We start from the raw sequence: 57,671 nt of genomic DNA, 5'->3' as shown, positions 1-57,671 counted from the left end.
TTACAAAAAGAATTTTAAATCTAAAATTTGCAATGGAAGAAGTGAGTAAAGGGGTTTTTGAAAAGAAGGTTTCGTTTCATACAAAGGATGAAATTGGTAAGCTTGGGCTTCATTTTAATCGGATGGTTGATAGAATCAAACAGTTGATGGAAGAAGTCAGACAGAAAGAATTAATGAAACGGGAAGCGGAAATGAAAGCCATTCATTATCAAATTAATCCCCATCTTCTATTTAATACGTTAAACACGATTCAGTGGAAAGCACGGTTAGATGGGAATGAGGAGATTGGGAAAATGCTGCTGCATTTAACAAAAGTACTTGAAGGAAATTTAGATTTTACGATTGAATTAATTCCTCTAAAAAAGGAAATAGAGGCAATTAAACATTTCCTCATTATTCAAGAACTTCGATTTGGATCGCATTTTACCTTTTCTGTGAAAATGGATGAGAGGATTGAACTTGGGTTAATCCCAAGGATGACTATACAACCGATGCTCGAAAATATTTTTTTCCATGCTTTTGAGGATGGGAAAGGAAAGATCGAACTGGAAATAACAAAGACAAAGGGATATTTTCAGCTAGCCTTAAAGGATAATGGGAAAGGGATGTCCCAGGAAAAGTTGAACACATTATTCTCGACGCCAAATGAAAAGGTACGTGGAGGAATCGGCTTATCGAATGTGAAGCAAAAGTTTTATATTCATTATGGGAACGACTATTTGATTAGCGTGAATTCAGTTATTAATCAAGGAACAGTTATTTCAATTTCTTGGCCAATTAGATGGGGAGGTCATTATGATGAATAAGGCATGTATAAAAGTATTGTTAGTCGATGACGAACCGATTGTTCGCAGAGGGTTACGCGCAACTGTAAATTGGGAAAAGTATGGAATGACTGTAGTCGCAGAGGCTTCGAATGGCAAACGGGGCTGGGAGGAATTTTTGGCTCATCAACCTGATGTTGTCATTACCGATATTGTTATGCCTGAAGAAAGCGGACTAGAACTTTCACGGAAAATTAAAGCGCAAGCACCAAAAACGAAAATTCTTTTATTAAGCTGTCATAAAGATTTTGAATTTGCCCAGGAAGGGTTAAATCTAGGAGCTTCTGGTTATTTATTAAAGACAGTTTTTGATGATAAAGAGTTAGAGTATTTTCTATGTACCTTTCAAAAAGAAATACTAGGCACGTCAAAAAATTTCCTAAACGATAGCTTAAATGAAAGCTTCTTACTGTGGTTAAGTGGATATAATAATAATTTTGAACAGAAGTTGGATGAACTCTTTAATGGAGAATGGGGTTGGATGAATCATAAGTTTTATGCGTTTTTTATTCAAAATATGCCTGCAATGGCTCAGGAGAGCGATTTACAGTCCTCTAATTATATTACAATATCATTTGGTAAGAATCTAACCTTTCTTTTTGTGGATGAATCATACCATCCAACATTATTAGCTAATTTAACAGAAGAGAGAGTTGCTCTGAAAGAATTAAATTGGATTCATGCAGGGCCACTCTTAGGAAAGCAAGATTGGATTAAGTCTGTTATGGCATTTCATCATGCCCAGCAGCAGGATGGTATGCTGCATCAATACCCATCCGTACTTTTGCAAGCGGTGGAACACATTATGAGAAATTTATCGAAGCCTATGACTGTTTCGGATATTGCGGAGGCTGTGGGGATGAGTAGAAGTCATTTAAGTACATTGTTTAAGAAAAAGATTGGTGACAGTATTCATTCTTTTATTGAGAAAAAACAACTCCATCTTGCAAAACAGCTTTTAAAAGGAACGAAATTAACTATTCAAGAAATTGGAGAACAGATTGGCATCCAAGATGCAAAATACTTTAGTAAATGGTTTAAACGCTGTACAGGTTTGCCGCCATCCAATTATCGAATCCAACAAAAAGGCGATGAAAGGCTAACAATATAACAAGGATAATAATAAATAACTAAAAATTGCGACAAAACAAAAACAAAAAAACGTGTATAACCGCTTTCAGAAAATATAAAATGAAAGCGGTTATATTTTTAATATTCTAAAAAATGAAAAGAGGGGTCCTATGAGAAAAAAGAAAATTTGGTTTTCGTTACTTGTATCAATCGCTGTTCTTATCATGTCTGCTTGTAGCTCAAACGGTTCTTCAGGGACTGAGACAAAGGATGGGAAAACAGTCTTACGCTTCGCGACATGGGATACGGGGGAATCATTAAAAATTCAACAAGATATTGCCAAGGAATTTGAAAAAGAAAATAAAGATGTAAAAGTTCAAGTTGAAGCCTATGCGGATGGATTTGATCAAAAGATTGCTGCTTCATTTGGAGCAAAAAATCCACCTGATGTTATGTATATGTGGGATTTCACCACCTATAGCCAATCACTTGAACCATTGGACTCTTTTATAGAGAAAGATACGGATATTAATATGGATGATTTTTATGAGGGGCTCTTTAACTATTCGAAAATAGACGATAAGTTATATGGCATGCCAGCAGGCTTTTCAACAATGGTTGTGTACTACAATAAAAAGCTCTTTGATCAATACAACATTCCTTATCCACAAGCAGGATGGACATGGGATGAGTTTAAAGAAATTGCAAAAAATCTAACTGATAAAAGTAAGAAGCAATATGGGTTTTCTGTCACATCTGAACCTGATACGTACGATTTGCAAGGGTTAGTTTGGAGTAATGGCGGAAGCTTCATCAGTGATGATGGAAAGGAAATTGAAGGGTTCATAAATAGTGCTGAAACGGTTGAATCCATTCAGCTATATGGAGATATGGTAAAAGAAGGGTCAGCTATTCTGACTGGGGGCAAAAATCAGCAGAGTGCAAGTGATATTTTTAAATCTGGCAAACTTGGTATGCTTGTCAGTGGGGTTTGGCCAATTCAGGGCTTTAAAGATGCTAAAGTCGATTTTGGAACAGTAATGATGCCTGCATTCGGTTCTAAACCTGTAAAAGGATTAATTTCTTCATCTTCCATTTCCATCGCAAAGGATTCAAAGCAAAAAGAGTTAGCATGGAAATTCGTAAAATATTTTTCTTCAGAGAAAGCAATCAATATGAGAACAGCGGATCTTCCAGTGCGTAAAAGTGTTGTAGAAAAAAATAAAGTAATGGATGATCCTTTATATGCGCCGTTTTATACAATGTTGGAAAATGCTACAAATTCCCCTGCATTTTTGTTAAATAAAAATTGGAATGAAATAAACCGTAACTTATCTGCTGCAATCAATGCTGTCATGGTAGGACAAGATGGCAAACCATTATTCGACAAGGTTGTAAATGAATCTGAGAAATATTTAACAAAGGATTAGTGTGTGAAAAAATAAAAAAGTGAATAAAATCATATAGTTTGAGGGGATGTATTGTCACTGCCATTCTAGATGATTGGGTGTGTAGGAACCTCAATGATCATTAGAATTCGGAGTGGCAATTTTTTTGGTTGTGACAAGATGAAATAGGGGAAGAGGAGGTTTTTATGAAAACAGATGCAGGTGTCAACGCGGAATATAGCCCGGTTTACCAAAAAAAGAAAAAATGGAATAAAATAGTCCCATATTTATTCATCTCTCCATGGATTATTGGTTTTATCGTATTCACGTTAGGACCATTGCTATTTTCATTTATCATTAGTTTCTTTGATTGGCCGATCGTTGGTGAAAAGAAATTTATCGGGTTAACTAACTATATGACTATGTTTACAGATGATCCGTTATTTTGGTCTTCCTTATGGATTACATTTAAGTTTGCGCTTTTCTTTGTCCCTTTAAACATTATTCTTGCATTATTGCTAGCAATGCTATTAAACCAAAAGGTAAAGGGAAGTTCATGGTTTCGAACATTCTTCTATGTACCTTCTGTCATATCAGGTGTTGCGCTTGCGATGATTTGGGGAACCGTTTACGACGGGGAATATGGAATCTTAAACTATTTACTTTCCTTCATTGGAATTGAAGGGCCAAATTGGCTGAATGATACTAGCTGGGCGTTAGTCGCGATGGTCATCGCAAGTTTGTGGGGTCAAGGGACGATGATGCTTATCTTTTTATCAGGACTGAAGAATATTCCACAAGATTTATATGAGGCGGCAGAAATAGATGGAGCTGGGAAAATATATAAATTCTTTAAAATTACAGTGCCACTGCTTACCCCAACCATTCTGTTTAATTTGATTATGACTATTATCGGTGCTTTTCAAACGCTGACATTAGCACTTGTATTAACGGGTGGTGGACCCCTTCAATCGACATATTTCTATGCAATGTATGTCTACGAAAATGCATTTAAATATTTTAAAATGGGGTATTCCTCTGCAAATGCGTGGGTCATGTTCATTATTATATTGTCCTTAACCATGCTTGTATTTAAATCTTCTAGTGTATGGGTGTATTACGAGAATGAAGTGAAAAATGATAAATAGAATAGAAAGGGTGGTGAGTCGGAGTGAAAATGCAAAAAGGATTGCATAAATTCTTTGTGTATACATTATTAATTTTATTATCAATTTTATTTCTTGCGCCATTTATTTGGATGGTTACAACGGCACTTAAGGCTCCGGATGAGCTCTACCAGTATCCACCGAAGTTATTGCCATCCATTTGGCATTTTGAAAACTTTTTAAATGCGTGGAATAGTCAGCCTTTCAATCTATATTTAGTGAATAGTTTGATTGTGACGGTATTTACGACAATCGGACAAATTATATCCTCAACCCTTGTTGCTTATGGGTTTGCCCGTTTTAAATTTAAAGGCCGAGATTTTCTCTTTATTATCCTGTTGGCAACGATGATGATTCCATGGGATGTAACCATGATTCCACAATATATGGCATTCAATATGTTTGGTTGGATTAATTCGCTGAAGGCGTTAATCATTCCATCGTGGTTCGGTTCTGCCTTTTATATCTTCTTATTACGTCAATTTATTATGTCAATTCCGAAAGAATTAGATGAAGCTGCGAGAATGGATGGGGCGAATGTGTTCCAAATCTATTACAAAATCTATCTGCCTTTAGTATGGCCAGTCATTGTTTTAATTGCAGTATTTAATATATTAGGAACCTGGAATGATTACTTAGGCCCATTAATTTTCTTGAATGACCAAAGTAAATATACGTTAACACTTGGATTAGCGCAATTTAAAGGGGTTCATGATGTAGATACGAATGGGATTATGGCTGTAACGTTCTTGATTAGTATCGTGCCGCTCATTCTATTCTTCCTAGCACAAAAGAAAATTGTTGAAGGAGTACAATCAACTAGTTTGAAATAAACATGGATGAATGGAGGTTCATCCATGTTGTATCCAGGGAGGTAGAATTAGATGAAAGTAGAACATATGACAATACCGTTTAGCCGATATGGCTCCTTTTTGGTCATTTCCCCTGTATTTAGACGGGACAGTGATCAGAAATCATTATACATTCGCCATATTCGAGGTGGAGATGAGAAAAATGGTGCCATTTTTAAAATAGATGTTGTTCGTGGTAACGAAGTAATTGATTATGAAGCAGAAATGGAGCCACATGTATTAAAGCTGATTGCAGCGGATGGCAGCGGTGATATTGTAGAATGCTGCTTTAGCTCAGAATCATCCATTCGTATAAGAGGACATCGGATAGGTTTAAAACTTACAGCCCTTACAGGTGCCTATGATTATGCATTACCTTTTCCTGATCAGACTTGGGAGATTAATAGCTTTGTTCAAGAACGCCGCTTTCGAATTATTCCGTTAGAAGGTTCCGTACAAGTTGATGCTCCTTTTAAAGTAGATAAAAGCAAGCATATTATAGTACGTTGTCATCCAGATTCAACTAGTCAAATATTTGACTTTGCTATTTCTGAATATCAGCTCGTTTTTGAACAAGAGAAAAGTCTCGAAATGAGCTTTTCGGAAAATGCCTTACGGGTAGCTAACGAATATAAACAATGGCAGGAGAATTCATTGAACGTGCCTGCCATTTTTCAAAAGGGACATGACATGGCATCATACATAACATGGTCAAGCGTTGTGAAGCCAGATGGATTATTAACTAGACCAGCTATGTACATGTCGAAAAATTGGATGACTAATATTTGGAGCTGGGACCACTGTTTTAATGCAATGGCATTAATCGAAAAACAACCAGAGCTTGCATGGGATCAATTTTGTATTTTTTTTGATCAACAAGATGAGTCTGGGGCATTACCGGATTTTTTAAATAACCAATGGGCATTATGGAATTGCTGTAAACCACCTATCCATGGCTGGACATTGAAATGGATGATGGACCGTTCTGATTTCATTGATGTTGAGAAATTAAAAGAGGTTTATAACCCGCTTGCTCGATGGACGAATTGGTGGTTTTTTCATCGGGATGATGATTTGGATGGAGTTGCTCAATATAATCATGGGAATGATAGCGGCTGGGACAATAGCACGATTTTTTCAAAAGGTATTCCAGTGGAAACACCTGATTTATCAGCATTCTTAATTATACAAATGGATGTCCTAGCGATGATAGCAGAGCGTCTCGAAAGAATGGAGGAAGCCCGTGAGTGGAAACTCCGTGCTGATAAAACGTTCATGAAAATGATGGAGCATTTCTGGACTGGAGAAGGATTCCGGGCATGTATATCCCACTCTCATGAACCGATTGAAACGGAGAGTCTTTTACTGTATATTCCTCTTATTTTAGGTGAGCGGCTGACAAATGAACAGAAGGAACTCTTAATTGATGGATTGGTAAATAGACATCATTTTTGTACGGAATATGGTTTTGCAACGGAAAGTGTTAAGAGTCCTTTTTATCGTGAAGATGGCTATTGGCGAGGGCCGATTTGGGCTCCGTCCACCATGCTGTTGATCGACGGGCTGCAGGCATGTGGGGAAGAAGAATTAGCAAGAACAACGGCGGAAAAGTTTTGCAAAATGGCTAATCAATCCGGTATGGCAGAAAACTTTAACGCCATGACTGGAAAAGGTCTACGTGACCCGGCGTTTACTTGGACATCTAGCGTTTTTTTAATAGCTGGACATATGATTAATGAGGAGTAGGGCATCATACTAAATTTTTGAAATGGTGTTTATAACTGGAGGGAAACAATGAGTGCTCAAGATTATTTTGGAATAAAAGATAAAGTATCTGTCGTTACTGGCGCCGCATCTGGAATTGGACTGGCAACAGCTGAGCTTCTAGCTGAAGTTGGTTCGAAAGTAATTATGCTGGATATTAATGAGGAAAGTGGACGAAGGGCTGCTAGTAATCTGCTGGAAAAGGATTATAAGGTAGAATTCATCCGTTGTGATGTGACAAGTAAAAATGATTGTATCGATGTTAAGAAGTATATTGAGATAAATTATGGAAAAGTGGATGTTCTTTTTAATAATGCGGGAGTTATAAGAAGAAAATCAGTTGTCGATTTAGAGGAATCGGATTGGGATCTGGTGATTGATGTTTCTTTAAAAGGAGCATATCTCCTATCAAAATATTTAATTCCTTTAATGGAAGCAAACGGCGGAAGCATTATTAATACTGGTTCTGGATGGGGGTTAAAAGGTGGAGACAAAGCAGCTGCCTATTGTGCTGCTAAGGCTGGAGTAGTGAACTTAACGAAGGCGATGGCTATTGACCATGGCCCGCAGAATATTCGTGTAAACTGCATTTGTCCAGGGGATACGGATACGCCATTACTTAGAAGTGAGGCAAAGCAGCTAAATCTTCAGGAGGACGCTTTCTTAGCTTCATCGGCAGTAGGGCGTCCATTAGAAAGAATTGGGACACCGAGAGATATTGCAAAAGGTGTGTTATTCCTAGCAAGTGATTTGTCAGCTTGGGTAACGGGAACCCACCTTACTGTTGATGGAGGCGGATTAGCTTAGTTCTACAGTATAAAAAATTTTAAATGATTGTTAGGAGGCTATACGAATGGCTCAAAAGGTACATCCTTATATACCAAATATGGTACCCAAAGTACAGGAAGAGATGCTAAAAGTGATCGGTGCCAAAAATATTATGGAGTTATATGCTTGCATACCAGATGAATTAAAGCTAAAAGAAAATATGAATATTCCGCCTGCATTAACGGAATATGAGCTTCGGCGTCATATCGAAGGCATTCTTAACAAGAATACGAGTACTAAGGAATATCTTAATTTCCTTGGTGCAGGCTGCTGGCAGCATTTTATCCCAGCTGTTTGTGACGAAATCAATCAGCGTTCCGAATTTTTGACGGCATATGCCGGGGAGCCTTATGAGGACCACGGACGCTTTCAAGCATTGTTTGAGTATCAAAGTTTAGTAGCCGAATTGGTAGATATGGATGTGGTTAATGTTCCAACTTTTGATTGGGGGCAAGCAGCTGCTACTTCTATTCGAATGGCTGCGAGAATCACTGGCAAAAAGAAAGTGCTGCTTGCAAAGACAACAGCTCCAGAGCGCAGAGATATCATCATCAATTATGGCACACCTGATTTGCAATTTGAATTTGTTCAGTTTGATGTGAAGACGGGTGCAATGGATCTCAAGGATTTAAAAGCAAAATTAACAGAAGATGTTGCCGCCTTATATTTTGAAAACCCATCCTATCTAGGATTCATTGAAGAACAGGGTCTGGAAATTTCGAAATTATTAAAAAATAATCAGTCCTTAATGGTAGTTGGCGTCGATCCGATTTCATTAGGCGTATTGGCACCGCCTAGCCATTATGGTGCTGATATCGTCTGTGGAGACCTTCAGCCGCTAGGCATGCATATGAACTTCAGTGGAGGGCAGGCTGGTTTCATTGCTACTCGTGATGAAGTGAAGTTTGTTCAGGAGTTCCCATCAAGACTGTTTGGGATTGTTCCAACGGTGAAAGAGGGAGAGTATGGTTTTGGAGATGTTTATTATGATCGGACATCATTTGCCTTAAGGGAAGAGGGAAAAGAATCTGTTGGCACACAAACAGCATTATGGGGAATTACAGCGGGTGTTTACTTAGCTCTCCTAGGACCAGACGGGATGTATGAAGTGGGCCAAACCATTATGCAGAATAGCCAATATGCTGTACAACAATTAAATCAAATTCCTAATATAACGGGATCTTGTTTGAACTCGCCATTTTTTAAGGAGTTTATCGTTGATCTTAATCGTACAGGCCTTTCGGTTGAAGAATTGAATAAACGCCTGCTTGAAAAGAAGATTTTTGGTGGAAAAGACTTATCACGTGAATTTCCTGAGTTTGGTCAGTCTGCCTTATATTGTGTAACAGAAGTTCATACGAAAGAGGATATTGATTATCTTGTTCAATCAATTAAAGAAGTGATAGAAAAATAGAAAGGAGTTGTTAACTATGCAAAGGATTAAACGTACAAACAAGACGCGTGATTTCCACCAAGCGAAATGGAATGAACCGATAATTTTTGAACTCCATCAGCCGGGTGAGAAAGGGGTAGAACTGCCTCCAGTTAATAAAGAAGTGGCATTAGCGGTAGGTGACGGAATTTCTGTTATTCCGGAAGTAATGAAGAGAAAAGGCAGAATAGGTCTCCCAGAGATTGGGCAGGCACGTGTGCTTCGACATTATGTAAGACTTTCTCAAGAAACATTAGGCTCTGATTTTAACGTGGAAATTGGCCAGGGCACTTGTACGATGAAATACATCCCAAAAATTAATGAGCTGTTGATTCGTGATCCAAAGATGATGGAGCTGCACCCATTGCAAAATGAAGAAACGGTACAAGGGATGCTAGAAATTTTCCATAAGCTTGATTTATGTATGCGGGAGATATCGGGAATGGACTATTTCTCCTTCCAGCCGGGCAGTGGAACACAAGCATTGTTTGCGATGGCTTCGATTGTACGAAAATATCATGAATCAAGGGGAGAAGGAGATCAGCGGAATGAAATAATCACTACCATTTTCTCACATCCATCACAGGCAGCAACTGCAGCGGTTAAAGGATACAAAATAGTTACTTTGCATCCGGATGAAAATGGTTTCCCTGATATAGAAAAATTAAAGGCGGCTGTTTCCGAGCGGACAGCAGGCTTTGTTGTAGCAAATCCAGAAGATACAGGAATTTTCAACCCAAGGATTAAGGAATTTACTGATATTGTTCATCAAGCAGGCGGGCTATGCTTTTATGATCAAGCAAATGCAAATGGATTATTAGGCATTACGAGAGCAAAAGAAGCAGGATTTGATATGTGTTTCTTTAATCTTCATAAAACCTTTGCAGCACCACATATGTGTGGAGGGCCAGCAACTGGAGCATTAGGTGTCATCGCCAAGTTAAAGGAATTCTTGCCTGCACCGATCGTCGAACATAGGGATGGAAAATATTCACTCCAATACGATTTAGAGCAATCCATTGGCAAGGTTCGCTCCTTTCATGGTGTCGCTCAAACGGTTTTGCGGGCATATGCCTGGATCCGTGCACTAGGAGCTGAAGGGTTGAAGGAAGTAGCAAAAATTGCTGTATTAAATAATAACTATATGTATCACAAAGTACTAGCTATTCGCGGAGCCACTGCACCGTATGTAAAGGGGCATCGTTTAGAGCAGGTTCGTTATAGCTGGGAACAGATGACGAAAGAAACAGGTGTAACGACTGAGGATGTAACAAGAAGAATGACAGACTTTGGCCTGCATTACTGGACAAGTCACCATCCATATATTGTTAAGCAGCCTTTTACGTTAGAACCTACAGAATCCTATTCCAAGGAAGACTTGGATGAATATATTCATGCGCTGGAGCAAATTTCAAAGGAAGCATATGAAAATCCGGAAATTGTTAAATCAGCTCCGCATAATAGTACAATCCACAAAATGGATGAGCAAGATTTCCTTGACCATCCAGATAAATGGTGTATAACATGGCGATCTTACTTAAGAAAAGCGGAAGCGCCTTGGTCATCGCCGTACAAACTGGAAGGACCGCGACTGAGATAAAGGAAACACGGTGAGAGAGAGCGAACCGATGTTGACTCAATCGTTGCGGAGGGGACCTGAAGTTTGATAGGCGATAGGCGCTGAAGCTAGACAATTCTCAAAATCGAAAGTGATGTCTTATAAAAAGACATCCGTATCTGAGGCAGTTAAGTAATATGTAGGATAAATGAGAGAATGATTATTTTTTTAATATAGGGCTAGTTCTAATACTTGGTGGTTCGGTTAAAGAATAACAGCTAGGGAGTATGAAAAATGAATCATTTAAAAAGATGGGAAGATATTCAGATTGATGAAATAAATAGAATGGATGCTCGTGCTCATTATTTAAGCTATCCATCCCGCAAAGCGGCAGAAACGGGTGATCCGGCCAACACACATTTTTATCAATGTTTAAATGGAACATGGAAATTTGTGTATTTGGAGGCGCCTGAATATTGGGAAGAAGGCTTTTATCTAGATGATTTAGATACAACGGAATGGGATGATATGATTGTTCCAAGTAATTGGCAGCTTCAAGGATACGGAAAAATGCATTATTCAGATCTATGGTATAACTTCCCGATTAACCCCCCATATGTCCCAACAGATAATCCAACAGGCATCTACCGGAGAGAATGTGAATGGAATCGGCAGGTTGATGGAGAGCAGGTCATTCTTCGTTTTAATGGGGTAGATTCTGCATTTGAATTGTACGTAAATGGTGTTTTTGTGGGTTACAGCAAAGGAGCACGTATTCAAGCAGAGTTTGACATTACAGATATAATTCGTCAAGGTAAGAACAACATTACTGTTCGTGTGTTTCAATGGTCTGATGGAACCTATTTAGAAGATCAAGATATGTGGTGGCTAAGTGGGATTTTTAGGGATGTAGAATTATATACTCGTCCCATTGCAGGCTTATATGATTTTACAATTAAGACATTATTTGACCAGAAATGGCAGGACGCAGAGCTGCATGTTTCGGTAAAATTAACAAATCAGTTAGGACAGAGAATCGAATATGAATTAATCGACCAAAATGGGGAATGCATTTTTCAACTAGAAGAGGATGCGGATCATCCCATTTGCCAAATCATTTCCTCACCCTTAAAGTGGAGTGCAGAAACGCCAAACCTTTATCATTTATATATGACAGTAAAGGATGATGACGGGAAAATAATTGAGGTCATTCATCAGCATATTGGTTTTCGTTCCATTGTTGTGTCAGGCGATACATTCCTTGTCAATGGTGTGGCGATTAAATTAAAGGGTGTGAATCGCCATGACTATAACCCAAGGACTGGAAGGGTAGTGTCAGAAGAAGAGATAGAGCGGGACATTATTATCATGAAGCAACATAATGTTAATGCAATCCGCACGGCACACTATCCGAATTCCCCCTGCTTATATGATTTATCTGACCGGTACGGAATGTACGTCATTGATGAAGCAGATTTGGAATGTCACGGATTTGAACTAACAGGAAAGTATGATTGGATTAGTAATGATCCAGAATGGGAATTGGCATACGTATCCCGAATAGAGAGAATGATTGAACGAGATAAAAACCATCCATGTATTATTATGTGGTCGCTAGGAAATGAATCCTCTTTTGGCCACAATTTTAGGTCAATGGCTAAACGCGCGAAAGAAATGGATCCCACTCGACTGGTTCATTATGAAGGGGATAGGGAATGTGAAGTGACAGATGTATATAGTACGATGTATACATGGTTAGAGTCTCATGGAAATAGGCGTACGATGGATCAAATAATAGAAAATAGCCAAAAGCCGCATATTCTATGTGAGTATGCACATGCAATGGGGAATGGCCCAGGGAATCTTAAAGAATATCAGGATTTATTTTATAAGTATGATAAACTTCAAGGTGGATTTATCTGGGAATGGTTTGATCATGGAATTGAAACGGTTTCTGAAGATGGGGAAGTGTATTATTGTTATGGAGGAGACTTTGGTGATGACCCAACGAATGGGAACTTTTGTATTGATGGATTAATTATGCCAGATGGTACACCATCACCTAGTTTACTAGAGTATAAAAAAGTCATTGAACCTGTGCAAACAGAGTGCATAGATTTTGAAAAGGGTCGATTCAAACTTATCAATCGTTACGATTTTTTAGCACTGGATCAGATTGAATTATCTTTATCCTATTTCGAGGATGATAAACTTTTAGAATCTTCAATAATGGAACTGCCACGTATACGAGGACGGGAAACAGCCGAGATTCAATTATCGCAAGTGCCGGATATAGGGAAAGTCCAGGGGGCTAAATATTTTCTTGTATTTTCCTATCGATTAAATCAAGATACTCCTTGGGCGAAAAAAGGCCATGAATTAGCAAATGCCTCCTTTATTCTTTCTGAAACAAAGAAACAGCCAAAAGAATATGCTGATGGAGAACTTTACACAACAAAAAGCGGAGCGTTTATTACCGTACATGGCAGTAAGTTTACAGTTACATTCGATTGTGTAAAAGGGTTGATTAAAGAAGTCACGCGAAATGGGAAGGTCCAGATTGAAAAAGGCCCGCAATTCAATTTCTGGCGCGCGCCAATTGATAATGACATGTATTTGTTAGATGATTATCGTACGAAATATTTCATGCATTTAGGTCATGAGACAGTAAGAAATATTCAATATGGCTTAAAGGATGGCGTATTTGAGTGGCAGACAGATACCTATTATGGCACGACAAATAGCTCGTGGTATTATCAACTTCAGTACCAATACAAGATTTATCCAGATGGAGACATCGTATGTAATATTTCAGGGATCGCTTCAGGAATGAAAGAAAATGCCCCAGAAATGATTCCGCGACTAGGTGTGCAGCTGCAATTGAATAAGGATTTCACTGATGTGCAATGGCGAGGAAGAGGCCCTGGTGAAAGTTACGCAGATTCTAAACAGGCAAACCATATAGGTGTTTATCATAAAAATATTAAGGATTTGTTCGTGAATTATGTGAAACCGCAAGAAAATGGCAATCGCTCTGATTGTGATTGGGTAAGTGTTGCTGATCCATTATCAAATGGGATCATTTTCACCACGAATGAAACCTTTAATTTTCAAGCATCTCATTATGAGGTGCATGATCTTGAAAAGGCAAAGCATACGATTGATTTGAAACCAAGAGATTATGTAGTTCTGCACATCGACAGTCAACAAAATGGACTTGGAAGTAATTCTTGTGGCCAGAATCAGCTTGAAAAGTATCGCTGTACATTTGAAGATTTTTCGCTGTCATTTAAAATTTCTTTCTATTGCTGTGAAGAAACTTCAGCGGTTGAACTTGGAAGAATTGGGTAGAAAGGAAATAAGACATATAATGAATGGGGACGGCGGTAATTCGTCGTCCTTTATAGTTGTTTTGATTATTAAATAAAGTTTGTGTTTTCGAAAGTATCCTTAGTTAAATTAATTAACTATTGATATACGTTATAATAAGAGAAATGTTAGTTTTGTGGAGGTTTTTCGATGCAGCGTGGCACATTCAAATTAATGAAGTCAGTAAATAAATCCATCGTTTTGAATAAAATTCGTTTGTCTGAGCCTATTTCACGAGCACAGATTGCGAAAGAAACGAGTCTTACTCCCCCAACGGTCAGTAGTATTGTTAAAGAATTAATCGATCAGGGATTAGTAAGGGAAAGCATGCTTGGTCAATCAAGTGGAGGACGCAAACCGACTATGCTGCATATTCATACACATGCTTTTTATGTCATAGGGATAGATGCGGGACCGGAGAAAGTCGAATGTATCCTCACTGACTTAACAGGTAAAACAATTGAGAGAACTTCTAGTGTGCTATCAAACCCTATCACAAATGAACAGTTTCTTTCAATTTTAAAGGAAAGTATTCGTGAAATTTTACAAATATCTAATATGAATCAAGATAAAATAATTGGAATCGGGATCGCTATGCATGGGGCAGTAGATATAGAAACAGGCACTTCACTTGTAGCTCCGATATTAAACTTAAGAAATATACCAATAAAAGCAGCGCTGGAAGAGGAGTTTAACCTAACGATTAAAGTGGAAAATGATGCCAGGGCAATGGCGTTAGGAGAATCATGGTTTGGAGGACATGGTGAAGTAGATAGCATGGTAGCGGTGAATATTGGACGCGGGGTAGGGGCCGGAGTGATCATAAATGGAAAATTATATCATGGGGCCCAGGGAATTGCTGGTGAACTTGGTCATATGACGATTGATATAAATGGAGACGTTTGTGAGTGTGGAAATCAAGGTTGTCTGCAAACGCTTGTAAGTGGTTCTTCGATTGCAAAAAGGGCAAGAAAGCAGGGAACAAAAGGTGAACTAACTGCTAAAGAAATATTTGAGTTTGCACAAAAGGGAAATGCAGATTGTGTTCATTTACTACAGGAAACAGGTGAGATGATCGGAATCGGTTTAACCAATTTAATTCATCTTGTTAACCCGAGTAAAATTGTCTTGGGTGGGGGAGTGATGAAAAGTGAAAAATTTATTATGCCAGCCCTCATCGAAACGATTCAGCAAAGAAGTTTAACAACTGAGGTGAAAAAGACAAAAGTGACCGTCACAAGGTTGGGAGACGATGTAACATTGTTGGGAGCCGTTGCATTACTGTTGGATGAATTATTTGATCCATTGGGGAAAATAGGCTGACCCTAAATTTAAAGGGGTCCAGCCTATTTTTTTGTTTAATATGCACAATAGCGAAAATAAAGCGACGGAAACTACTAATGCTTTATTTAAATGAAAATACCGTCTGCTTTTCATACTTTTCTCCAGCTTTTACTATTACATTTGGAAACCCCTGATGATGTAGGGATGCTGGTGAAGCTTGGGTTTCAAAGCAAATACCAAGATATTTCCGCGAGGGGCCCTCTCGTAATGTCCATTCCGTATCCATCGCATTCGAGGTATACATGACCATTCCAGGTTGATCGGTTTTTACTGACATTACGCGCCCGCTGGTTGGTTCTTCTAATGTTGCCACCGCTTCTGCTAACTTATTGTCAAAAATGAAATAATGATCATACCCATTTCCGACAATCCGATTTTGCATAAAGGTACTGTTAAACCCAGTGCCTAGAACAAGACCACTATTACGAAAATCAAAGGGAGTCTCATCAACATCAACAAGTTTTCCAGTAGGTATCAAGTCTTCATTTAATTCAGCAAACCTGCTGCTTGCTATTGTAACATGATGATCTTGGATTGTATTTTTTAAATTTCCACTCAAATTAAAATAAGAGTGATTCGTCAATGAAAGGGGAGTCGTTTGATCACAAGTTGCAGCATAATCAAGAGAAAGCTGGTTCTTATTATTTAGTGTATAGGTTATTATCATCTTTAGGTTACCAGGATATCCAGCTTCACCATCGACACTTTTATAGATTAGTTTTAAACCAATTGCATCTTGAGTTTGAAAAGGGACAGTATCCCATATAACTTGGTGAAACCCATTAGGGCCTCCATGTAAATGATTCTTTCCATTATTAGCTGCTAGTGGGTAGGTTCTATTTTCCACTTTAAAGGAAGCGCCTTGAATTCTGCCTGCAACTCTCCCGATGATTGCACCGAAGTAATGAGGGTTAGATTCATAGTCTCGATAATCTCGATACCCAAGGACGACATTTTCAATGTTCCCTTTTTGATCCGGAACCATAATTTTTGTAATGATGCCGCCGTAGTTCAAGACATTCATGGAAATACCGCTGTCATTTACTAATGTATATTCCTTCCATTTCCCATTCGTTACTTTTGTCGTTATTCTCATCATTCTTCCACCTATTTGTTTAAAGTATGAATGAATCGCTTAAATGCTCCATGTTCTTTAAATACTCCAGCATCTTCAAGGCATCTTACAAATTTCTTTCCAAGCTCGTTTAGTAAAATGGAATCTGCCTGTTCTTTGTTCAATCGAGTTCCATATTTTGCTTTCAATTGCTTAACCCATTCAGAATGATAGTTGGCGACTTGATTGGATGTTCCTAATAAGACTTTCTGAATATCAGTTATTTCTTTTTTCAATCTTGGTGGCAGTACAGCTAGCCCCATGACTTCAATGAGTCCAATATTTTCCTTCTTGATATGATGAACATCTGCATGTGGATGGAAGAGACCAAGCGGGTGTTCGGAAGTCGTTCGGTTGTTTCTTAGAACCAAATCTATCTCGAAAATTCCATCACGATTTCGTGCGATGGGAGTAATGGTGTTATGTGGCGTTTCCCCTGTATACGCTAGGATATTTGCTAGCTTATCAGAATACCCTCTCCAGGTTTGCAGGATGTGATCAGCTGCCTTGATAAGGGGACGGATATTCTTTGCCCGTAAGCGAATGACAGACATCGGCCATTTAATGACAGAGGCTTTAATCGCTGGATGATCCTTTAACTCAAAGGAAAAATCATCCGCCGCTCGAGTCATTGCGAATTCATAGTTTCCGCCTTGGTAATGATCATGGCTTAAAATAGAGCCCCCCACAATAGGTAAATCGGCATTTGAACCGATAAAATAATGGGGGAATTTCTCAGTAAAAGTTAGTAATCTTTCAAATGCCTCTCGACCTATTTTCATCGGACGATGTTCCTCGGAGAATAAAATACAGTGTTCGTTATAGTAAACATATGGTGAATACTGCAAATACCAATTCTCTCCTAACAGAGGGACACGAATGACCCGGTGATTGGCGCGTGCAGGATAATTAGTCCTTCCTGAATATCCTTCGTTTTCTATACACAAAAGGCATTTTGGGTAATTGTTTTCATGCTTCATCTTATGTTCCCGCTTAATTTGCTCAGGGTCCTTTTCGGGCTTGGATAAATTGATAGTAATATCCATATGACCGTATGGGGTATAAACTTTATAGGAAATATTTTTCGCGATTCGATTTAGCTGGATGTAATTATTGTTTTTGCTCAGGTTGTAAAAATAATCGGTCGCAGCGAGTGGTGAATCCTTATATTTTTGCTCGAATGTTGCATTGACGACGGAAGGCATTGGTACAAAGCAATTCATAATATTGGCTGCAAGTATTTCCTTGTCATCAAAAACATTTTGGATCACGTTTTCATCAATCGCATAAGTGATGATCTTTTCAACGAGATTTGGGATAGTATCCATGCTGATTGAGTCGACAGCTTCTGGAAAGTTCTCCAATCCTAGTAAACTCATCAATCGGTTTCGAACAAAAAAATGATCGGCCGGTTCAATTAAGTCTACTTCCAAAGCCTTCTGAATGAGTCCCTCTATATACTGGTAAATCATCCGTTTACTTCCTTATTATTGTCTTTTAGATGAGTGGTGTGACACTTCCATACAACTTTAAACATTTTTGTAACAAAGGTTCGGATTGGATTCCAGCCTAATACTAGTTTTGCTTCTTTTGAGCCAGCAATAACCACATTCTCACCTTGATCATTTAATTGAGAGACTGCGTGGGAGCATATATAACCAGCTCCACCTAAAACGAATACACTCATATTAGCACTCCTCTAAGATTTCTTTTGCACCGTCACCGATCGAAGCAATGTAAAAGGTTGCGTCATAGCCAATCTTTTCTTTATAAATCGCGTTAATAGTATATTTAAACTCATTTACCTTGTCTTTTTTAACAATGGCAATTGCACAGCCGCCAAAACCAGCTCCTGTCATCCGTGCGCCTAAAACGAAATCTTGTTCCCAAGCAGTCTCAACAATCGTGTCAAGCTCAAGGCCTGTAACTTCATAATCATCCCTTAATGATCGATGAGATTCATTCATTAATTTTCCAAAATGATGGAGTTCCCCTTGTTGTAGTTTTTCCAAAGCTTCTAACGTTCTGGCGTTTTCATATATAGCATGCTTTGCACGCTTTTGAGTGATCTCATCACGAATAAGATGTTTATGTATCTCAAATTCTGCTGGCGTTAACTCGCCTAAACTACTAATAGAAAGTTTCTGCTGTAAATCGCTTAATGCCTGTTCACATTGGATTCGCCGCTCGTTATACTTCGACCCAGCTAATGTGCGGCGTTTATTCGTATGGATAACCATAATGACATAATCATTCAATCCAATGGGTGCGTATTTGTACTCTAATGTTTGACAGTTTAAGAGGATTGCATGATCCTTTTTGCCCATACCGATGGCAAATTGGTCCATAATCCCACTATTCACCCCAATATAGTGATTTTCAACCTTTTGTCCAAGGCGAATCATTTTAATCCGATCCTTTTTTAAATCAAATAATCCATTTAGTAAAACACCTGTTGCCAGTTCAATGGATGCCGAAGAGGAAAGGCCAGCGCCATTTGGGATATTTCCATAAAACAGGATGTCAGCACCTTGAAGAATTTCACATCCTGATTCTTGCATAAATAGAGTCATTCCTTTAGGATAGTTAGCCCAGCTGTCCTTTTCATTAAAAGCTAATTCAGTTAAATTGCATTCAATCACACCGGTTTCTGGGAAATTCAACGAATAAAAACGTAACTTTTGATCATCCCGTTTGCTTCCTAATGCGTATGTGCCATAAGAGATAGAAGCTGGGAAAACATGACCGCCATTATAATCTGTATGTTCGCCGATTAAGTTAATCCTTCCAGGAGCAAAGAAGGTTCTAGGAGTCTTTGTCGTATGAAAAATCGACTGAAACTTACCCGTTAAATGGGCTGTTTGGCTCATTTATGCTGCCTCCTTAATGAGAAGCAAAGGGACGGTTCTCTTGCTTCATTATCATAGTAACTTAATTAATTAATTTAATTAAGTTACGTAAAGTTTACTATTTTTTCTTCGAGGATGCAATCATTGTAAGGGGGTGGAATAAATCGGTTTGTTGGATTGATTGTGCCGCATAGGGCTTGATGGCTCACCGGTTCAGACTTTTTATTTATTTAAATAATTTATTTCTATGGTTAAAGGAAATCCATATATATAAGAGTAAAAGCGAACAGGGGTAGGAATCATTGGACAAACAAAATAGTCGATTTAGATGGAGTGTATTTACTTCTGTTCTGTTTACTTATTTATTAATGGCGAGCCAGCGGACGGCTCCAGGATTAATTACAGACCAAGTGATGAGGGATTTTAGTGTAACCGCATCAACGATCGGGTTACTGACAAGTATTCAATTTTTTGTCTACACTGGTTTGCAAATTCCAATGGGCATATTGGCTGATCGTTATGGACCCAATTTTTTTCTAATTATCGGCGCCTTTCTTACGGGGGCAGGTACAATCATTTATAGTCTGGGTACGAATGAGTTCGTGCTGTTCATTGCTAGAATCCTTACAGGTACGGGGGATGCAACAATCTGGGTCAATATGGTGTTAATTTTGGGGCAATGGTTTAAAGTGAAGGAATTTGTTCGCTTAATTGGCATAGCAGGTATGACTGGAAGTCTTGGGTTTCTTTTGGCGACTGTCCCTTTTTCAGCATGGATTCAATTACTTGGCTGGAGGGCAGCATTTTTTTCAGCTGGTATTCTATTATGTCTTTGTGGAATTCTTCTTTATTATGTACTTATACAAAAGCCAAAACAAATTCATTTTAGCGAATCGGCCACTGTAAAGGATGGGCTGAAGCGTGAAAAAATGTCTGTTTTATTACGCAGAATATTTTCGAGTCGGCAGGCATGGGCATTATTCTTTTGCCACTTTGGTGTAGTCGGCGCATATGTAGGATTTATCGGTTCGTGGGCAGTGCCTTATGGGATGGGTGTATATGGAATGACACGTTCAGCTGCCAGTCAGCTCATAATGGTTGGGCTTATTGGGGCACTTATCGGCGCGCCTCTGACGAGTTGGATTTCAAGCCGATTGGGAACAATCAAGCGGCCCTATATTGTTGTGCATTTGACGATATTATTGAGCTGGTGCACCTTTTTATTATTCAAAGGAATGCCTCCCTTTTTGATGCTTTATTTGCTTTTCTTTCTAATTGGTTTTGGCTATGGAGCCAGTGCCTTAACTTTTGCTGTTGTACGCCAGACCTTTCCAATAGAAGAAGCAGGTGTTGTCTCTGGTGTTGCTAATACGGGCGGGTTTCTAAGTGCGGTCTTGCTGCCGAGTATTATGGGAATGGTGCTGGATCATTTTCAGCATGCTTCAAGCAGTATCAGTAATGGATATTACTATGGGTTTATCACTCCAGTTATTTTCTCCATCATTGGCTTAATTGGAATTATGTCTATAAAAGAAGGGAGTCGGGAAAAAGGCTATTCCTAACCATGGGAGTCGAGAGCATAAATTCCGAAAAGGTGGGGATGTACATGTTCAATATTTTTCTACTAGAGGGTCAATTCGTATGGAATATGCCATTGTTAGTGATTTTTATAGGAATTGCGATTATTTATTCATTTTTGGTCCATCATTTGACAGAAATAAAGATTTCCCATAAGCAGCCTCTTTTCTTTTTCCTTAGTATAGGATTGATATACGTAACCATCGGGAGTCCGCTAACAACGATAAGTCATCTTTCATTTAGTTTACACATGATCCAAATGAGTATTTTATACTTTGTTATCCCGCCAATGCTAGTATTAGCGATACCTGGAAATATATTTAATAGGATAAAGAAATTCACGATTATAGACAAATTAAGCAAATGGACATTGTCTCCAAGGGTTGCATTAATTGTTTTTTCAATATTATTTTTTATGTACCATTTGCCTTTTCTTTTAAAAATCTTTTCATTAGATTCATACATTCACAATGGATATATGCTTTTGTTATTCCTTTTGTCCTTACGTATGTGGTGGCCATTCGTGTCACCTGACCCGAAGAAACGATTTAGTGGAACGAGAAAAAAACAATATGCCGTTCTAAGTAGCGTACTATTATTGCCAGCTTGTTTATTTTTTATATTTAGCGCCTTAATTAATGGGATAAACAATCCCTTCCTTACACAAATAACAGCTCATCTTTGTATTCCATCTCAATCCAATTCCTTTAATATCCTTCCACCTCCATTTAATACAAAGTATGATCAAGTTATGGCGGGCTTTATTATGTTAGGACTGCATAAAATGGCTTTACTGGTATCCTCACAGAATAGAAGTGAAGAAAAAGAGTCTTATGTGAAGAAAAGCGGTTAATGAATGCATGAAAAAGGCCAAACTTCAATAGCATTTGAAGTTTGGTCTTTTTTATCTATCATTTCTATTGAATACTAGAGAAATGGTTCTAAAGCGTCCCTCTATTTAATAGAATATATTAATTTGACGACAAAAAGAGAGGTGAAATGGAAGCATGAAAGAAACAAACCATTTAGAGATAAAAGGCATGCATTGTGCAGCATGTGCGGCAAGAATAGAAAAAGCAGTTTCAAAAATAGACGGGGTAGAGGAAATACTTGTAAATTTAGCAACAGAAAAGGGCCGGGTCACATATAGTAATAAATTGACAAACATGAATGAAATTATTAATAAAATAAAAAAGATTGGTTTTGATGCAGAAATTGATAGAAAGAGTAATCTTCAGACAGAAATAGATAAAATGAGAGAAATTACGATACTTAAGTGGAAGCTTTTACTATCCGCACTACTAACAGTCCCTTTGGCGTGGGCAATGTTTACTCACTTTAAGTGGGCTTCCTTTATTAAAGTTCCGTATTTATTTGTCCATCCACTATTTCAATTTGCGATTACCATTCCCATTCAGTTTATTATCGGGTTCCAATTTTATGAAAGAGCTTGGAAATCATTGAAAAGCGGAAGTGCTAATATGGATGTCTTAGTTGTGTTAAGTACTTCAGCCGCCTTTTTTTATAGTCATTATGTAACTTTTACAAATATAAATACACTAGGAAGCACGCATTCGATTGAATTGTTTTATGAAACAAGTGCATTCATTATTACATTTATTTTGTTGGGGAAATTTCTCGAAGCTAGAACGAAAATGAGAACAACTGAGGCAATTAAGAAGCTTTACCAATTACAAACAAGAACAGCCAGATTGTATGTAAATGGAATGGAATATCAGTCCCCTGTTGATAAGATCGTACCTGGGGACGTGGTAATCATTAAATCCGGTGAAAAGATCCCTATAGATGGACAAGTTATTGAAGGATACTCCATGATTAATGAATCCTTATTGACAGGGGAAAGCATACCAGTTGAAAAAGGAATGGGCGCTGAAGTGTATGCAGGGACAATGAATCAGAACGGAACATTGAAAGTAAGTGTTACGAAAAAAGAATCAGAGACTGCTTTGTCACAAATTATTCGTATTGTTGAGGAAGCTCAAAGCTCGAAGGCGCCCATTCAGCATATAGCTGATAAAATTACAGGTGTTTTTGTACCAGTAATTATTTTGATTTCATTAGTTACCTTTTTTCTGTGGTATCTAGTCATTGAACCTGGAGTTGTTAGTGAGGCAATAGAAAAAATGATTGCGGTATTAATTATCGCCTGCCCATGTGCTCTTGGATTGGCAACTCCTACATCAGTGATGGTTGGGAGTGGACGAGCAGCTCAGGCAGGTATTCTCTTTAAGGAGGGAAAATATCTAGAGGTTCTCGGAAAAAGCAACACGGTCGTACTAGATAAAACCGGAACGATCACAAAAGGAGAGCCTGTAGTCACAGACGCGTACATTGATTATGGCAGTGTACGTGAATTTTGGGAGATTGCAGGTGCTGTGGAAGGAGATTCGGGGCATCCAATTGCCAAAGCAATTGTAAATGAAACGAAAAAAAGGGGACTAACGAATCCTGTTCCAAGCCAAGTACTTTCAATCCCTGGGTATGGAATCAAGGCATCTGTAAATGGAAAAAATGTATTAATCTCTAACCCTAGTTATTTTAATAAAAATAACTTGTATATTCCCAATAGAGCTGACAGAGAGATTAAAAGACTGGAACAAGAAGGTAAGACAGTGATGGTCATAGCGATAAACAATCTTGTTGCCGGGGTGATTGCTGTTGCAGATGAAGTTAAACCATCGTCCAAGAGTGCAATTACTGGCATGAGGGAGATGGGAATGGAGGTCATCATGCTGACAGGTGACAACAAGGAGGCTGCAATGGATATTGCTGAAAAGACGGGAATCGAAAATGTTCAGCCGCATGTCACCCCAAAGAACAAAGCAGAAATGATCAAACGCCTGCAGAACGAAGGGAAAAAAGTTGTTATGGTTGGAGATGGGATAAATGATGCACCTGCCTTAACAGTAGCTGATATCGGCATGGCAATGGGGACAGGCTCTGATATTGCGATTGAAGCTGGTGATATTACTATTATTAAAGGAAATTTAAGTAAGGTTGTAGAAGCAATAAAGATTAGCAAAGCAACAATGACCAATATTCGGCAAAATTTTGTATGGGCATTTCTATACAATATTATATGTATCCCATTTGCAATGTTCGGACTATTAGCCCCTTGGCTGGCTGGTGCGGTTATGGCTTTCAGTTCTGTGTCAGTTGTACTAAATTCTCTCAGATTACAAAAGTACAAAATTTAGATCAGGCTGCATGATCATTTCAATATTTACAATGTCGAGCAGTAGAGCATGTAATGCCGCTCTCCTCTAACCCGTTAGGCTTATACGCCTAAAAAAAGACCGTCTGCTGCGATCAGACGGTCTTTTCTTCATCATTAGTCAATACAACTAGCTCGTCCCCTTCATCTAGAGAAAATCTTTTTTTCATTGTCACAAAAGTCAGGGTATCCTTCTTGTTCTTTATGAAAAGGGGCGTGACTCCTTCTGGGAGTAAATCTTTTAGGGTTTTATCCTTTTTCTTCATCTTAATGGATTTTAAACGGTAACCAATATTGATTTTTCTGTTTAGCTCTGTAAATGTTGCGTCTTTTCCAAATAATAAGTGTGCCTTAAGGGAGATTGGCAATTCCTTATGATTCAATTGATGATTCGGCTTAACAGGCAGAGCAAAGGTGTTCTGGTAGCCGAACTCTGGGATATGGGACTGGCAAACGAGTGCATTGTAGGCTGCATCTCCTGTCATCGCAAGAAGAGTCTCATATTGGGTGAGATCGATATCGTATTGTGTATGTTCAGCAAGGATTTCTCCTTTATGGGTATGGATGCCTTTTAAATCGGCAGGACACAGACGGTCTCCTGAGGAATCGATAATGATGACAGGGATACCCATTTGTTTGATTTGATCTGCTAAAGCTACAGAAAAGCTGCTCGCCCCAACAATAAGAATTCCAGGTGGCTCTGTACTGGCAAGGCCGAGTTTTTTTGCAATGGGACCAATTGTGAACCCGTGTGCACAAACGGTGATGATTACAAGTGCGAAGGTTAATGCGATTAGAATGCCAGCATCCTTATAACCATCCTCTAGAAGGATGGAAGCGAAATAACCGGAGACCGTTAATGCAACAATTCCCCTCGGAGCAATCCAGCCAATCAACAGCTTTTCCGCAATAGTCAGCTCTGTGCCAATTGTAGATATCCATATTGATAACGGACGGACAAGAAACAGCATGACTAGCACAAAGCCGATAATTGGCAATGTAAATACATCCGTCATTATGTCTCTTGTTAACGATGATGTGAGTAAAATAAAAATCGTAGATGTTAGCAGTACTGAGATATTCTCGACGAAATGACTGATGCTTCCAATGGAAGATACATATTTTTTTGTCCGTCCTAGCGTTAGTCCCATGACTGTCACTGCCAGCATGCCTGTTTCATGCATGACCACCTCGCCGATGGTAAAGCAAATCAGCACAAAGGATAGAATAACTGGAGACTTTAAGTATTCTGGAATGAGCCCCTTTCCAGCTAGAATACTGACTGCAAAGCCAATTATGTATCCCAGTAAGACAGCGATTAATGCACCAATAAAGAAATTCCACAATTGGTGAAAATAAAGGTTTTCATTTGTCATTACTTTTATGACTTGATAAGCAAAAAGGGCTAATAAAGGGCCTGCAGGGTCAACAATGATCCCTTCCCATTTTAGAACGGCAGCTGTACGGGGCTTTAATTTTGCCTGTCTCAGCAGCGGTATGATGACAGTTGGTCCGGTTACAACAAATAAACCGCCAATAATAAAGGAAATTTCCAGATTTAATCCGGCAATAAAATGGGCAGCCAGCGAACCCCCAATCCAAGCTAAAAACGCACCACCTGTAACAATTCGGAAAATGGACTTGGAAATTCCTTTAATTTCACGAATATCAAGGCTTGAGCTTCCTTCAAACAAAATAATGGCGACCGCTAGAGAAATCATCGGGCTATATAGCTCACCTAAAGCCTCTTTTGGATTAATCAAGCCTAAGATTGGCCCAATCAGTAAACCAGCAATAGACATAATCACAATCGACGGCCACTGAACTCGCCATGCCAGCCATTGAGAAAAAATGCCAAGCCCAAGAATAACGGTAATTATAATCAAAGCAGCTTGTTCCATACGTTCACCTCATGGTGGGACATGGGGACAGGAACCTTGTCCCACATCATTTTTAACAATTAAGCTCCTCCAACTATTGAAGTGAAGGAACGATTCAGGCAGATATCTTTGAGAAAAATTCATTCAAGTGTTTCCAAACACCAAAAATAAACAAGTGACGATAAACAATACGACAGCCACATTTGATTTACAATAAATTGTCTGCCGATTTCGAGAAAAACCAAATGCAAAATAAGCGGGTAATAAAAAAGGAACAGCAAATTGTAATCCATGATATATACCATTCCCAGTGTATATATGTTATGAGATCGGTGTATTTTTCAATAATGACCTCACCGATAGTTAAAATAGAAGTGAATCCAACATAATAACCTAGTTGAATAAACCTTCCTCGATTATTGGGATACCAGACGGTAAAGAGGGCGCATGTGACCGGAAAAGCATAATACTCATACGTAAAGCTCGTCCGATTGATCGAAGCAAATAATCGAATGGGATATTCAATCAGCCCTAACTCGACGACAACTAAACCTATAAGAAATGTAATAATCTGTTTGAATAGAAATGCTACGACGGCAAGTCGAATTTTATTTTTGGGAATAAAGAAAAGAATGCCTGTTGATAACGCGTACACTGACAATATGATCCACCATTCAACTCGCATTAGGATTCCTGCCGTTCTGTTTGAAGCAAGGCTTTTTCTTTATAAAACCAATTACAGCAGATCTGACTAACGTAAAAAAGAAGCGCAATGTAAATCCACATCCCATACCATGTCAGCAATCCATATTTTAGTAAATCCGTATATCTTTCGATCATAATATCAAATAATGTGATCAAAGTGACCCAAAGAAAAAAGTATGTAAAGCTCGTCCATATTGTGCCTTTTTCTTTTTTATTGATGTAATATATGGAAAACAAGGCCGGATAAAAAAAATAATTGATTGTAAGTGCCAGATCGGTCGCTTTGGGAAATTCCCGAAAAGGTGCACTTAACAAACCATATTGAAAAGAAGGCATATCGCATAGCCAGATGATTGCTTGAAACATCATGAGTGCTAAGAAACCCTTACGTCGATCTTTACGCGGAATAAACAGAATGAAGCCAATTAAACCGAAAATCCACATGCCAGTTAGGAAAAAGTATTCCATCTTCATGTCTTAGAAACTCCACTTCTCGATAGGATATTAAAAGTATTTTCTGTTTCTTTAAATCATATTCAATAAGGTCTATTAAATGAGATGAGTATCTGCAAGAATTGACTAACGGAGAGAGTAAATCTTGGGCATACAGAGTGTATATCAGATAGTAAAATTTAGTATACAATATGGATAATATAAAAAAGTGAATTGAAAAGGAGGAATTATATTGCCAGTTAATAAAAGTTTAAGGGTATGTGAAAAAGGCCATAAGTATTATAAAAGTAGCGATTGTTCAAGCTGTCCTACCTGTGATAAAGAGGATAAGCCTGAAACTGGCTTCCTATCGAAACTTAGTTCACCTGCGAGAAATGCATTGGTTCATGAAGGGATTGATACTTTAGAAGAACTATCTAAATTCACAGAAAAAGAAATATTAAAACTCCATGGCATTGGACCAGCTTCTTTGCCAATGATGAGAAGTTCCTTGCAAGAAGTAGGTTTAACGTTTAAAGAATGAAATGAAGTGAATCCCAATTTGGCAGTACTAAAATCGGCAGTGTTTAAAAGATCAAGCACTATTTTTTTTATTGCATGAATATGTAATGACAATTAGTATTTCCAGAAAAAAGTTAATAGAAAAGAGGGCTAATTAATATTATTTGAATCTTTTATGAATTAAAATGAATCCCAATTAAAAAATAGTATTGTAATATATTAAAAAAGTAAGTATAATACTATTTGTACAGAGGACAAATGTCCTCCTGGGGAGGAATAGCGTGGAGGTGTCCGTTTAAAATGTGAATAGCCCCAGAGATCTGTATGAACACCGTAAGCTAAACTTTTAGATAGTCCTCTATAACTTAAGCAAATGTAAAGCTGCTATCTTAGTTTCTCATAATATTTTTGATGAACATTCTATTAAAAACGAAAACATTCTTGCGATTTTTACTAAGGGGGAACATCTATGAAAAGCTTATTTAAAAAGTGGAATCGATTGAGCTTGGTGAAACAAATTATTGTAGGTTTGATAATAGGTATTATTCTAGCTTTGACAATCCCGGAAACAGCAAAACCAATTGTCATTTTTGGTTCATTATTTGTAGGTGCTTTGAAGGCTGTTGCACCGGTACTTGTACTCTTTTTGGTTATGTCTGCTATTGCTCAGCATAAGAGTGGACAGAAAACGAATATGAAATCGGTTATTATTCTTTATCTTTTAGGAACATTCTTAGCTGGATTGATTGCTGTTATTGCTAGTTACCTGGTCCCAGTTAGTATAACGCTTGTTAAAGGTGCTGAAGGTGTGACACCTCCTAGCGGCGTTGTTGAGGTCATTAAAACATTGCTTCTCAATATTGTTGATAATCCAGTAAAAGCTATCTTTAATGCGAACTATATTGGTATTTTGGCTTGGGCTGTGCTTTTAGGTTTGGCGTTAAAAAATGCTGCGGACTCAACAAAAACATTCATTACTAATTTTTCTGATGCAGTTTCGAAATTAGTTACATGGGTGATTAAATTTGCTCCACTAGGAATTATGGGATTAGTATTTGAATCAATTACAGCAAATGGATTGGATGCTTTGCTGGGCTATGGGAAATTGCTAGCTGTATTAATTGGCTGTATGCTATTTGTTGCATTAGTAGTGAATCCAATTATTGTATTTGCATTCATCAGGCAAAATCCATATCCGCTTGTTTTTAAGTGTATTAAGGAAAGCGGAGTTACAGCATTCTTTACACGCAGCTCGGCTGCAAACATTCCTGTAAACATGAAATTATGTCATGATCTTGGTTTAAATAAAGATAGTTATTCTGTTTCCATCCCATTAGGTGCAACCATCAATATGGGCGGCGCTGCTATTACGATTTCTGTTTTGACCCTTGCAGCAGTTCATACTCTTGGCATTCAAGTTGATCTTCCTACAGCTATTATTCTCAGTGTATTATCTGCTGTATGTGCTTGTGGTGCTTCAGGAGTTGCCGGTGGATCGTTATTACTGATTCCTCTAGCGTGCAGCTTATTTGGAATCCCCGCCGATGTGGCTATGCAGGTAGTTGGCGTAGGATTTATTATCGGTGTGCTCCAAGACTCTTTTGAAACAGCTCTTAATTCATCTACTGACGCACTCTTCACAGCAGCAGCTGAATATAAAGAATGGCGTAAAAAAGGTAAAAGAATTGAATTTAAAAAGGTAGCTTAATATAGTTTAAAAAACTGTACCCAAATGGTTAGGAGCAACTGCCATTGAGGGTGCAGTTTTTTTGTGAAGGATAAGGATGTATTTGGATATGCATGTAGTTTAAGTAGCATAGGTTAGAAAGGAGGTACTAATTAATTTTTAGTTTAGATGGATTAACTTGTGTTAAAATTTAGAATATATTGATTTGTTATAAGCGATTAGAATCTTATACTTTTTACCTGTATTTTCATTCAATAAAAGTAAAAAGAGAATTTAAAGGGGGAATGGTAATGAAAAAATGGTTATCTGGTATAGCATGTGTAATTATCAGCGGCACATTGGCTGGGTGCTCCATGCAAACTACTGGAGGAGAAGGGGATGAAATAGGCGAACTAAAAAGGCAAATAGAACAGCTTTCTATAGAAAATAGTACCCTCAAAAACACGGTGGAAGAACAAAGAAAAGAAATGGAGCTTACAACTTCAAATGATAGCTCAGTTTTCATTGCAAAGGCTATTGAAGAATACCCACGATCGTTATATAAGAAACGAATCTATGATATCGATATGGATGAAAAAGAGGAAATAATTGAACTATATGTGAATGCCGAGAAAATGGAAAACGGAGGATTTGCCTGGGACGATGGACAAACTTGGTTATTGGTAGTAAAAGATGGCGAACAATCTTATCCCCTATATAATAATTATGTTCAGCTAGGCTCAATAGATTTTAGTCCAGCAATTTTTGATGGGAAACCAGGGATCGTGATGCTTGAGGAAATGCATGCAAATAAATCTATTCATAAATTTTCATTCGATCCCGATGCAGGTGGATTTGTTAAAGAAACTGTATTTAAAAAAGAGAATATGTTTGATCAATATAATCAGCCTGCTTCCTACGCTTTTTTCAATGATGCTTACACATTAATGAAGGGGACGTTAAAAGATAAAGTCATAAAAGCTTTAGAAGCTAGTGACAGCAATTTACACGATCTTCAGGAACGGACGATGCTCTTTGACCCTATCCTTGCTGACCTTAGAAATGCTCAAATTTTGTTTGAGACTGTCGGCGAATTGAATCCAGCCCTTCGCGTTTCCATAACTAATGTGGTTGATTTGCTTAACCAAATGGCTATAAATCCACCAACGTTAGAGCAAATGAATCAGCTTAGGTCTATTCATGAAGTGTTTTTGAATGCTGAAGGAGATCAGTTGATAATAGAGGGAGAGAATCAAATTCATCCGGATGTTGTTCAGAAGCTACAAAGAATCGAGACGATCCTTAAAGGAAATAAATAAGCATCTGCTCCCAACCAAATATGTAAATGTCGGTCTGGTTCATTTCGCTGCGCTGGTTATTTCTTCGTACATAAAGGCTTGCTCAATGAATCAGACCGACTATTTATGCTACCCTTAATCAGAATGCCGATTTATTTTTTATACACAAAAAAAGAGGGATGGGAAGTAAATTAACTTAATTCAATTGTCCCTTTTCTGCCTTCCTGTAGCCATAGCTCAAGCAGCTCCTGCTCTTTTGCGAGTGATATCCCCGCTTTTCGTTCATTGTTCTTCCTTGCTTTCTCCCATTGATAGATATCGTAAATCGTATCCTCAAGAGGTCGAAAGGCAAGCCCAGCATGAACTGCTTTTTCAATATTGAAAGAAAAAGCGCCCGTCCACGGTTTGGCTTCCCCTTCTAATGGGGAGTTTTCAGGTATCCATAGTGGCATCTCCGTCCACGGCTGGACTTTATGCTTCAATAAAAATTTTTCTTCTGCCCATACAAAGCTGGCATTGCTATTTGTAACCATTTTGCAAGTGTTCAAAAGCTTTTCTATAGTCAATACTTCATTTGGACCCGTTACATTGAATGTACCGGCTTTTTTATTTTCCGCCATATGAAAAATCCATGCTGCTGTATCCTTTATATCAATCAATTGAACAGGGCGGGCTGAACGTCCAGGCACCAAAATGTTTCCGCCTTTTGCAACACGTTGAATCCAGTAGGGGAGACGATCTGTATAATCAAAAGGTCCGACAAGCAGACCTGCCCTAACATGTAATACGCTGCCAGGCCAATGCTTTTCTGCTTCTGCTTCACATAATGCTTTCAGCTCTCCATAATATTCGTAAGGGGAGAGTTTACCTGCTTCGGCATCAGCTAGTTTATCCTCCGGCAGTGAAGTTAATAACTGATAGTCTTCCGTTATATTAAGTGGAATCCAATCTTTATAAACAGAGATGCTTGAGATAAATGTATAATGTTCGATGTTATCCCCCAGAACAGCTGCAACTTTTCTTATTTGATGAGGAGCAAATCCGCATGTATCTATTAAAATATCCCATTTCCTGCTTTTTAGCAGTGCTGTCTCACCATTTCTATCACCGATCAATTGTTCAACTTCAGGAAACGTTTCTTTATTCGTGCCGCGATTAAACAAGGTGACTTCATGCCCTCTTGCCAATGCTTCTTCGACTAAAGCTCTTCCTAAAAATCGAGTGCCTCCTAATATAAGAACTTTCATTTTTTTCCTCCACCCAATTAATATATTCATGTAAATAACGATTTTCCTTTGCAGAAAGATATGTGGGGTGAAATAATTTTATCCCTTATATTAGAAAAATAAGGTGATACTAAAACTTTTTAGAGCAAGTAAAAAAAACATAGTGAAATATAAAGAAATATTTGTATTAAAAAAGCTATTTTGTTATGATTAACTCACTTATAAATGAAATGGAGGTTTTCCTTTTGACAGCATCAATGAGATTAAGATTCCCATTTATCATTCGTTAATTTCATACGCTTGATAGCTCTGCCTATGTTCAGAGCAACGGGATTGGTCTGTCTATTTTTAAGGAAGCCTATATTTAACGGTTATTAAAAAAGAGGGGGATGAGTCTGCCCTCTTTTTTGTTGTCTTTAAAAATTAATGGAATAATTTAAACGATACCATCTTATGGATGTAGGTGAGTTATTTAAAAATTTATAGGAAATGGGTTGTTAATTAATGAATACAATTATGGAAAATCGTAAGGAGAATTGGCAAAGGAATATTGTTCTCTTTTTAACTAGCCAAACAATCTCGCTTTTTGGATCATCCTTAGTTCAATACGCTATTATGTGGTATATCACTTTAACGACGGAATCAGGTTTGATGATGACGTTGTATATTATTTGCGGTTTTATACCGACTTTTCTTTTATCACCCGTTGCCGGGGTTTGGGCGGATCGGTATAACCGAAAAATGCTGATTATGCTAGCGGATGGACTGATTGCATTTGCCACGCTTATTCTAGCTATTCTCTTTTTAATGGGATTTGACTCCATTTGGCTTCTTTTTGTGATGGCTGCTATTCGTGCCTTTGGAACAGGCATTCAAACACCAGCAGTTGGAGCCATCTTACCGCAAATTGTTCCAAAGGATAAGCTGACAAAGGTGAACGGTGCAAATGGCAGTATTCAAGCCGTTATCATGTTCGTATCTCCGATGGTGAGTGCAGCCTTATTAGGGTTCGCCTCAATAGAAATGATATTTTTTATTGATGTCATTACTGCAGCCATCGCGATTGTTACACTGCTTGCCTTTTTAAAAATCTCTGTACATGAGAAGGCAGCAGAAAAACAAACAACAAGCTACTTTAGTGACTTTAAACAAGGTTTACAATATGTGAATAACCACAACTTTCTGAAGAAATTCTTTCTCTTCTTTGCCGTCTTCTTTGTACTGATGGCACCTGCAGCCTTTTTGACACCGTTGCAGGTGACACGCAGCTTTGGCGATGACGTGTGGAGACTGACTGCGATTGAAATTGCCTTCTCCATTGGAATGATGGTCGGTGGCGGAATCATCGCTTCATGGGGAGGATTTTCAAATAAAGTGAAAACAATGGGATTGGCAAGTGTCATAATGGGAGTATGTACATTTGCACTTGGCGTTGTTCCTGGTTTTTGGATTTATTTAGTTTTCATGGCTCTGTTTGGTGTGGCTATGCCAATTTTTAACACCCCTGCGACAGTCTTACTGCAGGAGAAAATAGAAGAGGATTATTTAGGCAGAGTGTTTGGGGTAATGGGAATGATCTCAACCTCAATGATGCCGCTTGGCATGCTCATATTCGGTCCAATTGCAGACTTTATTAAAATTGAATGGCTGCTAATAGGAACAGGTGTATTCATGGTAGTACTAGCAAGTCTTTTAGGCCGAAGCAAAATACTATTGGAAGCGGGCAAGCCAGCAACGGAAACACAGCAGTAAAATAAATTTATTTAAAATTATCTTGCACAATATTTATGTATCACTTATAATCAAAAATAATAAATTTTGAATTGTGTTATTTTTTCGAAAACAACTAAAGACGATGAAGAGAAAAAGTAGGGTTAAGCTATTTTACACAGAGAGCTTCGGTAGCTGAAAAGAAGCAAAAATACTGATCCGAACAATGGCCTCTGAGTTTCGTGCTGAAAGTATCGATAGGTATGAGTAGGTTCCGACGAGATTTGGTACTCGTTATCCATACCACAGTATTTCGGGTGATTGATCTGCCCATGTACTTGTTAAGGCTGTTTTGTGTGAGCAAACAGTAAAGTAAGGTGGTACCACGTGAATATACCACGTCCTTATCCAGTTGGATATTGACGTGGTTTTTTGTTTTTTTAATAAGAGATAATGATGAATGGAGGAGCTAACATGAATAATTTTTTAGTCTTACAATCAGATTTTGGTACGGGTGATGGTGCAGTGAGCGCGATGTATGGAGTTGCATTGTCAGTAGATCCTTCCGTTCGGGTGTTTGACCTAACCCATGAAATTCCCCAATATAATATTTGGGAAGGAGCCTATCGCTTATATCAAACAATTGCTTATTGGCCTGAAGGGACAGTTTTCGTATCTGTTGTTGACCCAGGTGTGGGATCTGAACGAAGAAGCATCGTGGCAAAAACAGCAACAAATCATTACATTGTAACCCCTGACAATGGAACGCTCACACAGATAAAGAAGCATATTGGCATAGTAGAAGCGAGAATTATAGATGAAAATGTGAATCGTCTGCCAAAGTCTGGGGAGTCTTATACATTTCATGGCCGTGATGTATATGCTTTTACTGGTGCCAGACTCTCAACAGGAGTCATTTCTTTTGAACAAGTAGGTACTGAGATTGATGTTTGCTCTATTATTGAGCTGCCATTAACAGAAGCCAGCTTGAAAAAAGGGAAAATTACAGGAAACATTGATATTCTTGATATTCGGTTCGGTAATCTTTGGACCAATATTGACCGCGAGCTGTTTAAACAATTGGAAATTAAGTATGGTGATTCTTTCGAAGTTAAGATCGAAAATGAAACAAGTCAAGTCTATAAAAATATTATGACATTTGGAAGGTCATTTGCTGATAGTCATTTAGGTGAACCGCTGCTTTATGTAAATTCACTGGATAAAATAGGTGTTGCCTTGAATCAAGGCTCTTTCGCAGAGGCCTATCGTGTCCAATCAGGTGCGAACTGGAAAATTTATATACAAAAGGTTCAGAATATTGCATATAATTAAATACGATATGATAAAAGGAGATGTGTACCTTGAAAAAAAATCAGTTATCTATTAAAACGATTGTGGCAATAGGAATAGGAGCAGCAGTATTTATTATCCTGGCGAAATTTGCTGCCATACCTTCACCGGTTCCAAATACCACGATTCAAACATCTTATGCATTTTTAGCTTTAATGGCTGTTGTTTTTGGTCCGATTGCTGGTGGATTAATTGGCTTAATCGGGCATGCACTGAATGATGCGATATCGTATGGCTCTGTTTGGTGGAGCTGGGTAGTTGTATCGATGATTGTAGGGCTTTTAATCGGTCTTGCGGCAAAGAAAATGGACATTGAATCAGGGGTATTTCATACGAAAAAGATAATTACTTTTAACATTGTTCAGGTGATCGCTCAAGGGATTGGCTGGTTTTTACTCGCACCGGCATTGGATATTTTAATCTATGCAGAGCCAGCAAATAAAGTATTCCTGCAAGGACTTTTTGCCGGTTTGTCAAATATGGTCACAGTCGGTGTGATTGGAACATTATTACTAGCAGGTTATGCAAAAACACGGAGTCGAAGCAATAGTTTGACTAGAGAATTATAGATTAATTATTAGGAGAAAAAAATGAAAAAGAGAGTCATTGAATTTAACGACTATAGTTTTAAGTATCATAGTCAGACAGCACCGACTTTAAATAATATAAATATTACGGTTTACGAAGGTGAGAAGGTATTAATAGTTGGGCCTTCTGGTTCAGGGAAAAGCACGATTGGTCATTGTATCAGCGGGCTTGTTCCCTTTTCTTATAAAGGGGAAGTGACTGGAAGCCTAAAGATCCTGGGAAGAGATGCGCAAAGTTTAGATATTTTTACTCGTTCGAAAATAGTCGGCACCGTTCTGCAGGATCCTGATGGTCAATTTATTGGACTTACGGTAGGAGAGGATATTGCTTTTTCATTAGAAAATGACTGTACGGATCAAATGACCATGAAGAAGCTGGTGGAAGAGACTGCCATAACAGTAGAGATGAATGAGTATTTGCCTGCCTCTATTCATCATCTATCAGGAGGACAAAAGCAAAGAGTATCACTGGCAGGTGTGATGGTGGATAAGGTTGAAATTATTTTATTTGACGAACCACTTGCAAACCTTGATCCTGCGACTGGCCAATATGCGATTGAATTGATTGATCGAATTCATAAAGAAACGAATAAGACAGTCGTTATTATTGAGCATCGCTTAGAGGATGTGCTGCATCGTCATGTGGATCGGATTATTGTTGTGGATGATGGCCGTATCGTTGCTGATATGTCTCCAGATAAGCTTTTGTCTAGTTCAATCTTAGAAGCTAGCCATATTCGTGAGCCATTATATGTGAGGGCTGTTAAATATGCTGGATGTGAAGTGAAGGAGGACATGAAGCCTTCTCAACTGCACTCATTTTCCATTGAAAGCTGCAAAGATAAACTTCTGGATTGGTTTAAGGCTGGTAATCAAGTTGTGCCAAAGGAAGGGAAATCACCAGCCCTAGATTTAAAAGATATTTCTTTTAGTTATGCACCCGGTCATGAAACAATCAAAGGAATTACTTTGTCTATTAAGAAAGGTGAAATGGTAAGCATTGTTGGTAAAAATGGAGCGGGAAAGTCAACCTTATCAAAGATCATCTGCGGATTTGAAAAGCCGCGCTCAGGAAGTATCTTGTTTAATGAACAAGATGTAACTGGTGATACGATTAAGGAACGATCCCTTCGGATTGGTATGGTGATGCAAAACCCGAACCATATGATTTCCAAGCATATCGTTTTTGATGAAGTAGCATTAGGTCTTAATATTCGAGGTGTCCCTGAGAATGAGGCGAAGAAGCAAGTAGAGAAAGTGCTTAAAATTTGTGGGTTATACCCTTTCCGAAACTGGCCCATATCTGCATTAAGCTTTGGGCAAAAGAAACGTGTGACGATTGCATCCATTTTAGTGCTTGAGCCTGAGGTTATGATTTTGGACGAGCCTACAGCTGGACAAGATCTGAGGCATTATACGGAAATGATGGACTTTTTGGCAGAATTAAATCGCCAAGGAATGACGATTATACTAATCACGCATGATACGCATTTAATGCTAGAATATACGACACGTGCGATCGTCATTGACAAGGGGCGAATCATTGCTGATAAACAGCCATCATTGATTTTAACAGATTCAGAGATTACCAGTTTGGCAAATTTAAAGGAGACCTCTTTATTAGTCCTAGCGAAACGTGTGGGGATGAAGGAACCGAAGGCATTTGTTGAGCATTATATTGCATATGATCGGGAGGTTAGAAAGAAATGGCAGTAGAGATGCTATCGTATATTGATCGAAAATCTCCTATTCATCAGCTAACTGGTGTAACAAAGCTCATTTGCTTTATTGTATGGTCGTCAGCTGCTATGCTGACATATGATACCCGTATTCTTGCTTTTCTTTTTGTCTTTAGTATTCTCATCTTCATGATTTCAAAGATAAAAGTATCTGAAGTTTCATTTGTTCTTATATTTATTTTGGTCTTCTTGTTCATCAATAATCTTGCTATCTATCTGTTTTCTCCTCAAGAGGGAGTGAAAATCTATGGCAGCAGTCATGTTTTATTTGAGATAGCAGGGAGATATACTGTTACAATCGAACAAATTTTTTACCAATGTAATGTGACGCTAAAATACTTTGCCGTTATCCCAGTCGCTTTACTTTTTATTGTGACGACTCATCCGAGTGAATTTGCAGCCTCATTAAACAAAATTGGTGTGAGTTATCGAATTTCTTATGCTGTTGCTTTGGCACTTCGTTATATTCCTGATATCCAACGGGATTTTCGGAACATCGCACTTTCGCAGCAAGCTCGGGGGATTGATATGTCCAAAAAAGAAAAATTGCCCATCCGCATTAAAAATGCGGCATCCATTATATTTCCGCTTATTTTATCTAGCATGGATAAGATTGAGACCATAAGCAATGCGATGGAACTTCGTGGATTTGGAAAAAATAATCAGCGAACCTGGTATCGTGCACGTCCCTTTCAGGCGGGGGATTATGTTACTCTGGCAGCATTTGGTCTCATTTTTGTGACTGCGATGGTTGTTACCTTTCATGATGGCAATCGTTTTTATAATCCGTTTGTATAGCTAACGTATATTAAGGGAGAACACGAGTTTTCCTGTTTCCTATAAACATTCTGCAGGATAGTAATTTAAAATTTTTACAAGCTGCTTTGCCATATAGTCCGGGTCTGGTTCAAGTCCGTTTTTTATCCAGTCCATGATCAACCCTAGAATCCCATTGGCATAAAAGGAGGTATAAAGATGGTTATCCAAGTTTGAATCATTGGGTGTTAATAGAATAATGTCCTTTTTGAAAAACTTTGCAATGGAGTGCAAGAACGACTCCTCAAATTCAGGGACTGACTTGAATTTTTCCCAAAGCCTGTAGAAATCTTTATTTTCCATAATGTAGTCAAATATGATAATGTCTGAATGAGATAAAGCATTCATGTGAATCAGTTCTTTTCTTTTGTAGGGATATTTAAATGTTTCAATGAGTTCCATCGTCTTGTCAGAGATTATCTCTTTTGCCAATTCTTCTTTAAAATTATAGTGCCGGTAGAAGGTTGCCCGATTGTAGTCTGCCTGATTCACAATGTCCGTTACGGTAATTTGATCGTAGCTTTTTTCTTCCATCAATTTAATAAAAGCTTGTTTTAATTGTGTTTTTGTCCTGCGCACTCGCTTATCGATATTTTTATCCATATTGGTTATCCTTCCTCCTATTCTTTTTAAACAAATATATGAAAACTGTTGTTTATCCATACAATAGTTAGAAATTTACTGATTGATTGAATGGATTCATGAACATTATAGTAGTAAAAAGAGGATTTATAGTCATTATAATTAATTGAATTTTCCCTCTTTTTATAGAGTTGTATTATACCACATTCTGATGAGACTAGGATAATTTTGTAGGGGAGGATTGTACAATTGAGTAAAAAGTGGGATTCCAGTTTTGATGTTGTAGTCGTTGGGTCAGGAGCAGGTGGATTAACCGCAGCATTAACAGCCAGGTTGCGTGGCCTCTCTGTGATTGTTGTAGAAAAAACGGAGCTTTTTGGTGGTTCAACATCAAAATCTGGCGGCACGGTATGGGTGCCCAATAACCTTTATCTTGAAGAAGCAGGGGTAGCGGACTCTTATGAGCAAGTAAGCGCTTATTTGGATGCAACCATAGGTAATCGTGTACCTAGATCCTTAAAGGATGCTTACTTAAAAAGAGGTCCGGAGATGATAAAATACCTCCACGAAAATACAGAACATGTCAGATGGGAATATACACCGGGATATTCTGATTATTATCCGGAGCTTCCCGGCGGAAATCCGAATGGGCGGGCAATGGAAGCACAATTGTTTGATCTCAATAAATTAGGAAATGACGGAAAGCATTTGCGAAAAGCTGGACTGCCAACGAAAGGAATGGTGCTGAAGTCTAGTGAATTTCATAAAGTGAACATGATTACAAGAACATGGATTGGTAAAACAACCTCAATGAAAGTAGGCATGCGTCTCATTCGTACGAAGCTTAGTTCATATAAACCTGCCACTCTTGGAGAGGCACTTGTTGCACGGTTATATGCTTCCCTAAAGGAAGCGGGCGGGGAGGTTTGGCTGTCGACGCCATTTCATGATCTTGTTTTTGAAAATAATCGTGTGTCAGGCATTGTCGTTGAACAAAACGGAAAGAAAATGAATATCGAAGCAAGACATGGGGTTATCTTTGCCTCGGGAGGTTTTTCACACAATCGTAAACTGCGGGATAAATACCTGCCACAGCCATCGAATACAGATTGGACTTTATCATCTGAAGGACAAACAGGTGATGTCATTGAAGCGAGCCAAAAATTAGGTGCAAAATTGGATTTAATGGATAAGGTTTGGGGGACACCAACTTCTATTCCGCCTGGTTCTCCAGCATTTATGCCTGTTGCTGAGCGCGCTACGCCTGGTCTAATTATTGTGAACAGTGAAGGGGATCGCTATTTAAATGAATCCGTCCCTTATCACGAATTTGTTGATAAAATGTATGCCAATAACCGATCAGAGGCAACAACGGTTCCTTCCTGGATGATATTTGATCAAACCGTAAAAAAGCGATATCTTGTCTTTGGCATCATGCCTGGTCAATCATTTCCAAAAACTTGGGTTGAAACAGGATATTTAAAACTTGGACAAACACCAGAAGAATTAGCGAAAGAAATCGGGATTCCACCGAATAAACTTGCGGAAACAGTCAAACGCTTTAATGCATTTGCCGTTAACGGTCATGATCAAGACTTCAATCGTGGAGAAAGTGCTTATGATCGCTACTACGGGGATCCAACATTGAAAAATCCTAATCTGGCTCCATTAGAAAAAGCACCTTTTTATGCGATTCCGATTTATCCTGGAGATATAGGGACAAAAGGCGGTTTAGTCACGGATGAATTGGCGAGGGTCCTGCAGGAAAACGGGCAGCCGATCCAGGGACTGTATGCAACTGGCAATTGTGCTGCTTCAGTGATGGGAGAAACGTATCCAGGGCCTGGTGCAACGATAGGACCAGCAATGGTGTTTGGTTATATTGCAGCTAGTGAAATGGCTGCGGTTGCTGGAAGACTTAAGGAAGCATAATCGTTCATCCACCGTCGCAGCTTTTCTATTCCAAATTAGACGGGAAGGATAGTAAAAAAATGGAGCGCCCGAGAGGTGCTCCATTTTTTATTGCTATTTTAACTAAATAGTATCAAAAAAGGAATTATTTAGATTATGATAGAACTAAGCTCATTTCTAATAAGGAGTTATGAATATGAATAGCAGATGGAATCAACTGATTTATAAAGCATGGTCACCATTTTATGATCAATTTTTCAATAAGGGGATTTTTTCTAAAGCACGAAGAGATGTATTTAAAGACATAGAATTCTCTCAAGGGGATCGAGTTCTCTTCGTAGGCTGTGGAACAGGAGCGGATTTAGAGTACATTCCTCATCATGATATTGCCATAACAGCAATTGATCTCTCTGATGACATGCTTAAGAAGGCAAAGGAAAAGTTTAACCAAACAGATATTACATTCCTGCAAATGGATGCACAGGAGCTGGCATTTCCTGATGAAACGTTTGATATCGTAATAGCGAGTTTACTTCTTTCTGTTGTTCCGAATCCGCAAAAGTGTATGGAAGAGATGATTAGAGTAGTAAAACAGGAAGGAAAAATAGTAATCTTTGATAAATTTGTCCCGGCAAACGAAAAATTGCCCTTTTTTAAAAAGGCTGCAAGACCGCTAATCTCCCTGTTAGGTACGGATATAGGATTAAAGTTTGAGTCATTGTCCAAACCTTTCTCAAAAAGTTTATCGATACAAACGGATTCTCCGATCATGCTAAATGGGATGTATAGAAGAATAATTGGTATTAAAAGCAGAAGGTCCTAAATGGTTCTAAAAAATAGAAAAGCCAAGGAAGATAGCGGAGAACACATGATTAAATCATTTGTTGGTAAATTAGGAATATTTTTTTAAATTGACTTTCCATTTGAGACAGATTATTGTATCTTTTATAAGTAAATAATTGGTTTCTTATCCAGAGAGGTGGAGGGACAAGGCCCTATGAAACCTCGGCAGCGGATTCTATTTGAATGAATACTGTGCCAAATCCTGATAGATAAGAAGAGTGAGTCAAAATTTCTAATCTCTTCTTATTTTGCAGAAGAGATTTTTTTATTAATGATCGTAATTGTTTCGCGTCTTTTAGCGATTACTGAAATAGAATCCTAACGATAGTCTTATTCTTTAAGAGAATGCTCTCTTCCAAAATTAAATACGTTTCTTATCCAGAGAGGTGGAGGGATATGGCCCTATGAAACCTCGGCAGCGGGTTCCGTAATTGGAATACTGTGCCAATTCCATCAGGTTTGTCCTGGTAGATAAGAGGAGTGCAGGTGATTTAAACCTCTCAACTTATCTATGTTGAGAGGTTTTTTATTTACTAAACTTTCATAGAGATTCATTGGCATCAAGGAGGTTGATATAAATTTAAATCCGATTAATTTTACATGAATACTAGAAAATGAAAAAGGAGGAAAAGAAAATGTATGTTCTTAAACGTATATTCACAATGATCGTGACGCTATGGATCATTATTACGCTTACATTTTTAATTATGCATTTGATACCTGGCGACCCTTTTGCTACAGATGCCAAAACACTTCCTGAAGAAGTATTGAAGAATATGAGAGCTGCTTACCATTTAGATGAACCGTTATCAGTACAATATTTTCTCTATCTAAAACAGCTTATTCAATTTGATTTAGGCCCTTCGATCCAGTCAAAGACAAGGGATGTGAACACATTAATTGTAGAAGGCTTTGGTCCATCCGCATTGTTAGGAATTCAGTCTCTTATTCTGGCAATCTCAATAGGAATTACGCTTGGGGTAGTCGCAGCACTCAATCATAACCGCTGGATTGATTACGTTTCCATGTTTATCGCAATTATTGGGATCTCAGTTCCAAGTTTTATATTGGCACCGCTATTAATTAAGTATTTTGGGGTGGAATGGGGGATTTTCCCTGTAGCTGCCTGGGGGACTTGGAAGCATACGATTTTGCCTTCCGCTGTGCTTGCAGTTGGTCCAATTGCAATTATCGCCCGATTTGTTCGAGCAAGCATGATCGAAGTCATGAATCAAAATTATATAAAAACAGCGGAGGCAAAAGGGCTGTCAACATTTTCAGTTGTTGTAAAGCATGGGATCCGAAATGCACTCATTCCTGTTATTTCATTTATCGGCCCACTTTTTGCAGCAGTGATCACAGGGACGTTTGTTATCGAAAAAATATTTGCAATCCCTGGGATCGGAAAGTATTTCGTAGACAGCATTTTTAATCGTGATTATCCTGTGATTCTCGGTACAACTATTTTTTACAGTATGATCTTAATCATTACGTTATTTTTGATTGATATTCTATATCGTTTGATTGATCCAAGAATTAAATTATCGAGTGGTGGTGAATAAAGATGAATCAGGTATTACTGAAGGAAGATGTGAAATTCCAGCCTTTAGATATTAGGAACATTCATCAGCATGAACAAATCAGGCCAAGTACACATTTTTGGAAGGATGTACTACTGAAGATCGTAAAAAACAAACTAGCTATGTTTGGCTTTATCCTTTTATTTTTAATCGTTCTGCTTGCTATTATTGGACCGCATATTGTGCCCCATAGTCCGACAAAGCAGTCGTTAACAACTGGGAATTTACCTTTGTCAAGGGAGCATTGGTTTGGCACGGATGATCTAGGACGTGATATGTGGGCTAGAACTTGGGCGGGGGCAAGAATCTCATTAACGATTGGGTTTGTTGCAGCAGCTATTGATCTGGTTATTGGCGTCCTTGTCGGTGGAATCTCAGGGTATATGGCGGGGAGAGGAAAAATTGGGGACCGGATTGATTCCTTTTTGATGAGGGTGGTCGAAGTTTTATACGGAATCCCATACTTATTGGTAGTTATTTTGTTATTGGTTATTATGAAGCCTGGGCTTTTAACGATGATTATTGCTTTGTCGATAACGGGGTGGGTTGGCATGGCACGAATTGTCCGTGGTCAGATTCTCCAATTGAAAGAGCAGGAATATGTCCTTGCTGCTGAAAAATTAGGTACATCCCATCCGAAAATTATTATTAAACATTTGCTTCCGAATATGCTTGGGATCATAATTGTTAATCTGACTTTTACCATTCCTCAGGCAATCTTTGCTGAATCCTTTTTAAGTTTTCTTGGCTTAGGTGTTCAGTCGCCGATGGCAAGCTGGGGAACAATGGCAAATGATTCATTAGGTGTCATTTTAAATGGGTATTGGTGGAGGCTGTTTTTCCCTGGTTTGATGATTTCCTTAACCATGTTTGCCTTTAATGCTTTTGGGGATGGATTACAGGATGCGCTTGATCCGCGCTCGAAAAATTAAGGAGGTTGGCTTATGGATCATCTGCTTGAAATCAATAATTTGCACGTTACGTTTCAAACCCATGGCGGTGAGGTTCATGCAGTAAGGGGGGCTTCCTTGTATTTGAAGAAAGGAGAGACACTTGCTGTAGTAGGTGAAAGCGGCTGTGGGAAGAGTGTCACTGCACAAGCAATTATGGGGATGCTGCCAAAGCCTCATGGAAATGTGAAGAATGGGAAGATTCTATTCAATGGAAAGGAAGTGACAAAGCTATCAAAAAAAGAACTTCAGCATGTAAGAGGAAAAGAGATGGGGATGATTTTCCAAGACCCAATGACTTCGCTCAATCCGACGATGAAGATTGGCAAACAAATTGAAGAGGGAATGGTAAGGCATCAAAAGTTAACCAAACAGAGGGCAAAAGAAAAAACGATAGAACTCCTGAAATTAGTCGGGATTCCGGATCCGTCTCGCCGTTATTCACAGTATCCGCATGAGTTTAGTGGAGGTATGAGACAGCGGGTGATTATTGCCATTGCACTTGCATGCAATCCAAAGTTAATTGTTGCTGATGAACCGACTACTGCACTGGATGTGACGATTCAATCGCAAATTCTCGATTTGTTAAAGGACCTACAGAATGAACGTCATTCTTCTATTTTAATGATTACACATGATCTCGGTGTGGTAGCTGAGATAGCAGACAGAGTGGCTGTGATGTATGCAGGAATAATTGTTGAAAGCGCGACGGTGGAGGAACTATTTGAAAACCCAAAACACCCTTATACTTGGGGATTGCTGCAATCTATTCCAAAACTTGACGAGAAAAACAGTGGCAGACTAATTCCGATCGAAGGTTCCCCACCTGATCTTTTTAATCCGCCAAAGGGCTGCCCATTTGCGGCGAGGTGTCCATATGCAATGAATATTTGTATTGAACAGCTCCCAGATAATCAATATTTTTCTGAACAGCACTATTCCATGTGCTGGCTCAATGATGCGCGAGCGGCAGCAGGAAAAAGCATTCATACAGAAAGGGGGGAGCTGCATGTCTGATTACATATTAGAGATTGATGATGTGAAAAAGCATTTTAAAGCTGGGCCTAAGCAGGTTATTAAATCTGTTGATGGGATTACCTTTTCCATTCAGAAGGGCGAAACCTTTGGTCTAGTTGGTGAAAGCGGCAGCGGCAAATCTACGCTGGGCAGAACGATTAGCAGTCTATATAAACCAACAGCTGGAAAGGTGGTGTTTAATGGCGAGAATTTAACACAGCTTGATAATCAAAAAAAACGCGAGTGGAATCGCAATATGCAAATGATTTTTCAAGACCCCCATGCTTCACTTAATCCGCGAATGCGGGTTGGAGAAATTATTGCTGAAGGCATTGAAGCATATGGGTTAGCAAAAGGAAAAGAGAAGAGAGAAAAGGTCTATCAGCTCCTTGAAAAAGTAGGGCTGAATCCTGGGCATGCGAGAAGATATCCTCATGAATTCAGCGGCGGACAGAGGCAAAGAATTGGGATTGCAAGAGCTCTTGCGGTTGATCCAACCTTCATTGTTGCTGATGAGCCAATCTCCGCACTGGACGTTTCGATTCAAGCCCAGATTGTAAATTTGTTAGAAGATTTACAGCAGGAAAAACAATTAACCTATTTATTTATTGCTCATGATTTGGCCATGGTAAAACATATTAGCGACCGAATTGGCGTAATGTATTTAGGGAAAATGATGGAAATCGCTGCTAGTGAAGAACTCTTTAGAGAACCGCTGCACCCATATACACATGCCCTTCTCTCTGCGATTCCTGCGTCTTCACCAAAGCTGAAGGGTGTGAGAGAACGCATTGTACTAAAAGGAGAATTGCCAAGTCCGCTCAATCCGCCAAGTGGCTGTCCATTCCAGACTCGTTGCCCTAAAGCTGAGGCAATATGCGGAAAGGCTGCCCCAATATGGAAAGAGGTTAAGAGTGATCATTGGGTCGCCTGTCATCTGTACGAGTAGGAGCTGGCGAACGAGTGAATTACCAACTAGGTAATGAATAACCAAATGAAAAAGAAATAGGATGATAGACTAGGAGGACCAATAAACGTGAAAAAACAATTATTAACTTTAATAGCAGTCATATTTTTAATAAGCACAGCACTAGCAGGATGCGGAAACAAAAAAGAAGAGGCAGCTTCCTCTAAATCAGAGAATGCAGAAGACATTAAACAAGAGCTTACAACGAATTTAGGAGGGGAGCCATATACGCTTGACCCTGCGCTTGCTTCAGATACAACATCTTTTTGGGTTATAGAGCATCTATATGAAGGATTATATACTCGCGATAAAGATGGGAAAGTTGTTGAAGGGGCTGCAAGTAAAATTGAAGTTTCGGACGATGGAAAAACATATACATTTACGATTCGAGATGGTGCAAAATGGTCAAATGGGGATCCGTTAACAGCAAAGGATTTTGAATATTCATGGAAGAGAGTATTAAATCCAGAAACCGCTGCGTATGATCCATCTACGTTCTATTATATAAAAGGAGCAGAAGCGTACAATACTGGAAAAGGTTCCGTTGAAGATGTAGGGATCTCAACGACTGATGATCAAACATTAGTTGTAGAACTAAATAGCCCGCTTAGCTATTTCCCAAAAATCGTTCTTGAGCATGCATATCTCCCAGTAAATAAAAATGTTGTCGAAGGAAATAAGGACTGGGCTGCAGAAGCTGACGGTATTGTAACAAATGGAGCCTATACCGTTTCAAGCTGGAAGCATAATGAAGACCTTATCTTGCAAAAAAGCGATTCCTTCTGGAACGCGGAAAATATTACACTTCATACGATTAATTTTAAAATGATTGAAGATACAACAACTGCTTATCAAATGTATAAATCTGGCGAGCTGGATTTTATACGTTACTTGCCACTTGATTCATTAGAGCAAGAGAAATCCAGTAAAGAGTATGTGAATTTTCCTAGCTTTAGCGTGTATACATTCTCCTTTAATGTGAATGAAAAGCCTGTTTCTAATAGTAAAATAAGAAAAGCCTTTTCATATGCAATCGATCGTGAAGCGATTACTAAGAATATAACAAAGGGTGGAGAGGCACCAGCTTACGGCTATGTTCCTTTTGGAGCTGAAGCGCCATCTGGAAGTGACTTTAGAGATGAAGCACCGAAATATTATTCCTTTGATCCGAAAGAAGCAAAAAAGCTATTAGCTGAAGGCTTAAAAGAAGAGGGCTGGAAGGAACTGCCTGAAGTCACAATAAAATATAATACAGCTGATAATCATAAAAAAATCGCCGAAGCTGTTCAAGAAATGATTAAAGAAAATTTAGGTGTTGAAATCAAGCTTGAAAATCAAGAGTGGAAGACATATATTGATACATTTAAACAAAAGAACTTCCAAATAGCTCGCATGGGTTGGGGCGGTAATTTCTTAGATCCAGTTGGCTCGCTTGATTTATATACATCAAAGAACTCTGGGAATTTCACAAATTGGAGCAGCGCGAAATATGATGAACTCATCAGTCAATCTGTGATTGAGCAAGATGCTGAGAAGAGATTTGAAATTTTACATGAGGCTGAAAGTGTCTTATTAGATGAGATGCCAATTATTCCTGTATTATTTTCAGCACAAAATGTACTGATTAGTGAAAAAGTGGAAGGCATACGACTTGATGCGTTAGCAGATCCAGATTTACGTTTTGTGAAAAGAGTGGCTGAATAGGAGGTACTAAAATATGTTGAGATCATATATTTACTCAGTACTGTTATCCTTTTGCAGCAGCTTTCTCCTTTCTGCTATTTCTAATCATTCACTCCAATTGAATGATAAGATCTTTCTTTATGGTGTAATCGCATTACTGATCAGTTCGATCTTATTTGTGCTAAGAACGGGATTTTTTCGGCTCTTTCTTACAGGCTTTAATCAAATATATACATTAGCATTTAAACAAGCTGCTTTGATGAAAAATATAGATGAACAAATCAGTGAGGATCTTACATTTCAGAGATGGAAGAATCAATTTTCTGCAAAGCTCATGCAGTATTCCTTAGGAGCTGGAACAGGGTGTATGGTTTACTCTCTTACAAGTATTAACTTTTAAACAATTTCTTAGTACCGATAGGAAAATATCCCCTTTTTGCTATAAGCAAAGAAAGCTGCCAATATTTTTGGCAGCTTTCTTTAGTTTGTATGTTCAATAAAATTTTGGGCAAATAAGTATATTTTTTGTGAAGGAACGGCTAAATTCAGATTTTGCCCACTATCAAAACCTGCAGTGATCAATCCGACAAGTCTTCCAAACATATCAAGCAGTGCCCCACCAGAGCTTCCATTAGAAATTGGAGCGGTAAATTGAATCATGGATAAATGATGAATCTCTCTAAAACCAGAAACAATTCCATCTGAGACAGAATTAAATAATCCCAATGGGCTGCCGATGGCAACAATTTTTTGACCACGAACTAATTCACCATCTGTCTTTACAATTAAAGGGGAACAATGTTTATCCACCTTAATAATGGCCAAGTCAAATTGCTGGTGATATTTAATGAAATGATCTGTGATATATTCTTCTGTCTCATTTTCGTAGAGCACAGAAAAAAGATGCCCGCCTTCTACCACATGTAAATTCGTTAAAATGTATCCTTTGCTATGAATAACTACACCAGAACCGTAGCATAAAACCTTATTTTCGTTGTCATACACTTTAATCATAACAACTGAATTTGAGAGGGCGGCCAGCTGTTCATAACTTAGCTCTGCATCCGGTACTCGGTGTCGAATCTGTTGTACAGGATTAACGATTTTGGGCTGGGTGATGATACTTGGCCTAGAAGGCATGGATGCAATATTTACAGTTGGTTTAGGTGAATAATCAGGTAACTTAATAGGATCTGAAGAGAATGTACTGCACTTATATAGTGTGGAGTACTTTTCTGCTTCAGGGTACAAATGGGTGATGTCCTCTTTTGGATTCATATAACAGATATCACAGCCGAGCTTGGATAAGAAATACAAAAATAATAATTCATGCTGTTTAATATCGCCGATAAACATGACCTTCGGCGTTATGCTTGTATTGGTAAATAGCTTTGGCAAATAGAGTTCCATCCAATGTAAAAATTTAATGACGAAGTTTTTTGTTAAACTTGGATTCGTGTTCGGATGGGTTTGAGTATAGATTGAAAGAATTTGCATAAAGGTGAGCTTCTTTGTCCACTCAAGGGTGTCGTTATGTAATGGGGCACACAGATTTGCATGATAAAGAGTATTTGAGTTGCCTGCAGAAGGCGAAACCACTGTTTGCCAATTTTCCCAAACATTTGCTAGTCTGTTAATATCATTGTTGTTAGATATTCTCTCAAGCCCTTGTAATCGTAAATAAGGTTTAGTGGACAGGTGCTGATCAATTTTTAGAATCGTTTCTGTGTAATGTGCAATGGATTCAGGGATACCAATATATCTTACAAAAAGAACCTCTTTTGAAACGGCTTCTTTTTTATTTATAGTTATAAAATCCTCTAGAGGGCTATTTGTTGCTTTCAATCTTACCTTTAAAGGTTTTGTTCGGACGATCATAAATCATTCTCCTGTTTCCAATTATTTGTATAATGTAATTATAAGGATATTTTTAAAAAGTTCATAGGTAAAAATTTTAGTTAGTTTATAGTTACTTAGGGATGGGATCTTATTCGGTTATAACGATTTTATTAAATTAAGTAGAATTAGGGAATCGTTCTAATGGTATATTTTAGTAACCAAATATAAATTTGAAAGGATTGTGAGGAAGATGAGTATATCCCGAGAAAAAAATAGATTTGAGAATAGATTCATAGAAGAAGTAATCGAAATTGCCGCTGTGACTGGGGCTTCAGGAATTGGGGCAGGACGAGCAGGCGGTGCTAAGCTGTGGAATGCATCCATTCCATTAATTGCATGGAAAAATGTATTATCTAATGAAACAAAGTTAGAAGAGTTACGGTTGGAATGGCAAGTGAATGATGAAGAATGGGAACAATCGAAAAATATTTTGAAAAAGGATACAGTTGTGAGATTACTAGTGCGAATGGCAGAAAATTCAATGATGCTTGTTAAGGTGTTGGAGACTGCTTATAAAGATGATGAGTTGGAAATGATTTTGCAGGATTCGTTAAAGCCGGTTTTTTACATAGATGAGGGATTAGGAGAGTTTAAACTTGATAAAAGTGTGAAGACTTTTGAAAAGCAGATATCATGGGCTGGTGAAGATGGCAATCTGTATTTTGATTGGGATGAAGAGGAGAATACAATGAAGGCTGCATTAGAAACAGCCTATGAGCTTTTCAACAATCAAAATGAATGGAACATGAAAATTAGAAGATACGCTGCAGAAGAACTGACCGAATTAGCAAATGATTGGCTGCAGGATAATGAAGAAGCAGAGATTTCAGAAATTACAAAAGATATGTTCATGAATCTTATGGAACTAGACAGCATAAGTGTATATCCAGATGGTGACTTTAACCTATTCTTTTTTGACGGAGACATGTTTTGGGGACATTCAATCATCGTAAGTGGGAACATTAATGGAGAACTAACCTCAGCAGAAATCGCAGGATAAATATTGTTTGTGAATGCTAAGTGGCTGGTAACCTTATAGTTTCGAGGTTTGAAAAATGACTGTGATCTAGGAATGCAGAATCAAAGGAATGAAGTTTTCCAATATGGCTGGGATGATGGGCATGAACATCGCAAACAAAATGATGATTCAAATGAACAAGCAACCGCAAAATCAACCTGCACCATCTCAATACGATAGAATATCACATATGAAGTTGGCCGATCAATAAAGTCCAAATTTTTATCTGAGCTGAGGAAGGAAATGTTCGTTCTAACTGTAGAACAAAAGCAGATATAAGATAAAGAGGCCAATTATAGGATATACATAATTGGCCTTGGATTTAAATGACGAAGGCATGGATAATTGTTATCGATGCCTTTTATAGATAAAGTAAAAGCCTTTTATAAGAAAAAGATGTGCCTGACTGATCCAGACAGGAACCAGAAATTTCCTCCTATTTCACTATAAAAATGAAATTAGCAAAATAATGATAATTGGCAGAATCAAAATAAGATATCCTAATGGATTTGCAAGATTAAGTGTCAAGCCGACACCAAATCGTTTTTCCACAAAGATGGATGGATCATTTTTATTAAAATAAAACAGCCCACCCTTCCAATAAGAATCTTCATCATAATCAGTAATGTCCCCTTCGATATCAGCAGGTAGCTGTTTGTCAGATCGCCCTACTTTTAAGGCAAAAATAATGGTACCAACTAAAATCACTATTAAAAAGACAATTGGAACAAGGAACATAACAAAATCTGAGATTAAATTCGGATGGATCGTTGAAAATTGTAAAAAACTAAATAGTATTGTTATTAATAAACTAGTTAAAAACATTAGCCAGCTCGTATTCTTCCTTAAAGTAAGTTGTCGGCTGCGGGAAGCAGTTGTATGTGTCGCACTTAATTTGATCCCTGACTTTTTTGTTCCAAGATGCATACCTAGAAACATGATCTGCATAATTAGCAGAACCAGTGGAAGGGTGATAACAGAGAACGGCGTTTTGGCAGTAAATGCATCTGCTTGACCATTTGGCCCCCAATGTGTTGGAATTTGTTCTGGAAGTATAGAATATTGGCTGATAGTATAGCCGATCATGCCAATAGTAATTATGATAGGCAAGAAGTATACATAGGAAGGAAGCATGGAATCCTGAGAACGCATGGTTATATCCGTTATCTGCACTTGCTTTAAATTCTTTGTAAACTTTGGTGATTTTTTTAATTGCTTGACCTTCCCATGGAAATAGAAGTATAGAGACATACTGATAAAAATAATACTAAATTGGATAACGGTACCTGCTAAAACAATGAGTTCCTCCGTAGGTTTACTTGTTATCGCCCATATTGAATAAGCTCCTAAAGCAATGACTGAAATAAGAAAAACGAAAATAGCGTATTTTTTCTTATAAAATACTATTTGCTCGTCATTAATATATATTTCTGGGATCGTAACGCCAAACACAATAGTTCGTTTCGTTAAAAATGGGATAGCAGTCTGTATAGCAGCGAGAAAGAGGATAATGATGAAAAAAATGGCTAAAGACATAAACAGTACCTCCTTAAGTTAATGAATTTCTGAACTATTTTCTTTCTTTTATATTGGAAATAATTAATTCAACTAATTCGTGAATTTCTTCTTTCTCCATTCCTAATACAATCGCTTCTGCAACTAAGGGTCTAAATTCAGTGCTAAGCCTTTGAAAGCTAGAGGGATCAAAAGTTTTAGGAGAAGAAATAACTGCTCCGGATTTAGGAGCTATCCGAATAATCCCCTTTTTTTCTAGCTCGTGATAACTTTTATTTACAGTATGCATATTTACGCTAAGATCTGCGGCAAGTGTCCTAACGGAAGGAAGAGAATCCCCTGAATGCATATCTCCTCTAGCAATGCATTCAATAATTTGATTGATCAATTGTGTGTAAATGGGAATATCAGATTCAGCTTCAACTCGAATAATCACGTTGCACCCACCCTTCTGTTCTACATTTATTATAACAAAACTGTTCTATCAAATCTATAACAAAAATGAAGTATCATGACATGGTTATTGAACATTCCCCCATTACATACCGGTTCAGAAAGAAGCTGTTTTAAATAATCGCTTCTTTTTTGTTTTCAGGGACAATGTTCCTGTCCCTCTGTCCCGTCCTTGCAGAGGGACAAGGGGACAGGAACCCTGTCCTAATTATTTCGAATAAATCGACAATTTTTAGCACATAAAAGCGTAAAAGGTGTTATAATGTCAATATTCTAAAAATTATAGATAATAGGGGGCATTATACATGAAGAAGAAACAGCTTTGGCTAGTAGCTTTAGTGGCTATGATGTTAATTTTTGCTGGCTGCAGCAAGAGCAAGGAGTCTGGCGGAGACGCAGACAAGAATTCGGGTGAAAAGGCAAGTGGAGAAACGTTCACATTAAAGGCAGGACACTCGTTAACAGAGGATCATCCGTACCATATTGGACTGCTAGAAATGGCTAAAAACGTAGAAGAGCGAACAGATGGAAAAGTGAAGATAGAAGTATTCCCATTAAGTCAGCTCGGTGCTGAACGCGAGTTGACAGAGGCGCTGACACTTGGAACAGCAGATATGTCTGTATCATCCACTGCACCAATTGCCAACTTTTATCCGGAAATCGGGATCGTTGACATGCCATTTTTATTTGAATCAAGGGAACATGCCTATAAAGTTTTAGATGGAGAAATTGGGCAAGAGCTATTAAAAGGAATGGAGAACATTGGAATCATCGGACTTGCATGGGGGGAGAATGGATTCCGCCATATTACCAATGCGAAGCACCCAATTACAAAGCCTGAAGATCTAAAGGGAATTAAGATCCGTACACAGGAAAATCCGATTCATCTGGATGCCTTTAATGCGCTTGGTGCAAAACCTACTCCGATGGCTTGGACAGAAGCTCTAACAGCACTTCAGCAAGGAGTAGTGGACGGACAGGAAAATCCAATCGTCGTTGCGGATACGTACAAGCTTTTTGATGCAAACCAAAAATATATGACATTAACCGGTCATTTATACTCTCCTGCCGTTATTATGTTCAGCAAAACAACATGGGACAAGCTTCCTGCTGAATATCAGGAGGTTTTAAGTGATGAGGCGAAAAAGTCAGGAGACCAAATTCGTGAACTAATTAAGAAATCTGATGAAGATTCATTAAAGGTTCTAAAAGAGCAAGGCATGGAAATTATTGAAGATGTTGATGTGAAACCTTTCCGTGACGCCATCCAGCCGGTCTATGAAAAATATGAATCAGAATTTGGAAAAGAAAAAATTGACGCCATTTTAAATACAAAATAATTTTATTAAATAACTTGGCGAGCACAGGAATTCCCTGTACAACCCAAGTTTTTTAATCATAAGGAGAAATGAATGGTGGTAAAAAATGTTATTGATACGATCAATAAGACCGTAAAATGGGTAGTTATTATTCTTTTTTTTCTCATGGTTATTGCTGTGTTTTTACAAGTGATATTTAGATTTATAGTAGATCAGCCGCTTGCTTGGACAGAGGAATTATCCCGTTATTTGCTTATTTGGCTCACCTTTTTAGGTACAGGCTACGGGATGAGTATGAAGGCGCACCCAAGCATTGAATTCCTTTATGAAAAAGTAGGAAACACAATGAAGAAGGGTTTTATCATTCTATCCACTGCTTTAATTCTCTTTTTCTTTTGGCAAATTATCGTAAACAGCTTTGAATTTATTGGACGCAGTATGACACAAACATCACCTGTTCTGCAACTGCCAATGGGGCTTGTCTATACAGTCATTCCTATTTCTAGTGTTCTATTTGTTATTAATCTTCTTCAGGTATCTGTCGCTGAGTGGAGAAGGGGGGCAAGTCAATAATGGCATGGTTATTATTTGGAGTGCTTATCATTCTTTTTCTTATTAATATCCCTGTAGCAGTTGCACTGGGACTTGCCTCAATGATTGTTTTAATGGTTCAAGATAATGTGCCATTAATGGTAGTTGTTCAAAAAATGTTTAATTCGACCGATTCATTTACATTAATGGCTGTTCCATTCTTTATTCTTGCTGGGAAATTAATGGAGACAGGCGGTATTTCAAAGCGTTTAATGAATTTTGCAGGTTCTCTAGTTGGAAACTTGCATGGCGGTTTGGCAATGGTATCGATCGTTACATGTATGTTCTTTGCCGCTGTCTCTGGTTCTGCTGCAGCAACAACGGCTGCAGTCGGGAGCATTCTCATTCCTGCGATGGTGAAAAAGGGCTATGATAAGAGTTTTTCGACTGCCATCCAAGCAGCGGGAGGAACAATTGGAGTCATGATTCCACCAAGTGTTCCATTAATTTTATTTGGGGTTATCGCAGGTGCTTCAATTGGCGATCTTTTTATTGCAGGCATTATGCCGGGGATATTTGTGGGCATCTCTCTTATTATCGTTGCCTACATTATTTCCCGTAAAAGAGGCTATGGAAAAGAAGAAAAAAGCTCTATCAAAGAAATTGCTATTTCCTTTAAGGATGCAATATTGGCGCTGCTCATGCCAATAATTATTCTTGGCGGGATATATGGCGGAATTTTTACCCCTACAGAAGGATCGGTTGTTGCTGTTGTATATGGATTAATTGTCGGTCTTTTTATTTATAAAGAGATAAAGTGGAAGGATTTACCTGAAATATTCATTTCTTCAGGTGTAACATCCGCTGTCATTCTTTTTATTATTTCGTGTGCATCGATTTTTGGCTTCATTTTAACAAGGGAACAAATTCCGCAGCAAATGACAGATACGATGCTTGGCATAACAACAAATGCCATTATGATCTTACTTATCATGAATATAATCTTATTAATTGTAGGGACATTTCTTGAAACATCAGCAGCAATTGTCATTTTAGCACCGATTCTAGTTCCTATTGCATCTGCTGCTGGAATTGATCTCGTTCATTTCGGCGTTGTCATGGTTGTTAATCTAGCCATCGGAATGATTACACCACCGGTTGGAATTAATTTATTTGTTGCTTCCAATATAGCAAAGATCAGACTTGAGCACATCGTCCGTGCGATTGTTCCATTTTTAATTATTTTGATTGTAGACGTACTGATTCTAAGCTTTATGCCGTCGATCAGCTTGTTTTTACTAGATAAATAGAGGTGAAAAAGATGTATCAAGATTTGCTTCGTATTTTGAAAGACTCAGAGCGTGTAAGTGTAAATGAAACAGTTTTGGAGCATCATAGTGGCGGTACAGACTATCATGAAAGGAAAAAGCCGGACATTGTTGTTTTTCCAAGAACGGAGCAAGAGGTTGTGGAGATTGTAAAATATGCGGCCACAAAAAAAATACCGATCATTCCTTTCGGTGCAGGAAGCAGCATTGAAGGGCATCTAATGCCTGTATTTGGCGGCATCAGCATGGATTTCACCCTGATGAATGAGGTGATTTCTGTCTATCCAGATGATTTTGTTGTTAAGGTTCAGCCTGGTGTGACGCGAATGCAATTAAATAAGCACTTGAAAAAATACGGTTTGTTTTTTCCAATTGATCCGGGGGCAGATGCGACAATTGGCGGAATGGCTGCCACAAATGCCAGCGGGACAAATGCGGTAAAATTCGGCACAATGAAGCATAATGTCCTCGGTCTTCAAGTCGTCATGGCAGATGGCAGCCTTATTTCAACAGGCGGGGAAACGATTAAATCATCTGCAGGCTATAATTTGACTGAGCTTTTGATTGGTTCAGAAGGGACATTAGGCATTTTTACTGAAATTACGTTAAAGCTTGCCGGTATTCCAGAAGCGACGGTGGTTGCGAAAGCATCCTTTGAGACCGTTGAAGAAGCAGGAAAGGCAGCCGAGGTCGTTCTCCAGTCGGGCGTAGGCATTGGAAAAATGGAGCTTGTTGATGCCGCGACGATTCAAGCGGTTAATGAATTTAAGGGAACTGACTTTAAGGAAACACCAACACTTTTTTTAGAATATCACGGCACTGCAGAAGCAACAAAACAAGGAATTACCTTTATTAAGGAATTAATGGAGGATTCGGGAGCAACCGATTTTGAGTTTGAGAATGATTCGATTAAACGGGCACAGCTTTGGGAAGCACGCCATCAGGCTGCGCTAGCTATTGTTGGACGTAAGCCAAATCGAAAGCTTGTATCAACAGATGTCTGTGTTCCTATTTCGCAATTAGCGCTTTCTATTGCTTATACAAGAAAACTATTAGAAGAATACGAGATGGATGGAGCCATTCTTGGTCATGTAGGGGATGGAAACTTTCATGCAGTATTTGGATTAAATACAGACGATAAAGATGAAATGGCACGTTTTCATGCATTGAATGAAAAAGTCGTTACGTTTGCCCTTGAGCATAGGGGAACATGTACCGGTGAGCACGGTATTGGAGTTGGGAAGATGAAATTTCTCAAGGAGGAACGTGCTACTTCATTAGCGATGATGAAATTGATTAAGAGATCTCTGGATCCAGACAATATTTTAAATCCGGGGAAAATATTCGAAATGGAAGAAGTGGTGGAAAGATGAAAAGTTATCGAATAGCTGTTTTACCTGGAGATGGAATTGGTTCGGAAGTCGTAAATGAAACAACCAAAGTATTAGAGCTTTTAAAAAAGCTAGATTCTACTTTACAGATGGAATTCGAGACATTCCATTGGAATAGTGAATATTATCTTCAGCATGGAGAAATCATGCCTAAGAATGGGCTGGAAACTTTAAAAAAGTATGATGCAATTTTATTTGGGGCAATCGGAGATCAGCGTGTTCCTGACGAGGTAACTATATGGAAATTAATCATGCCGATTAGGAAGCAATTTAATCAGTATATCAATTTCCGTCCGGTCAAACTGCTGCAAGGTGTAACTTCTCCGTTGGCTAATGGGGAAGACATAGATTTTGTCATTATCCGTGAAAATGCGGAAGGGGA

The 57,671-nt window shown here is 38.3% G+C and carries 48 protein-coding genes, 1 pseudogene, 2 riboswitches and 1 other annotated feature (1 of these 52 running past the window's edge); of the genes and pseudogenes, 37 read left to right on the top strand and 12 right to left on the bottom strand.

Annotated features, from left to right (window positions below):
• The 11 genes from RUH74_RS11240 to RUH74_RS11190 all read left to right on the top strand — a co-directional run.
• Positions 1–806, top strand: partial view of a sensor histidine kinase gene (locus RUH74_RS11240; RefSeq protein WP_313800398.1) — the end only. It extends 874 nt beyond the left edge of the window; 806 of the gene's 1,680 nt are visible here — the last part of the coding sequence; its start codon lies off the left edge, out of view; its stop codon occupies positions 804–806.
• Positions 796–1,935 carry a response regulator transcription factor gene (locus RUH74_RS11235; protein ID WP_313800397.1) on the top strand — a complete coding sequence of 380 codons (1,140 nt, stop codon included), beginning with the start codon at positions 796–798 and terminating at the stop codon, positions 1,933–1,935. The genes RUH74_RS11240 and RUH74_RS11235 overlap by 11 nt, the downstream gene beginning before the upstream one ends.
• Before the next feature lie 130 nt (positions 1,936–2,065).
• Complete coding sequence (locus RUH74_RS11230; protein WP_396230004.1) at positions 2,066–3,325, top strand: sugar ABC transporter substrate-binding protein; 1,260 nt, start codon at positions 2,066–2,068, stop codon at positions 3,323–3,325.
• A 164-nt stretch (positions 3,326–3,489) separates the two neighbouring features.
• The gene (locus tag RUH74_RS11225; RefSeq protein WP_313800396.1) at positions 3,490–4,431 is read left to right on the top strand and encodes a carbohydrate ABC transporter permease; all 942 of its coding nucleotides are present in this window, start codon (positions 3,490–3,492) and stop codon (positions 4,429–4,431) included.
• Positions 4,432–4,460: 29 nt separating this feature from the next.
• Positions 4,461–5,282, top strand: coding sequence for a carbohydrate ABC transporter permease (locus RUH74_RS11220; RefSeq protein WP_313800444.1), 822 nt, complete (start codon positions 4,461–4,463; stop codon positions 5,280–5,282).
• A 51-nt stretch (positions 5,283–5,333) separates the two neighbouring features.
• Positions 5,334–7,046: an amylo-alpha-1,6-glucosidase gene (locus RUH74_RS11215; protein ID WP_313800395.1), complete on the top strand. Its 1,713-nt coding sequence runs from the start codon at positions 5,334–5,336 to the stop codon at positions 7,044–7,046.
• Positions 7,047–7,094: 48 nt separating this feature from the next.
• Positions 7,095–7,871: an SDR family NAD(P)-dependent oxidoreductase gene (locus RUH74_RS11210; protein ID WP_313800394.1), complete on the top strand. Its 777-nt coding sequence runs from the start codon at positions 7,095–7,097 to the stop codon at positions 7,869–7,871.
• 46 nt (positions 7,872–7,917) lie between these two features.
• The gene (gene gcvPA, locus RUH74_RS11205) at positions 7,918–9,306 is read left to right on the top strand and encodes an aminomethyl-transferring glycine dehydrogenase subunit GcvPA (protein WP_313800393.1); all 1,389 of its coding nucleotides are present in this window, start codon (positions 7,918–7,920) and stop codon (positions 9,304–9,306) included.
• A 16-nt stretch (positions 9,307–9,322) separates the two neighbouring features.
• Positions 9,323–10,924 (top strand): aminomethyl-transferring glycine dehydrogenase subunit GcvPB, encoded by a 1,602-nt coding sequence (gene gcvPB, locus RUH74_RS11200; RefSeq protein WP_313800392.1) that lies wholly within the window; start codon positions 9,323–9,325, stop codon positions 10,922–10,924.
• Between the two features lie 252 nt (positions 10,925–11,176).
• The gene (ebgA, locus tag RUH74_RS11195) at positions 11,177–14,233 is read left to right on the top strand and encodes a beta-galactosidase subunit alpha (RefSeq protein WP_313800391.1); all 3,057 of its coding nucleotides are present in this window, start codon (positions 11,177–11,179) and stop codon (positions 14,231–14,233) included.
• 168 nt (positions 14,234–14,401) lie between these two features.
• Positions 14,402–15,574 carry an ROK family transcriptional regulator gene (locus tag RUH74_RS11190; RefSeq protein WP_313800390.1) on the top strand — a complete coding sequence of 391 codons (1,173 nt, stop codon included), beginning with the start codon at positions 14,402–14,404 and terminating at the stop codon, positions 15,572–15,574.
• A gap of 82 nt (positions 15,575–15,656) precedes the next feature.
• Here the strand turns inward: RUH74_RS11190 and RUH74_RS11185 are convergent, their stop codons facing one another.
• From RUH74_RS11185 to RUH74_RS11170, 4 genes and pseudogenes are all read right to left on the bottom strand, one after another.
• Positions 15,657–16,694 (bottom strand): aldose epimerase family protein, encoded by a 1,038-nt coding sequence (locus tag RUH74_RS11185; RefSeq protein ID WP_313800389.1) that lies wholly within the window; start codon positions 16,692–16,694, stop codon positions 15,657–15,659.
• A gap of 8 nt (positions 16,695–16,702) precedes the next feature.
• Complete coding sequence (galT, locus tag RUH74_RS11180; protein ID WP_313800388.1) at positions 16,703–18,181, bottom strand: UDP-glucose--hexose-1-phosphate uridylyltransferase; 1,479 nt, start codon at positions 18,179–18,181, stop codon at positions 16,703–16,705.
• A 113-nt stretch (positions 18,182–18,294) separates the two neighbouring features.
• Positions 18,295–18,396: pseudogene (locus tag RUH74_RS24165) on the bottom strand (UDP-glucose 4-epimerase GalE); the annotation flags it as partial.
• A gap of 1 nt (position 18,397) precedes the next feature.
• Positions 18,398–19,579: a galactokinase gene (locus RUH74_RS11170; RefSeq protein ID WP_313800386.1), complete on the bottom strand. Its 1,182-nt coding sequence runs from the start codon at positions 19,577–19,579 to the stop codon at positions 18,398–18,400.
• A gap of 281 nt (positions 19,580–19,860) precedes the next feature.
• On the opposite strand from RUH74_RS11170, the gene RUH74_RS11165 reads away from it, so the two are divergent.
• The 3 genes from RUH74_RS11165 to RUH74_RS11155 all read left to right on the top strand — a co-directional run bounded on the left by RUH74_RS11165 (position 19,861) and on the right by RUH74_RS11155 (position 24,354).
• A complete protein-coding gene (locus RUH74_RS11165) occupies positions 19,861–21,120 on the top strand; it encodes an MFS transporter (protein ID WP_313800385.1) in 1,260 nt (419 codons plus the stop codon).
• Positions 21,121–21,164: 44 nt separating this feature from the next.
• Positions 21,165–21,989 (top strand): cytochrome c oxidase assembly protein, encoded by an 825-nt coding sequence (locus tag RUH74_RS11160; protein WP_313800384.1) that lies wholly within the window; start codon positions 21,165–21,167, stop codon positions 21,987–21,989.
• 154 nt (positions 21,990–22,143) lie between these two features.
• On the top strand, positions 22,144–24,354 hold the full coding sequence (locus RUH74_RS11155; protein ID WP_313800383.1) for a heavy metal translocating P-type ATPase: 2,211 nt from the start codon (positions 22,144–22,146) through the stop codon (positions 24,352–24,354).
• 112 nt (positions 24,355–24,466) lie between these two features.
• On the opposite strand, the gene RUH74_RS11150 is transcribed toward RUH74_RS11155, so the two are convergent.
• The 3 genes from RUH74_RS11150 to RUH74_RS11140 form a co-directional block, all read right to left on the bottom strand.
• Positions 24,467–26,272, bottom strand: coding sequence for a cation:proton antiporter (locus tag RUH74_RS11150; protein WP_313800382.1), 1,806 nt, complete (start codon positions 26,270–26,272; stop codon positions 24,467–24,469).
• Between the two features lie 187 nt (positions 26,273–26,459).
• Positions 26,460–26,936 (bottom strand): CBO0543 family protein, encoded by a 477-nt coding sequence (locus tag RUH74_RS11145; protein WP_313800381.1) that lies wholly within the window; start codon positions 26,934–26,936, stop codon positions 26,460–26,462.
• On the bottom strand, positions 26,936–27,430 hold the full coding sequence (locus RUH74_RS11140; protein ID WP_313800380.1) for a CBO0543 family protein: 495 nt from the start codon (positions 27,428–27,430) through the stop codon (positions 26,936–26,938). The genes RUH74_RS11145 and RUH74_RS11140 overlap by 1 nt, the downstream gene beginning before the upstream one ends.
• 211 nt (positions 27,431–27,641) lie before the next feature.
• Here RUH74_RS11140 and RUH74_RS11135 point away from each other — a divergent pair, with 211 nt between their 5' ends.
• The 3 genes from RUH74_RS11135 (at position 27,642) to RUH74_RS11125 (ending at position 30,895) form a co-directional block, all read left to right on the top strand.
• Entirely contained in the window at positions 27,642–27,932 is a 291-nt protein-coding gene (locus tag RUH74_RS11135; RefSeq protein WP_313800379.1) for an RNA polymerase alpha subunit C-terminal domain-containing protein, read from the top strand.
• A gap of 447 nt (positions 27,933–28,379) precedes the next feature.
• On the top strand, positions 28,380–29,618 hold the full coding sequence (gene sstT / locus RUH74_RS11130; RefSeq protein ID WP_313800378.1) for a serine/threonine transporter SstT: 1,239 nt from the start codon (positions 28,380–28,382) through the stop codon (positions 29,616–29,618).
• Positions 29,619–29,887: 269 nt separating this feature from the next.
• Positions 29,888–30,895: a hypothetical protein gene (locus RUH74_RS11125; protein WP_313800377.1), complete on the top strand. Its 1,008-nt coding sequence runs from the start codon at positions 29,888–29,890 to the stop codon at positions 30,893–30,895.
• Positions 30,896–31,065: 170 nt separating this feature from the next.
• Here RUH74_RS11125 and RUH74_RS11120 read toward each other — a convergent pair whose 3' ends face one another.
• Positions 31,066–32,121: an SDR family oxidoreductase gene (locus RUH74_RS11120; RefSeq protein WP_313800376.1), complete on the bottom strand. Its 1,056-nt coding sequence runs from the start codon at positions 32,119–32,121 to the stop codon at positions 31,066–31,068.
• Between the two features lie 483 nt (positions 32,122–32,604).
• On the opposite strand from RUH74_RS11120, the gene RUH74_RS11115 reads away from it, so the two are divergent.
• The 5 genes from RUH74_RS11115 (at position 32,605) to RUH74_RS11095 (ending at position 38,284) form a co-directional block, all read left to right on the top strand.
• Positions 32,605–33,852, top strand: a complete 1,248-nt coding sequence (locus RUH74_RS11115) for an MFS transporter (protein WP_313800375.1) — start codon at positions 32,605–32,607, stop codon at positions 33,850–33,852.
• Between the two features lie 94 nt (positions 33,853–33,946).
• Positions 33,947–34,219 (top strand) — a binding site (T-box leader).
• A 65-nt stretch (positions 34,220–34,284) separates the two neighbouring features.
• Positions 34,285–35,142 carry an SAM hydrolase/SAM-dependent halogenase family protein gene (locus RUH74_RS11110; protein ID WP_313800374.1) on the top strand — a complete coding sequence of 286 codons (858 nt, stop codon included), beginning with the start codon at positions 34,285–34,287 and terminating at the stop codon, positions 35,140–35,142.
• A gap of 29 nt (positions 35,143–35,171) precedes the next feature.
• Positions 35,172–35,729 (top strand): ECF-type riboflavin transporter substrate-binding protein, encoded by a 558-nt coding sequence (locus tag RUH74_RS11105; protein WP_313800373.1) that lies wholly within the window; start codon positions 35,172–35,174, stop codon positions 35,727–35,729.
• 21 nt (positions 35,730–35,750) lie between these two features.
• Entirely contained in the window at positions 35,751–37,463 is a 1,713-nt protein-coding gene (locus RUH74_RS11100; protein ID WP_313800372.1) for an ABC transporter ATP-binding protein, read from the top strand.
• Positions 37,454–38,284: an energy-coupling factor transporter transmembrane component T family protein gene (locus RUH74_RS11095; protein WP_313800371.1), complete on the top strand. Its 831-nt coding sequence runs from the start codon at positions 37,454–37,456 to the stop codon at positions 38,282–38,284. The genes RUH74_RS11100 and RUH74_RS11095 overlap by 10 nt, the downstream gene beginning before the upstream one ends.
• Positions 38,285–38,323: 39 nt before the next feature.
• On the opposite strand, the gene RUH74_RS11090 is transcribed toward RUH74_RS11095, so the two are convergent.
• On the bottom strand, positions 38,324–38,905 hold the full coding sequence (locus tag RUH74_RS11090) for a TetR/AcrR family transcriptional regulator (protein WP_313800370.1): 582 nt from the start codon (positions 38,903–38,905) through the stop codon (positions 38,324–38,326).
• A gap of 228 nt (positions 38,906–39,133) precedes the next feature.
• Between RUH74_RS11090 and RUH74_RS11085 the strand changes: the two genes are divergently transcribed.
• The 8 genes from RUH74_RS11085 to RUH74_RS11050 all read left to right on the top strand — a co-directional run bounded on the left by RUH74_RS11085 (position 39,134) and on the right by RUH74_RS11050 (position 48,235).
• Positions 39,134–40,816, top strand: coding sequence for an FAD-dependent oxidoreductase (locus RUH74_RS11085; protein WP_313800369.1), 1,683 nt, complete (start codon positions 39,134–39,136; stop codon positions 40,814–40,816).
• A gap of 175 nt (positions 40,817–40,991) precedes the next feature.
• A complete protein-coding gene (locus RUH74_RS11080; protein WP_313800368.1) occupies positions 40,992–41,618 on the top strand; it encodes a class I SAM-dependent methyltransferase in 627 nt (208 codons plus the stop codon).
• A gap of 141 nt (positions 41,619–41,759) precedes the next feature.
• A riboswitch (SAM riboswitch) is annotated at positions 41,760–41,854 on the top strand.
• Between the two features lie 155 nt (positions 41,855–42,009).
• Positions 42,010–42,116, top strand: a riboswitch (SAM riboswitch).
• A 157-nt stretch (positions 42,117–42,273) separates the two neighbouring features.
• Positions 42,274–43,200 (top strand): ABC transporter permease, encoded by a 927-nt coding sequence (locus RUH74_RS11075; RefSeq protein ID WP_313800367.1) that lies wholly within the window; start codon positions 42,274–42,276, stop codon positions 43,198–43,200.
• 2 nt (positions 43,201–43,202) lie between these two features.
• Positions 43,203–44,150 carry an ABC transporter permease gene (locus RUH74_RS11070; RefSeq protein ID WP_313800366.1) on the top strand — a complete coding sequence of 316 codons (948 nt, stop codon included), beginning with the start codon at positions 43,203–43,205 and terminating at the stop codon, positions 44,148–44,150.
• A 12-nt stretch (positions 44,151–44,162) separates the two neighbouring features.
• On the top strand, positions 44,163–45,185 hold the full coding sequence (locus RUH74_RS11065; protein WP_313800365.1) for an ABC transporter ATP-binding protein: 1,023 nt from the start codon (positions 44,163–44,165) through the stop codon (positions 45,183–45,185).
• Positions 45,178–46,134 carry an ABC transporter ATP-binding protein gene (locus RUH74_RS11060; protein WP_313800364.1) on the top strand — a complete coding sequence of 319 codons (957 nt, stop codon included), beginning with the start codon at positions 45,178–45,180 and terminating at the stop codon, positions 46,132–46,134. The genes RUH74_RS11065 and RUH74_RS11060 overlap by 8 nt, the downstream gene beginning before the upstream one ends.
• A gap of 87 nt (positions 46,135–46,221) precedes the next feature.
• Positions 46,222–47,856 carry a peptide ABC transporter substrate-binding protein gene (locus RUH74_RS11055; RefSeq protein WP_313800363.1) on the top strand — a complete coding sequence of 545 codons (1,635 nt, stop codon included), beginning with the start codon at positions 46,222–46,224 and terminating at the stop codon, positions 47,854–47,856.
• A 13-nt stretch (positions 47,857–47,869) separates the two neighbouring features.
• Positions 47,870–48,235: a DUF3899 domain-containing protein gene (locus tag RUH74_RS11050; protein ID WP_313800362.1), complete on the top strand. Its 366-nt coding sequence runs from the start codon at positions 47,870–47,872 to the stop codon at positions 48,233–48,235.
• Between the two features lie 80 nt (positions 48,236–48,315).
• Here RUH74_RS11050 and RUH74_RS11045 read toward each other — a convergent pair whose 3' ends face one another.
• A complete protein-coding gene (locus RUH74_RS11045; protein WP_313800361.1) occupies positions 48,316–49,713 on the bottom strand; it encodes a YceG family protein in 1,398 nt (465 codons plus the stop codon).
• Positions 49,714–49,924: 211 nt separating this feature from the next.
• Between RUH74_RS11045 and RUH74_RS11040 the strand changes: the two genes are divergently transcribed.
• Positions 49,925–50,734, top strand: coding sequence for a DUF2262 domain-containing protein (locus RUH74_RS11040; protein WP_313800360.1), 810 nt, complete (start codon positions 49,925–49,927; stop codon positions 50,732–50,734).
• Positions 50,735–50,822: 88 nt separating this feature from the next.
• Positions 50,823–50,963 (top strand): hypothetical protein, encoded by a 141-nt coding sequence (locus RUH74_RS11035; protein WP_313800359.1) that lies wholly within the window; start codon positions 50,823–50,825, stop codon positions 50,961–50,963.
• A gap of 233 nt (positions 50,964–51,196) precedes the next feature.
• On the opposite strand, the gene RUH74_RS11030 is transcribed toward RUH74_RS11035, so the two are convergent.
• Entirely contained in the window at positions 51,197–52,288 is a 1,092-nt protein-coding gene (locus RUH74_RS11030) for a DUF1648 domain-containing protein (protein WP_313800358.1), read from the bottom strand.
• Between the two features lie 34 nt (positions 52,289–52,322).
• On the bottom strand, positions 52,323–52,703 hold the full coding sequence (locus RUH74_RS11025; protein ID WP_313800357.1) for a GntR family transcriptional regulator: 381 nt from the start codon (positions 52,701–52,703) through the stop codon (positions 52,323–52,325).
• Between the two features lie 322 nt (positions 52,704–53,025).
• On the opposite strand from RUH74_RS11025, the gene RUH74_RS11020 reads away from it, so the two are divergent.
• The 5 genes from RUH74_RS11020 to RUH74_RS11000 form a co-directional block, all read left to right on the top strand.
• Positions 53,026–54,060, top strand: a complete 1,035-nt coding sequence (locus RUH74_RS11020) for a TRAP transporter substrate-binding protein (protein ID WP_313800356.1) — start codon at positions 53,026–53,028, stop codon at positions 54,058–54,060.
• A gap of 72 nt (positions 54,061–54,132) precedes the next feature.
• The gene (locus RUH74_RS11015) at positions 54,133–54,612 is read left to right on the top strand and encodes a TRAP transporter small permease (protein ID WP_313800355.1); all 480 of its coding nucleotides are present in this window, start codon (positions 54,133–54,135) and stop codon (positions 54,610–54,612) included.
• The gene (locus RUH74_RS11010) at positions 54,612–55,880 is read left to right on the top strand and encodes a TRAP transporter large permease (protein WP_313800354.1); all 1,269 of its coding nucleotides are present in this window, start codon (positions 54,612–54,614) and stop codon (positions 55,878–55,880) included. The genes RUH74_RS11015 and RUH74_RS11010 overlap by 1 nt, the downstream gene beginning before the upstream one ends.
• Positions 55,881–55,891: 11 nt before the next feature.
• Positions 55,892–57,271: an FAD-binding oxidoreductase gene (locus RUH74_RS11005; protein WP_313800353.1), complete on the top strand. Its 1,380-nt coding sequence runs from the start codon at positions 55,892–55,894 to the stop codon at positions 57,269–57,271.
• Positions 57,268–57,671 (top strand): isocitrate/isopropylmalate family dehydrogenase (locus RUH74_RS11000; RefSeq protein WP_313800352.1); only part of this gene is annotated, 404 nt, incomplete at its 3' end. The genes RUH74_RS11005 and RUH74_RS11000, both read left to right, overlap by 4 nt.

Origin of the sequence: Cytobacillus sp., from assembly GCF_032154635.1 — a bacterium.
Lineage (GTDB): Bacteria > Bacillota > Bacilli > Bacillales > Cytobacillaceae > Cytobacillus.
Note: the sequence above shows the minus strand (reverse complement) of the source record. Positions and strands in the feature narration are given on the sequence as shown.

What these genes read in the sequence shown, in the direction of transcription:
- RUH74_RS11235 (WP_313800397.1), top strand. Translation starts at nt 796, where the DNA reads ATGATGAATAAGGCATGTATAAAAGTATTGTTAGTCGATGACGAACCG.
- RUH74_RS11230 (WP_396230004.1), top strand. Translation starts at nt 2,066, where the DNA reads ATGAGAAAAAAGAAAATTTGGTTTTCGTTACTTGTATCAATCGCTGTT.
- RUH74_RS11225 (WP_313800396.1), top strand. Translation starts at nt 3,490, where the DNA reads ATGAAAACAGATGCAGGTGTCAACGCGGAATATAGCCCGGTTTACCAA.
- RUH74_RS11220 (WP_313800444.1), top strand. Translation starts at nt 4,461, where the DNA reads ATGCAAAAAGGATTGCATAAATTCTTTGTGTATACATTATTAATTTTA.
- RUH74_RS11215 (WP_313800395.1), top strand. Translation starts at nt 5,334, where the DNA reads ATGAAAGTAGAACATATGACAATACCGTTTAGCCGATATGGCTCCTTT.
- RUH74_RS11210 (WP_313800394.1), top strand. Translation starts at nt 7,095, where the DNA reads ATGAGTGCTCAAGATTATTTTGGAATAAAAGATAAAGTATCTGTCGTT.
- gcvPA (WP_313800393.1), top strand. Translation starts at nt 7,918, where the DNA reads ATGGCTCAAAAGGTACATCCTTATATACCAAATATGGTACCCAAAGTA.
- gcvPB (WP_313800392.1), top strand. Translation starts at nt 9,323, where the DNA reads ATGCAAAGGATTAAACGTACAAACAAGACGCGTGATTTCCACCAAGCG.
- ebgA (WP_313800391.1), top strand. Translation starts at nt 11,177, where the DNA reads ATGAATCATTTAAAAAGATGGGAAGATATTCAGATTGATGAAATAAAT.
- RUH74_RS11190 (WP_313800390.1), top strand. Translation starts at nt 14,402, where the DNA reads ATGCAGCGTGGCACATTCAAATTAATGAAGTCAGTAAATAAATCCATC.
- RUH74_RS11185 (WP_313800389.1), bottom strand. Translation starts at nt 16,694, where the DNA reads ATGATGAGAATAACGACAAAAGTAACGAATGGGAAATGGAAGGAATAT.
- galT (WP_313800388.1), bottom strand. Translation starts at nt 18,181, where the DNA reads ATGATTTACCAGTATATAGAGGGACTCATTCAGAAGGCTTTGGAAGTA.
- RUH74_RS11170 (WP_313800386.1), bottom strand. Translation starts at nt 19,579, where the DNA reads ATGAGCCAAACAGCCCATTTAACGGGTAAGTTTCAGTCGATTTTTCAT.
- RUH74_RS11160 (WP_313800384.1), top strand. Translation starts at nt 21,165, where the DNA reads ATGTTCAATATTTTTCTACTAGAGGGTCAATTCGTATGGAATATGCCA.
- RUH74_RS11155 (WP_313800383.1), top strand. Translation starts at nt 22,144, where the DNA reads ATGAAAGAAACAAACCATTTAGAGATAAAAGGCATGCATTGTGCAGCA.
- RUH74_RS11150 (WP_313800382.1), bottom strand. Translation starts at nt 26,272, where the DNA reads ATGGAACAAGCTGCTTTGATTATAATTACCGTTATTCTTGGGCTTGGC.
- RUH74_RS11145 (WP_313800381.1), bottom strand. Translation starts at nt 26,936, where the DNA reads ATGCGAGTTGAATGGTGGATCATATTGTCAGTGTACGCGTTATCAACA.
- RUH74_RS11140 (WP_313800380.1), bottom strand. Translation starts at nt 27,430, where the DNA reads ATGAAGATGGAATACTTTTTCCTAACTGGCATGTGGATTTTCGGTTTA.
- sstT (WP_313800378.1), top strand. Translation starts at nt 28,380, where the DNA reads ATGAAAAGCTTATTTAAAAAGTGGAATCGATTGAGCTTGGTGAAACAA.
- RUH74_RS11125 (WP_313800377.1), top strand. Translation starts at nt 29,888, where the DNA reads ATGAAAAAATGGTTATCTGGTATAGCATGTGTAATTATCAGCGGCACA.
- RUH74_RS11120 (WP_313800376.1), bottom strand. Translation starts at nt 32,121, where the DNA reads ATGAAAGTTCTTATATTAGGAGGCACTCGATTTTTAGGAAGAGCTTTA.
- RUH74_RS11115 (WP_313800375.1), top strand. Translation starts at nt 32,605, where the DNA reads ATGAATACAATTATGGAAAATCGTAAGGAGAATTGGCAAAGGAATATT.
- RUH74_RS11110 (WP_313800374.1), top strand. Translation starts at nt 34,285, where the DNA reads ATGAATAATTTTTTAGTCTTACAATCAGATTTTGGTACGGGTGATGGT.
- RUH74_RS11100 (WP_313800372.1), top strand. Translation starts at nt 35,751, where the DNA reads ATGAAAAAGAGAGTCATTGAATTTAACGACTATAGTTTTAAGTATCAT.
- RUH74_RS11095 (WP_313800371.1), top strand. Translation starts at nt 37,454, where the DNA reads ATGGCAGTAGAGATGCTATCGTATATTGATCGAAAATCTCCTATTCAT.
- RUH74_RS11090 (WP_313800370.1), bottom strand. Translation starts at nt 38,905, where the DNA reads ATGGATAAAAATATCGATAAGCGAGTGCGCAGGACAAAAACACAATTA.
- RUH74_RS11080 (WP_313800368.1), top strand. Translation starts at nt 40,992, where the DNA reads ATGAATAGCAGATGGAATCAACTGATTTATAAAGCATGGTCACCATTT.
- RUH74_RS11075 (WP_313800367.1), top strand. Translation starts at nt 42,274, where the DNA reads ATGTATGTTCTTAAACGTATATTCACAATGATCGTGACGCTATGGATC.
- RUH74_RS11070 (WP_313800366.1), top strand. Translation starts at nt 43,203, where the DNA reads ATGAATCAGGTATTACTGAAGGAAGATGTGAAATTCCAGCCTTTAGAT.
- RUH74_RS11065 (WP_313800365.1), top strand. Translation starts at nt 44,163, where the DNA reads ATGGATCATCTGCTTGAAATCAATAATTTGCACGTTACGTTTCAAACC.
- RUH74_RS11060 (WP_313800364.1), top strand. Translation starts at nt 45,178, where the DNA reads ATGTCTGATTACATATTAGAGATTGATGATGTGAAAAAGCATTTTAAA.
- RUH74_RS11050 (WP_313800362.1), top strand. Translation starts at nt 47,870, where the DNA reads ATGTTGAGATCATATATTTACTCAGTACTGTTATCCTTTTGCAGCAGC.
- RUH74_RS11045 (WP_313800361.1), bottom strand. Translation starts at nt 49,713, where the DNA reads ATGATCGTCCGAACAAAACCTTTAAAGGTAAGATTGAAAGCAACAAAT.
- RUH74_RS11040 (WP_313800360.1), top strand. Translation starts at nt 49,925, where the DNA reads ATGAGTATATCCCGAGAAAAAAATAGATTTGAGAATAGATTCATAGAA.
- RUH74_RS11035 (WP_313800359.1), top strand. Translation starts at nt 50,823, where the DNA reads ATGAAGTTTTCCAATATGGCTGGGATGATGGGCATGAACATCGCAAAC.
- RUH74_RS11030 (WP_313800358.1), bottom strand. Translation starts at nt 52,288, where the DNA reads ATGTCTTTAGCCATTTTTTTCATCATTATCCTCTTTCTCGCTGCTATA.
- RUH74_RS11020 (WP_313800356.1), top strand. Translation starts at nt 53,026, where the DNA reads ATGAAGAAGAAACAGCTTTGGCTAGTAGCTTTAGTGGCTATGATGTTA.
- RUH74_RS11015 (WP_313800355.1), top strand. Translation starts at nt 54,133, where the DNA reads ATGGTGGTAAAAAATGTTATTGATACGATCAATAAGACCGTAAAATGG.
- RUH74_RS11010 (WP_313800354.1), top strand. Translation starts at nt 54,612, where the DNA reads ATGGCATGGTTATTATTTGGAGTGCTTATCATTCTTTTTCTTATTAAT.
- RUH74_RS11005 (WP_313800353.1), top strand. Translation starts at nt 55,892, where the DNA reads ATGTATCAAGATTTGCTTCGTATTTTGAAAGACTCAGAGCGTGTAAGT.